The sequence below is a fragment of the Actinobacillus lignieresii genome, from assembly GCF_900444945.1.
Lineage (GTDB): Bacteria > Pseudomonadota > Gammaproteobacteria > Enterobacterales > Pasteurellaceae > Actinobacillus > Actinobacillus lignieresii.
The window spans coordinates 591,543-649,213 of sequence record NZ_UFRM01000001.1; the positions used below are offsets into that span (position 1 = coordinate 591,543).

The 57,671-nt window shown below is 41.5% G+C and carries 53 protein-coding genes and 4 tRNA genes (2 of these 57 cut by a window edge); 34 read left to right on the forward strand and 23 right to left on the reverse strand.

What is annotated here, in order from left to right:
* From yoaA to DY200_RS02780, 13 genes are all read left to right on the forward strand, one after another.
* Positions 1-198: the 3' end of a DNA repair helicase YoaA gene (gene yoaA, locus DY200_RS02720; protein ID WP_115586834.1), read on the forward strand. 1,725 nt of this gene lie to the left of the window's left edge; 198 of the gene's 1,923 nt are visible here — the last part of the coding sequence; its start codon lies off the left edge, out of view; its stop codon occupies positions 196-198.
* A 66-nt stretch (positions 199-264) separates the two neighbouring features.
* A complete protein-coding gene (locus tag DY200_RS02725; protein ID WP_005601040.1) occupies positions 265-624 on the forward strand; it encodes a CidA/LrgA family protein in 360 nt (119 codons plus the stop codon).
* A gap of 9 nt (positions 625-633) precedes the next feature.
* Positions 634-1,320 carry a CidB/LrgB family autolysis modulator gene (locus DY200_RS02730; protein ID WP_115586835.1) on the forward strand — a complete coding sequence of 229 codons (687 nt, stop codon included), beginning with the start codon at positions 634-636 and terminating at the stop codon, positions 1,318-1,320.
* Between the two features lie 104 nt (positions 1,321-1,424).
* Complete coding sequence (msbA, locus tag DY200_RS02735; RefSeq protein WP_115586836.1) at positions 1,425-3,173, forward strand: lipid A ABC transporter ATP-binding protein/permease MsbA; 1,749 nt, start codon at positions 1,425-1,427, stop codon at positions 3,171-3,173.
* A 128-nt stretch (positions 3,174-3,301) separates the two neighbouring features.
* Positions 3,302-3,934 carry a lipoprotein insertase outer membrane protein LolB gene (gene lolB / locus DY200_RS02740; protein WP_115586837.1) on the forward strand — a complete coding sequence of 211 codons (633 nt, stop codon included), beginning with the start codon at positions 3,302-3,304 and terminating at the stop codon, positions 3,932-3,934.
* A gap of 9 nt (positions 3,935-3,943) precedes the next feature.
* Positions 3,944-4,801, forward strand: coding sequence for a 4-(cytidine 5'-diphospho)-2-C-methyl-D-erythritol kinase (gene ispE, locus DY200_RS02745; protein WP_115586838.1), 858 nt, complete (start codon positions 3,944-3,946; stop codon positions 4,799-4,801).
* Positions 4,802-4,812: 11 nt separating this feature from the next.
* Positions 4,813-5,763 (forward strand): ribose-phosphate pyrophosphokinase, encoded by a 951-nt coding sequence (locus DY200_RS02750; RefSeq protein ID WP_009874888.1) that lies wholly within the window; start codon positions 4,813-4,815, stop codon positions 5,761-5,763.
* 73 nt (positions 5,764-5,836) lie between these two features.
* Entirely contained in the window at positions 5,837-6,844 is a 1,008-nt protein-coding gene (gene pyrD / locus DY200_RS02755) for a quinone-dependent dihydroorotate dehydrogenase (protein ID WP_115586839.1), read from the forward strand.
* A 354-nt stretch (positions 6,845-7,198) separates the two neighbouring features.
* Positions 7,199-9,853: a pyruvate dehydrogenase (acetyl-transferring), homodimeric type gene (gene aceE, locus DY200_RS02760; RefSeq protein WP_005604333.1), complete on the forward strand. Its 2,655-nt coding sequence runs from the start codon at positions 7,199-7,201 to the stop codon at positions 9,851-9,853.
* A 59-nt stretch (positions 9,854-9,912) separates the two neighbouring features.
* Positions 9,913-11,811 carry a pyruvate dehydrogenase complex dihydrolipoyllysine-residue acetyltransferase gene (aceF, locus tag DY200_RS02765; RefSeq protein WP_115586840.1) on the forward strand — a complete coding sequence of 633 codons (1,899 nt, stop codon included), beginning with the start codon at positions 9,913-9,915 and terminating at the stop codon, positions 11,809-11,811.
* 95 nt (positions 11,812-11,906) lie between these two features.
* A complete protein-coding gene (lpdA, locus tag DY200_RS02770; RefSeq protein WP_005607699.1) occupies positions 11,907-13,331 on the forward strand; it encodes a dihydrolipoyl dehydrogenase in 1,425 nt (474 codons plus the stop codon).
* A gap of 259 nt (positions 13,332-13,590) precedes the next feature.
* Positions 13,591-13,666: transfer RNA gene (locus DY200_RS02775), tRNA-Gly, on the forward strand.
* Positions 13,667-13,683: 17 nt separating this feature from the next.
* Positions 13,684-13,757, forward strand: a tRNA-Cys gene (locus DY200_RS02780).
* A 135-nt stretch (positions 13,758-13,892) separates the two neighbouring features.
* On the opposite strand, the gene DY200_RS02785 is transcribed toward DY200_RS02780, so the two are convergent.
* The 3 genes from DY200_RS02785 to DY200_RS02795 all read right to left on the reverse strand — a co-directional run bounded on the left by DY200_RS02785 (position 13,893) and on the right by DY200_RS02795 (position 16,363).
* Entirely contained in the window at positions 13,893-14,198 is a 306-nt protein-coding gene (locus DY200_RS02785; protein WP_115586841.1) for a DUF4298 domain-containing protein, read from the reverse strand.
* A 78-nt stretch (positions 14,199-14,276) separates the two neighbouring features.
* The gene (gene ushA / locus DY200_RS02790) at positions 14,277-15,920 is read right to left on the reverse strand and encodes a bifunctional UDP-sugar hydrolase/5'-nucleotidase UshA (protein WP_115586842.1); all 1,644 of its coding nucleotides are present in this window, start codon (positions 15,918-15,920) and stop codon (positions 14,277-14,279) included.
* Positions 15,921-16,000: 80 nt separating this feature from the next.
* Positions 16,001-16,363 carry a diacylglycerol kinase gene (locus DY200_RS02795; RefSeq protein WP_005597201.1) on the reverse strand — a complete coding sequence of 121 codons (363 nt, stop codon included), beginning with the start codon at positions 16,361-16,363 and terminating at the stop codon, positions 16,001-16,003.
* A 248-nt stretch (positions 16,364-16,611) separates the two neighbouring features.
* Between DY200_RS02795 and sstT the strand changes: the two genes are divergently transcribed.
* Both sstT and DY200_RS02805 read left to right on the forward strand, forming a co-directional pair.
* Entirely contained in the window at positions 16,612-17,826 is a 1,215-nt protein-coding gene (gene sstT / locus DY200_RS02800; RefSeq protein ID WP_115586843.1) for a serine/threonine transporter SstT, read from the forward strand.
* Between the two features lie 99 nt (positions 17,827-17,925).
* The gene (locus DY200_RS02805; protein WP_115586844.1) at positions 17,926-20,217 is read left to right on the forward strand and encodes a DNA internalization-related competence protein ComEC/Rec2; all 2,292 of its coding nucleotides are present in this window, start codon (positions 17,926-17,928) and stop codon (positions 20,215-20,217) included.
* A 33-nt stretch (positions 20,218-20,250) separates the two neighbouring features.
* On the opposite strand, the gene queA is transcribed toward DY200_RS02805, so the two are convergent.
* Genes queA through DY200_RS02825 form a run of 4 tightly spaced genes read right to left on the reverse strand, consistent with a single transcriptional unit; the run spans position 20,251 to position 24,241 of the window.
* A complete protein-coding gene (gene queA / locus DY200_RS02810) occupies positions 20,251-21,336 on the reverse strand; it encodes a tRNA preQ1(34) S-adenosylmethionine ribosyltransferase-isomerase QueA (protein WP_115586845.1) in 1,086 nt (361 codons plus the stop codon).
* A 47-nt stretch (positions 21,337-21,383) separates the two neighbouring features.
* Entirely contained in the window at positions 21,384-22,313 is a 930-nt protein-coding gene (locus tag DY200_RS02815) for a gluconeogenesis factor YvcK family protein (protein ID WP_115586846.1), read from the reverse strand.
* Positions 22,314-22,365: 52 nt separating this feature from the next.
* The gene (locus tag DY200_RS02820; protein ID WP_115586847.1) at positions 22,366-23,427 is read right to left on the reverse strand and encodes an AI-2E family transporter; all 1,062 of its coding nucleotides are present in this window, start codon (positions 23,425-23,427) and stop codon (positions 22,366-22,368) included.
* A gap of 58 nt (positions 23,428-23,485) precedes the next feature.
* Entirely contained in the window at positions 23,486-24,241 is a 756-nt protein-coding gene (locus tag DY200_RS02825) for a class I SAM-dependent methyltransferase (RefSeq protein WP_005597193.1), read from the reverse strand.
* A gap of 167 nt (positions 24,242-24,408) precedes the next feature.
* On the opposite strand from DY200_RS02825, the gene DY200_RS02830 reads away from it, so the two are divergent.
* Positions 24,409-24,660 carry an alternative ribosome-rescue factor A gene (locus DY200_RS02830; RefSeq protein WP_115586848.1) on the forward strand — a complete coding sequence of 84 codons (252 nt, stop codon included), beginning with the start codon at positions 24,409-24,411 and terminating at the stop codon, positions 24,658-24,660.
* Between the two features lie 38 nt (positions 24,661-24,698).
* On the opposite strand, the gene DY200_RS02835 is transcribed toward DY200_RS02830, so the two are convergent.
* From DY200_RS02835 to DY200_RS02880, 10 genes are all read right to left on the reverse strand, one after another.
* Positions 24,699-24,775: transfer RNA gene (locus DY200_RS02835), tRNA-Val, on the reverse strand.
* A gap of 63 nt (positions 24,776-24,838) precedes the next feature.
* Entirely contained in the window at positions 24,839-25,651 is an 813-nt protein-coding gene (apaH, locus tag DY200_RS02840) for a bis(5'-nucleosyl)-tetraphosphatase (symmetrical) ApaH (RefSeq protein WP_115586849.1), read from the reverse strand.
* Between the two features lie 24 nt (positions 25,652-25,675).
* Positions 25,676-26,362, reverse strand: a complete 687-nt coding sequence (locus tag DY200_RS02845; RefSeq protein ID WP_115586850.1) for an LrgB family protein — start codon at positions 26,360-26,362, stop codon at positions 25,676-25,678.
* Positions 26,359-26,730 (reverse strand): CidA/LrgA family protein, encoded by a 372-nt coding sequence (locus DY200_RS02850; protein WP_115586851.1) that lies wholly within the window; start codon positions 26,728-26,730, stop codon positions 26,359-26,361. Before DY200_RS02850 ends, DY200_RS02845 begins: the two co-directional genes overlap by 4 nt.
* A gap of 74 nt (positions 26,731-26,804) precedes the next feature.
* Entirely contained in the window at positions 26,805-28,781 is a 1,977-nt protein-coding gene (locus DY200_RS02855) for an exoribonuclease II (RefSeq protein ID WP_115586852.1), read from the reverse strand.
* A 134-nt stretch (positions 28,782-28,915) separates the two neighbouring features.
* Positions 28,916-29,194, reverse strand: a complete 279-nt coding sequence (locus tag DY200_RS02860; protein ID WP_115586853.1) for a BrnA antitoxin family protein — start codon at positions 29,192-29,194, stop codon at positions 28,916-28,918.
* On the reverse strand, positions 29,169-29,447 hold the full coding sequence (locus DY200_RS02865; RefSeq protein ID WP_042655112.1) for a BrnT family toxin: 279 nt from the start codon (positions 29,445-29,447) through the stop codon (positions 29,169-29,171). Before DY200_RS02865 ends, DY200_RS02860 begins: the two co-directional genes overlap by 26 nt.
* 194 nt (positions 29,448-29,641) lie before the next feature.
* Entirely contained in the window at positions 29,642-30,430 is a 789-nt protein-coding gene (locus tag DY200_RS02870; protein ID WP_115586854.1) for an enoyl-ACP reductase FabI, read from the reverse strand.
* A 200-nt stretch (positions 30,431-30,630) separates the two neighbouring features.
* Complete coding sequence (gene cmoA / locus DY200_RS02875; RefSeq protein ID WP_115586855.1) at positions 30,631-31,356, reverse strand: carboxy-S-adenosyl-L-methionine synthase CmoA; 726 nt, start codon at positions 31,354-31,356, stop codon at positions 30,631-30,633.
* Positions 31,357-31,363: 7 nt separating this feature from the next.
* On the reverse strand, positions 31,364-32,149 hold the full coding sequence (locus tag DY200_RS02880) for an alpha/beta fold hydrolase (protein ID WP_115586856.1): 786 nt from the start codon (positions 32,147-32,149) through the stop codon (positions 31,364-31,366).
* 123 nt (positions 32,150-32,272) lie between these two features.
* On the opposite strand from DY200_RS02880, the gene seqA reads away from it, so the two are divergent.
* From seqA to mepA, 6 genes are all read left to right on the forward strand, one after another.
* A complete protein-coding gene (gene seqA, locus DY200_RS02885; protein WP_115586857.1) occupies positions 32,273-32,833 on the forward strand; it encodes a replication initiation negative regulator SeqA in 561 nt (186 codons plus the stop codon).
* A 17-nt stretch (positions 32,834-32,850) separates the two neighbouring features.
* A complete protein-coding gene (gene menE, locus DY200_RS02890) occupies positions 32,851-34,281 on the forward strand; it encodes an o-succinylbenzoate--CoA ligase (RefSeq protein WP_115586858.1) in 1,431 nt (476 codons plus the stop codon).
* Positions 34,262-37,606 (forward strand): mechanosensitive channel MscK, encoded by a 3,345-nt coding sequence (gene mscK / locus DY200_RS02895; RefSeq protein WP_115586859.1) that lies wholly within the window; start codon positions 34,262-34,264, stop codon positions 37,604-37,606. Before menE ends, mscK (DY200_RS02895) begins: the two co-directional genes overlap by 20 nt.
* Before the next feature lie 17 nt (positions 37,607-37,623).
* A complete protein-coding gene (gene mscK / locus DY200_RS02900; protein ID WP_115586860.1) occupies positions 37,624-40,932 on the forward strand; it encodes a mechanosensitive channel MscK in 3,309 nt (1,102 codons plus the stop codon).
* Between the two features lie 21 nt (positions 40,933-40,953).
* On the forward strand, positions 40,954-42,036 hold the full coding sequence (aroC, locus tag DY200_RS02905; protein ID WP_115586861.1) for a chorismate synthase: 1,083 nt from the start codon (positions 40,954-40,956) through the stop codon (positions 42,034-42,036).
* A gap of 93 nt (positions 42,037-42,129) precedes the next feature.
* Complete coding sequence (mepA, locus tag DY200_RS02910; protein ID WP_115586862.1) at positions 42,130-42,960, forward strand: penicillin-insensitive murein endopeptidase; 831 nt, start codon at positions 42,130-42,132, stop codon at positions 42,958-42,960.
* 49 nt (positions 42,961-43,009) lie between these two features.
* Here mepA and DY200_RS02915 read toward each other — a convergent pair whose 3' ends face one another.
* Entirely contained in the window at positions 43,010-44,455 is a 1,446-nt protein-coding gene (locus DY200_RS02915; protein WP_115586863.1) for an alkaline phosphatase, read from the reverse strand.
* Positions 44,456-44,637: 182 nt separating this feature from the next.
* On the opposite strand from DY200_RS02915, the gene DY200_RS02920 reads away from it, so the two are divergent.
* The 11 genes from DY200_RS02920 to yciH all read left to right on the forward strand — a co-directional run bounded on the left by DY200_RS02920 (position 44,638) and on the right by yciH (position 53,771).
* On the forward strand, positions 44,638-46,554 hold the full coding sequence (locus tag DY200_RS02920; RefSeq protein WP_115587968.1) for a DNA topoisomerase III: 1,917 nt from the start codon (positions 44,638-44,640) through the stop codon (positions 46,552-46,554).
* Positions 46,555-46,682: 128 nt separating this feature from the next.
* Complete coding sequence (gene secG / locus DY200_RS02925; RefSeq protein WP_115586864.1) at positions 46,683-47,009, forward strand: preprotein translocase subunit SecG; 327 nt, start codon at positions 46,683-46,685, stop codon at positions 47,007-47,009.
* Between the two features lie 18 nt (positions 47,010-47,027).
* Positions 47,028-47,113 (forward strand) — tRNA-Leu (locus DY200_RS02930).
* Positions 47,114-47,257: 144 nt separating this feature from the next.
* Positions 47,258-48,289 carry an outer membrane-stress sensor serine endopeptidase DegS gene (gene degS, locus DY200_RS02935; protein WP_115586865.1) on the forward strand — a complete coding sequence of 344 codons (1,032 nt, stop codon included), beginning with the start codon at positions 47,258-47,260 and terminating at the stop codon, positions 48,287-48,289.
* Between the two features lie 29 nt (positions 48,290-48,318).
* Complete coding sequence (gene cmk, locus DY200_RS02940) at positions 48,319-48,993, forward strand: (d)CMP kinase (protein ID WP_115586866.1); 675 nt, start codon at positions 48,319-48,321, stop codon at positions 48,991-48,993.
* Between the two features lie 96 nt (positions 48,994-49,089).
* Positions 49,090-50,727 carry a 30S ribosomal protein S1 gene (gene rpsA / locus DY200_RS02945; protein WP_115586867.1) on the forward strand — a complete coding sequence of 546 codons (1,638 nt, stop codon included), beginning with the start codon at positions 49,090-49,092 and terminating at the stop codon, positions 50,725-50,727.
* A gap of 100 nt (positions 50,728-50,827) precedes the next feature.
* Entirely contained in the window at positions 50,828-51,109 is a 282-nt protein-coding gene (locus tag DY200_RS02950; protein WP_005597138.1) for an integration host factor subunit beta, read from the forward strand.
* A gap of 68 nt (positions 51,110-51,177) precedes the next feature.
* The gene (locus tag DY200_RS02955) at positions 51,178-51,468 is read left to right on the forward strand and encodes a LapA family protein (RefSeq protein WP_005617226.1); all 291 of its coding nucleotides are present in this window, start codon (positions 51,178-51,180) and stop codon (positions 51,466-51,468) included.
* On the forward strand, positions 51,468-52,664 hold the full coding sequence (gene lapB / locus DY200_RS02960; protein WP_115586868.1) for a lipopolysaccharide assembly protein LapB: 1,197 nt from the start codon (positions 51,468-51,470) through the stop codon (positions 52,662-52,664). Before DY200_RS02955 ends, lapB begins: the two co-directional genes overlap by 1 nt.
* A 24-nt stretch (positions 52,665-52,688) precedes the next feature.
* Positions 52,689-53,381, forward strand: a complete 693-nt coding sequence (gene pyrF, locus DY200_RS02965) for an orotidine-5'-phosphate decarboxylase (protein WP_005597131.1) — start codon at positions 52,689-52,691, stop codon at positions 53,379-53,381.
* Between the two features lie 78 nt (positions 53,382-53,459).
* The gene (gene yciH, locus DY200_RS02970) at positions 53,460-53,771 is read left to right on the forward strand and encodes a stress response translation initiation inhibitor YciH (protein WP_115586869.1); all 312 of its coding nucleotides are present in this window, start codon (positions 53,460-53,462) and stop codon (positions 53,769-53,771) included.
* A 72-nt stretch (positions 53,772-53,843) separates the two neighbouring features.
* On the opposite strand, the gene DY200_RS02975 is transcribed toward yciH, so the two are convergent.
* The 5 genes from DY200_RS02975 to yjgA all read right to left on the reverse strand — a co-directional run bounded on the left by DY200_RS02975 (position 53,844) and on the right by yjgA (position 56,636).
* On the reverse strand, positions 53,844-54,293 hold the full coding sequence (locus DY200_RS02975; RefSeq protein ID WP_115586870.1) for a PNPOx family protein: 450 nt from the start codon (positions 54,291-54,293) through the stop codon (positions 53,844-53,846).
* Between the two features lie 46 nt (positions 54,294-54,339).
* Positions 54,340-55,053, reverse strand: a complete 714-nt coding sequence (locus DY200_RS02980) for a DUF554 domain-containing protein (RefSeq protein WP_115586871.1) — start codon at positions 55,051-55,053, stop codon at positions 54,340-54,342.
* The gene (locus DY200_RS02985; protein WP_115586872.1) at positions 55,044-55,628 is read right to left on the reverse strand and encodes a UbiX family flavin prenyltransferase; all 585 of its coding nucleotides are present in this window, start codon (positions 55,626-55,628) and stop codon (positions 55,044-55,046) included. Before DY200_RS02985 ends, DY200_RS02980 begins: the two co-directional genes overlap by 10 nt.
* A gap of 61 nt (positions 55,629-55,689) precedes the next feature.
* On the reverse strand, positions 55,690-56,061 hold the full coding sequence (locus DY200_RS02990) for a SirB2 family protein (protein ID WP_115586873.1): 372 nt from the start codon (positions 56,059-56,061) through the stop codon (positions 55,690-55,692).
* A gap of 44 nt (positions 56,062-56,105) precedes the next feature.
* On the reverse strand, positions 56,106-56,636 hold the full coding sequence (gene yjgA, locus DY200_RS02995) for a ribosome biogenesis factor YjgA (RefSeq protein ID WP_005604242.1): 531 nt from the start codon (positions 56,634-56,636) through the stop codon (positions 56,106-56,108).
* A 107-nt stretch (positions 56,637-56,743) separates the two neighbouring features.
* Here yjgA and pmbA point away from each other — a divergent pair, with 107 nt between their 5' ends.
* Positions 56,744-57,671: the 5' portion of a metalloprotease PmbA gene (gene pmbA, locus DY200_RS03000; protein ID WP_115586874.1), read on the forward strand. Its footprint extends 422 nt past the window's final position; the window shows 928 of its 1,350 coding nt (coding positions 1-928); the start codon lies at positions 56,744-56,746; its stop codon lies beyond the right edge, outside the window.

Consider the following 57,671-nt stretch of genomic DNA (forward strand, 5'->3'; position numbering starts at 1 on the left):
CAAATTCCGGAAGCGGTGATTACGCTCAAACAGGGCGTAGGGCGATTGATTCGTGACGTAACCGATCGAGGTGTGGTGATCATTTGTGATTCACGTTTGGTAATGCGCAATTATGGTAAGACGTTCTTAAAAAGTTTACCGCCATCAACACGCACTCGTGATTTAGATAAAGTGATTCAATTTTTAAAAAATAAGTGAGAAAACAAGCGGTTGATTTTGCAAAATTTTTTGTAAATTTAACCGCTTATTACGGAGGATACTTATATGATTGTTCGTATGCTCAGAATGCTGATTTCCTTGGCGTTGCTTTTCGCGATGTTATACGGCGGAAAGTTACTCGGCATTCTGATTCCGATTGGCATTTCCGAAAGTATTTGGGGAATGTTGTTACTTTTTACCTGCTTAGTTATCGGGGTCGTTAAAGTAGAGTGGGTTACCCCTAGCGCAAGACCGCTTACCCGTTATATGACGATTTTCTTTATTCCAGTCTGTGCCGAAATTATCGAACACATTGATATTCTTGAATCTCATCTGGCTTCATTTGTATTGGCAAATATATTCAGTACGTCCCTTTCCTTGATCGCTATCGGATTATTCGCCCAATGGGTTTTTCATCAAAAATAGTAGGCGCTTATGATTTACCTTTATTCATGTTTAACCGTCTTAGCGTTTTTAATTGGTCAGCGGATCAGCCAAAAATTAAAATCTTCGGTGTTAAATCCGTTTGTGATTGCTTTAACGCTTGTCATTACTGTGATTGTGATTGGTAAAGTACCTTACACGGACTATTATCAGGGTAATTTCCCGATCAACAATCTGCTTGGCGTGTCGGTTGTTGCACTCGCCCTGCCTTTTTACGAACAACTACCGCAAATTCGTAAAAAATGGCGACAAATCACGTTAGTTGTTGTATTCGGTACTTGTTTTACTATGCTGACGGGTGTTTTCTTTGCCGTGTTATTAGGCGCAAGTCAGGATATTTTAGCGGCGATCGTGCCGAAATCGGTTTCGACGCCGATTGCTATCGCTATCGCCACTCAAATCGGCGGTAGTTCGGCAATTACCGCCGTAGGCGTATTAGTTGCCGGCCTACTCGGTTCCGTTTTCGGATTTGCCGTATTGCATCGTATCGGTGTGCGTAATGTCAGAGCGATCGGTTTGAGTATGGGAGCGGTTTCCCATGCGTTAGGTACGGGGCGTTGTATGGAATATAGCATTAAAACCGGCAGTTACAGCTCGATAGCGTTAGTTTTATGCGGCGTATTATCTTCGGTATTGGCTCCGTTTGTTTTTAAACTTGTTATGTACTTGTTTTATTAATCAACGATTAATATCGGTTTTATACGGTTAGACGGCGTGTTTAAGTTGGTATATTGGCTAATTCAAGGTACAATCTGCGCAATTTTTTTAATGAAGACCTAACTATGCAAGAAAAAGATCTCTCTACATTTAAAACGTTTAAGCGTTTGTTTCCGACTATTCGACCGTATAAATTGGGATTGATTGCCGGAGCTATCGCGCTTGTATTAAATGCCTTAGTCGATTCAAGTTTGATTTATTTACTGAAGCCGTTGCTGGATGACGGTTTCGGTAAGGCGGATAACAGCTTTTTAAAATTGATGGCGGTATTGGTCGTCGTCTTTATTTTAATTAGAGGGATCACCAACTATATTGCCAGTTATAGCCTCGCATGGGTATCGGGCAATGTGGTAATGACATTGCGCCGTAATATTTTTCAGCACTTAATGTATATGCCGGTCAGTTATTTCGATAAAAATCCGACCGGTCGTTTGCTCTCCCGTGTAACTTATGATACGGAAATGGTGGCGACTTCTTCATCTCACGCCTTGGTTACGATTGTGCGAGAAGGCGCATATTTGATTTCCTTATTTGTGGTAATGATTTATACCAGTTGGCAGCTATCATTGATTTTATTTGTGATGGCACCGATTATCGGTGTCTTAATCGGCATCGTTTCAAAGCGTTTTCGTACGTTAAGTCGTAATATTCAAAGTTCGATGGGCGAATTGACCGTCACTACCGAACAAATGCTTAAAGGGCATAAAGTCGTGCTTTCTTTCGGCGGACAAAAAGTCGAGAAAGATCGTTTTGATCGCGTCAGTAACTATATGCGTCGTAAAGGGATGAAAATCGTTTCGGCGGACGGTATTTCGGACGGTGCGGTACAATTAATCGCTTCGTTCGCATTATCGGTGGTACTTTATGTGGCTACCTTTCCGGAAGTGATGAGTGAAAATTTAACCGCCGGTTCGTTTACCGTGGTGTTTTCGTCAATGATGGCAATGCTCCGTCCGTTAAAATCGCTTACAAACGTGAACTCGCAATTTCAACGCGGTATGGCGGCCTGCCAAACGTTATTTGAATTTTTAGATCTTGAAACCGAAAAAGACAGTGGAAAACGTGAAGTCGAGCGAGCTAAAGGCGATGTTGTGTTTAATCATGTCTCATTTAGCTATGACGGAAAAGATGAACGAGCTTTAAGTAATATTTCCTTTAATATTCCACAAGGTAAAACCGTTGCGTTAGTCGGTCGTTCTGGTTCGGGTAAATCCACAATTGCGAATTTGCTCACCCGTTTTTATGATATTGATCAAGGCGAGATTTTATTAGACGGCGTTAATATTAACGATTACACCTTGGCAAATCTTCGTAAGCAATGTTCCGTCGTTTCACAGCAGGTGCATTTATTTAATGATTCGATAGCCAATAACATTGCTTATGCCGCTACGGATAAATATAGCCGAGAACAAATTGTAGAAGCGGCGAGAGCGGCTCATGCGTTAGAGTTTATTGAGAAACTGGAACACGGTTTTGATACTGTTATCGGTGAAAACGGTGCTAGCTTATCCGGCGGTCAGCGTCAGCGTTTAGCCATTGCGCGTGCGTTATTACGTAATTCGCCGGTGTTAGTCTTGGACGAAGCGACATCCGCCTTGGATACCGAATCCGAGCGAGCGATTCAATCGGCATTAGAGGAGTTGCAAAAAGATAAGACGGTACTGGTGATCGCCCATCGTTTATCGACGATTGAAAAAGCGGATGAGATTCTCGTTGTAGATCACGGAGAAATCATTGAAAGAGGATCGCATAACGAGTTACTGGCTAAAAACGGTGCCTATAAACAATTGCATAGTTTGCAATTCGGGCAATAATTTTATTTGACGGCTATTTTATTGCAGGCACCGATAAGGTGCCTTTTTCTTTGAAGACAAGCGGTCGGATTTCCGTTAAACTTTGCAAAGTTTTTAGACATTCAGACCGCTTGTAAAGCAGGAAATCTATGAAAAAATTCACTAAAATTCTCTCTCTTTCAACCTTACTTTTCCTTGCCGGCTGCCAATCGGTATTAAACGAACCGACCGAAGTGCAACAACCCGTCGTACAAATTCCGCATAATGACGCGCAATGGCAACAACATCTGCAACAGTTGGCAAAAATCCAAAGTTATTCGGCTAAAGGACAAATCGGTTATATTTCTCCGGAAGAACGTTTTTCTTCTCACTTCGATTGGCAATATCGTACACCGACCAATTTCGGTTTGGAACTTTCGTCCAATTTATCCAGTAAATCATTAAAATTACAGCGTAATGCTCGGGGCTTAACCATTTCGGACAGCGAAGGAAATTCTCGTTCCGATCGTGATATGGACAGTTTGATGAAAGAAATTATCGGCGTCGCCTTCCCGATAGATCAATTCGCTTATTGGCTGAAAGGTCAGCCGGAAAAAGACGGTAATTATATCGTAAACGACAAACGCCAACTTTCACAATTTAACTATCACATCAATGGCGAAGTGTGGAAAGCGAGTTATGTACAATATCATGAAGATCGCCAGCCGAATTTGCCGAAATTAATCGTGTTGGAAAACGGATCTCAGACATTAAAAATTCGCGTGGATCAATGGGCGTTTTAGGCGGTAAAAATGGCGGAAAAAATTGTTTTACCTAGTCCGGCTAAGTTAAACCTATTTCTTTATATCACCAATAAACGGGCGGACGGTTACCACGAATTACAGACCTTATTTCAGTTTTTAGATTTCGGCGACGAAATTTCGCTTGAAGTGAATGAAAGCGGTGAAATTGAATTGTTAAATGAAATTGATGGAGTAACCAAGGAACAAAACCTGATTTATCGTGCGGCAAAATTATTGCAAAATCATACCGCTTGTACAAAAGGAGCGAAAATCGGTGTAACTAAACGTTTACCGATGGGCGGCGGTGTAGGCGGCGGTTCATCGAATGCGGCGACCGTATTGGTCGGATTGAATCATTTCTGGCAAACCGGTTTAAGTTTGGAACAGCTCGCCGAATTAGGACTAAGTTTGGGGGCGGACGTACCTATTTTTGTTCGAGGTTTTGCCGCTTTTGCCGAAGGTGTCGGCGAAAAATTAGTGGCTTGCCAACCGCGAGAGTCGTGGTATGTGGTATTTAAACCGAACGTTTCCATTTCGACCGCTGCGGTTTTTCAAGATCCGAATTTGCCGAGAAATACGCCGAAAAGAACATTAAGCCGACTTTTATCGGAAGAATGGACAAACGATTGCGAAAAAGTTGTGCGAGATCATTATTTCGAGGTTGAAGATCTTATTGCAGAATTGTTACAATATGCAACGTTTCGGCTGACAGGCACAGGAGCCTGTATTTTCGCCGAATTTGAGAGTGAAGCGGAAGCAAAAGCCGTTTTTGCACATAAACCGCACAATATTTTCGGTTTTATTGCAAAAGGACAAAATCGCTCTCCTTTACATCAAATGCTCAATTTAACCACTTTCCCACAATAGGATTCATTCCAATGCCAGATATTAAATTGTTTGCAGGTAATGCAACGCCTGAACTTGCAAAACGTATTGCAGAACGTCTTTATACATCTCTCGGAGATGCAACCGTCGGTCGTTTTAGTGACGGTGAGATCCAAGTTCAAATTAATGAAAATGTACGTGGCGGCGATATTTTTATCGTGCAATCGACTTGCGCGCCGACAAATGATAACCTGATGGAATTAATTGTAATGGTCGATGCGCTACGTCGTGCGTCAGCCGGTCGTATTACCGCAGTTATTCCTTATTTCGGTTATGCGCGTCAAGACCGTCGCGTACGTTCTGCACGTGTGCCGATTACGGCTAAAGTGGTAGCGGATTTCCTTTCTAGTGTGGGTGTGGATCGTGTTTTAACTTGTGATTTACACGCGGAACAAATACAAGGTTTCTTTGACGTACCGGTAGATAACGTATTCGGTTCACCGGTATTAATTGACGATATTTTGAAAAAATCGGATTTAGTGAATCCTATCGTCGTTTCTCCGGATATCGGCGGTGTGGTGCGCGCTCGTGCGGTAGCCAAATTATTAAACGATACGGATATGGCGATTATCGATAAACGTCGCCCGAAAGCGAACGTATCGCAAGTGATGCATATTATCGGTGATGTAACCGACCGCGATTGTATCTTAGTGGACGATATGATTGATACCGGCGGTACATTGGTTAAAGCGGCGGAAGCGTTAAAAGAACGTGGTGCGCGTCGCGTATTCGCTTATGCAACGCATGCGGTATTCTCCGGTACGGCGGCAAGTAATTTAGCGAATCCGGCATTGGACGAAGTGGTGGTAACCGATACCATTCCGTTATCCGATGAGATTAAAGCGTTAAATAAAGTTCGCGTACTCACGTTATCAAGCATGTTAGCGGAAGCGATTCGTCGTATCAGTAACGAAGAATCCATCTCCGCAATGTTCGATGCATAATATCCAGTAAGGGCGGGTTTGATACCCGCCCTTAATTTATCCGTTTCTTTCTAACTATATCCAAGAGTTCATCATGTATTCTCTGATTCGTAAATGTCTTTTTTCAATGGATGCCGAAACCGCACATAACTTTTCTATTCAAGCACTTAAATTAGCCGGAAAACTGCCGATTAATGTTTTGCCTATGCCGTTAAATCCCGTAGAAGTTATGGGGTTACAATTTAAAAATCCGATCGGTTTGGCTGCCGGCGCGGATAAAAACGGTGAAGCGATAGACGGTTTCGGAAAGTTGGGATTCGGATTTATTGAAGTCGGTACGGTAACGCCGGTTGCACAAGACGGTAATCCTAAGCCGCGCCAGTTCCGTATTTTAGAAGCGGAAGGCATTATTAACCGTAACGGTTTTAATAATTTAGGTGTGGACGTATTGGTCGAAAATGTTAAGAAAGCAAAATATGACGGCATTATCGGCATTAATATCGGTAAAAATGCGGTCACACCGATAGAACGTGCATTAGACGATTATCAAATTTGTTTACGTAAAGTATATGAACATGCGGATTATATTACGGTTAATATTTCTTCACCGAATACTAAAAATTTACGCACTTTGCAGTATGGCGAAGCGTTAGATGATCTGTTACGCTCGTTGAAAAGCGAGCAGGAAAGTCTGTCGCAAAAATTTAACCGATATAAACCGCTTGTCTTAAAAATCGCACCGGATTTAACCGATGAAGAAATCGCTTCGGTAGCGGATAGTTTGATTCGTCATAAAATTGACGGCGTGATTGCAGGAAATACGACTCTTTCCCGAGATCCGGTAGTCGGATTAAAAAACGCCGAGCAACAAGGCGGTTTAAGCGGTAAACCGTTGAATACGTTAAGTACGCGTTTGATTAGTACGTTAGCGAAAGAGTTAAACGGTGCCTTACCGATTATCGGTAGCGGCGGCATTCACTCCGTGGCGTCCGGTCAGGAAAAGATTGATGCGGGCGCGAGTTTGTTACAAGTTTACTCGGCAATGATTTATCAGGGACCGGCGTTAATTCAAAATCTCGCAAAGCATATTCAAGTGCGTTAATAGTAAGCGGTTAAATATTTAATCGTTTTTGTGAAATGAAATTGCTTGTTTAATAGACTATTCCTTTGTTATTGACTAAAGTCAAAAAAATGGACAAAACAGAGCAATTTTGTTATCTTGTGTTACAAATTTATCTACAAATTTTAAACATTTTTGATAAGTAAGTAAAAGGTGTTTAAAATCAATGAGATAGTAGTAAGATATTCGGTTGGCTAGGTTGTAAGTTTTACATTTTGGTAAACTTTCCGTATGTTTTATGTCATGCTTGCCAATGGGACATCTATAATTTCATCAATCGATAAGTTTAAGATACTTAGCTTATCATTCATCATTAAATCAAAATAAGGAAAACCTATGTCAGAGATCGAAAGAGACGTAGATCCATTCGAAACCAAAGAATGGTTAGAGTCATTAGATTCTTTAATCCGTGTAGAAGGTGTTGAGCGCGCTCAATATATTATTGACCAATTATTAGATCAAGCTCGTACGGAAGGCGTACCTGTTCAATCAGGCGTTACAACTGCATATGTGAATACTATCCCTGTAAGCGCACAACCTGCATATCCCGGCGATCATAAAATTGAACGTCGTATCCGTTCTGCAGTACGTTGGAATGCTATTGCAATGGTTTTACGTAGCCAGAAGAAAGATCTCGACTTAGGTGGTCATATTTCTACTTTCCAATCAGCGGCAACGATGTATGAAGTGTGCTATAACCACTTCTTCAAAGCGGCGACTGAAAAAAACGGCGGCGACTTAGTATTTTTCCAAGGTCACGCCGCGCCGGGTATGTATGCTCGTGCTTATGTTGAAGGTCGTTTAACGGAAGAGCAATTAGATAACTTCCGTCAAGAAGCGTTTACCGACGGTTTATCTTCATATCCTCACCCGAAATTAATGCCCGAATTTTGGCAATTCTCAACCGTATCAATGGGTTTAGGTCCCGTTAATGCGATTTACCAAGCGCGTTTCTTAAAATATCTTGAAAACCGCGGTTTAAAAGATACCGCTGATCAAAAAGTATATGCGTTCTTAGGCGACGGCGAGATGGATGAAATCGAGTCTAAAGGTGCATTAACTTTCGCAGCGCGTGAAAAATTAGATAACTTAATTTTCACAGTAAGCTGTAACTTACAACGTTTAGACGGTCCGGTAAACGGTAACGGTAAAATCATTCAAGAATTAGAAGGTTTATTTACCGGTGCGGGCTGGGAAGTAATTAAAGTATTATGGGGCGGTAACTGGGATAAATTATTCGCAAAAGATACCTCTGGTAAATTAGCGCAATTAATGATGGAAGTGGTTGATGGCGACTACTTAACCTTCAAATCGAAAGATGGTGCTTATATCCGTGAACACTTCTTCGGTCGTTACCCTGAAACAGCCGCATTAGTTGCGGATATGACCGATGATGAGATTTGGGATCTTCGCCGTGGTGCGCACGACAGTGAAAAACTTTATGCCGCATATGCGAAAGCACAAAAATCAGACAAACCAGTTGTGATTTTAGCGCACCAAGTTAAAGGTTATAAAATTCCTGAAGCGGAAAGTAAAAATACCGCTCACCAATCGAAAAAAATGTCATTAGAAAGCTTAAAAGGCTTCCGTGACTACTTCGAATTACCATTGACGGATGAACAAGTAGAAAGCTTAGAGTACATCAAGTTTGCCGAAGGTTCTGAAGAATACAACTACATTCACGGTCACCGTAAAGCATTAAACGGTTATGTGCCGGCTCGTCGTGCCAAATTCGACGTAGAGTATAAAGTCCCTGCATTAGATGAATTTAAAGCATTACTTGCAGAACAACCACGTGGTATTTCAACCACAATGGCGTTTACACGTGCATTAAATATCTTATTAAAAGATAAAAATATCGGTAAAACTATCGTTCCGATGATCGTGGACGAAGCGCGTACATTCGGTATGGAAGGTTTATTCCGTCAAGTGGGTATTTACAACCCGCACGGTCAAAACTATACCCCTTCAGACCGTGATTTAGTGGCTTACTACCGTGAAGCGAAAGACGGTCAAGTATTACAAGAAGGTATCAACGAATTAGGTGGTGCGGCATCTTGGGTGGCTGCGGCGACTTCTTACTCCGTAAGTAACCAACCGATGATCCCGTTCTTCATCTATTACTCAATGTTCGGTTTCCAACGTGTGGGCGATATGATGTGGTTGGCAGGTGACCAATTAGCGCGCGGTTTCATGGTCGGCGGTACTTCAGGTCGTACAACCTTAAACGGTGAAGGCTTACAACACGAAGACGGTCACAGCCATATCCAAGCGGGTATTATTCCTAACTGTGTAACTTATGACCCATCATTTGCGTTTGAAGTAGCGGTAATTATGCAAGACGGTATTAACCGTATGTATGGTGAAAAACAAGAAAATGTTTTCTACTATATGACAACATTAAACGAAGTAATGGATCAGCCTGCAATGCCTGAAGGTGCAGAAGAGGGTATCCGTAAAGGTTTATATAAATTTGAAACGGTTAAAGGTAAAGGTAAAGGTCACGTTCAGTTATTAGGCTCAGGTTCTATTATGCGTCACGTTCGTGAAGCAGCACAGATCCTTGCGAATGACTACGGCGTAACTTCAGATGTATTCTCAGCTCCGTCATTTAACGAGCTAGCTCGTGAAGGTAACGATGCAGTACGTTGGAACTTATTACACCCGACAGCAGAACAACGCATTCCTTATGTAGCGCAAGTATTAGCGGACTTACCGACAGTCGCTTCAACCGACTATGTAAAACAATATGCGGATCAAATTCGTGCATTCGTACCAAGCAAACACTATCACGTGTTAGGTACGGACGGTTTCGGTCGTTCGGACAGCCGTGCGAACTTACGTGAGCATTTCGAAGTAGATGCGCGTTATGTTGTTGTTGCAGCATTATCACAATTAGCGAAAGAAGGCACGGTAGAAACGAAAGTTGTTGCTGATGCAATCGCTAAATTCGGCTTAAACGTAGATCGTATTAACCCGTTATACGCATAAGAAAATAGCATTCTCCCCCTTATGGGGGAGAATAATTTATCAAATGAAGGATTACCAAAATGTCAAAACAAATTAATGTGCCAGACATCGGTTCGGATGGAGTTAGCGTAACCGAAGTCATGGTAAAAGCAGGCGATACAATTATTGTTGATCAATCGATTATTAATGTAGAAGGCGACAAAGCTTCAATGGAAGTTCCGGCGCCGGAAGCAGGTGTTGTTAAAGAAGTTTTAGTAAAAGTCGGCGATAAAGTTACAACCGGTTCACCAATGCTAGTATTAGAAGCGGCGGAATCTGCGCCGGCTCTGGTAGCGGAAGCGCCTGTACAAGCCGTAGCGCCTGTGGCAACAGCATCAGCGGTTGTTGAAGTGAACGTACCGGATATCGGTTCGGACGAAGTAAACGTAACCGAAATTATGGTTAAAGTTGGTGATTCGGTTGAAGTTGATCAATCAATCATTAATGTAGAAGGTGATAAAGCTTCAATGGAAGTTCCGGCACCTATCGCAGGCGTTGTAAAAGAAATTTTAATCAATGTAGGCGATAAAGTAACAACCGGCAAATTAATTATGAAATTTGAAACAGCTTCAGCAGCGCCAGCTGCAGCGGAAGCTCCGGCACAAGCTGCCGCACCGGTTGCAACAGCTTCAGCAATCAAAGAAGTAAATGTACCGGATATCGGCGGTGACGAAGTAAACGTAACCGAAATCATGGTAAACGTTGGCGATACGGTATCAGAAGAGCAATCTTTAATTACCGTTGAAGGCGACAAAGCTTCAATGGAAGTTCCGGCTCCGTTTGCAGGTGTGGTAAAAGAAATTTTAGTAAAATCGGGCGATAAAGTTTCAACCGGTTCATTAATTATGAAATTTGAAGTAGCAGGTGCGGCACCGGCAGCAGCTCCTGCTCCTGCAGCACAAGCAGCTCCGCCAGCACCAGCGGCACAACCGGCAGCGCAACCAGCTCAAAGCGGTAACGTTTCAGGTCTAAGTCAAGACGTGGTGGCAGCGGCAGGTGCTTATGCACACGCAACACCGGTAATTCGTCGTTTAGCGCGTGAATTCGGTGTGAACTTAGATAAAGTGAAAGGTTCTGGTCGTAAAGGTCGTATCGTTAAAGAAGATATCCAAGCATACGTTAAAACGGCAGTTCAAGTATTTGAAAAACAAGGCGGAACGGCAGCGGCTGCAACAGGTGCGGCGAATGGCGCAGGTTTAGGTTTATTACCATGGCCGAAAGTGGACTTCAGCAAATTCGGTGAAGTTGAAGAAGTAGAATTAAGCCGTATCAATAAGATTTCAGGTGCGAACTTACACCGTAACTGGGTAATGATTCCTCACGTTACACATTTCGACCGTACGGATATCACAGATTTAGAAGCATTCCGTAAAGAACAAAATAAACTTGCGGAAAAACAAAAATTAGATGTGAAGATCACACCGGTTGTATTCATTATGAAAGCGGTTGCGAAAGCGTTAGAAGCGTTCCCACGTTTCAACAGTTCAATCTCTGAAGATGCACAACGTTTAACCTTGAAAAAATACATCAATATCGGCGTGGCGGTAGATACTCCGAACGGCTTAGTTGTTCCTGTATTTAAAAACGTGAACAAAAAAGGTATTGTCGAGCTTTCTCGCGAGTTAATGGAAGTATCGAAGAAAGCGCGTGACGGTAAATTAACCGCATCGGATATGCAAGGCGGATGTTTCACGATTTCAAGTATCGGCGGTTTAGGTACAACACACTTCACTCCAATCGTGAATGCGCCGGAAGTTGCAATTTTAGGCGTATCTAAGTCTGAAATGGCACCGGTATGGAACGGTAAAGAATTCGAACCGCGCTTAATGCTTCCATTAGCGTTATCATTCGACCACCGTGTAATCGACGGTGCTGACGGTGCAAGATTCTTAACCTACATCAATGGTGTATTAGCGGACATCCGTCGCTTAGTTATGTAATAGGTAAGCGGTTGAATTTACAAAAAATGTTGTAAAATCGACCGCTTGTATCGTAGGGGGCGCAGTACTTGTGCCCCTACAACAAAGGAATAAATATGAGCAAAGAAATCAAAACGCAAGTCGTGGTACTTGGTGCGGGTCCTGCCGGTTATTCGGCGGCATTCCGTTGTGCCGACTTAGGCTTAGAAACCGTAATTGTCGAACGTTATTCAACTTTGGGCGGTGTGTGCTTAAACGTGGGTTGTATTCCGTCTAAAGCATTATTACACGTTGCAAAAGTTATCGAAGAAGCAAAACACGCAGAGAAAAACGGTATTACCTTCGGTGAGCCCAACATTGATTTAGATAAAGTGCGTGCGGGTAAAGAAGCGGTTGTTTCTAAATTAACCGGCGGTTTAGCGGGTATGGCTAAAGCACGTAAAGTAACAGTAGTGGAAGGTTTAGCGGCGTTTACCGATCCGAATACTTTAGTAGCTCGTGACCGTGACGGTAATCCGACAACGATTAAATTTGATAATGCAATTATTGCAGCCGGTTCTCGTCCGATTCAGCTTCCATTCATTCCACACGAAGATCCGCGTGTGTGGGATTCTACGGATGCACTTAAATTAAAAGAAGTACCGAAAAAATTACTCATTATGGGCGGTGGTATCATCGGTTTAGAAATGGGTACCGTGTATAACGCTTTAGGTTCGGAAGTTGAGGTGGTTGAGATGTTTGACCAAGTGATTCCTGCAGCAGATAAAGATGTTGTAGCTATCTACACCAAACAAATCGAGAAAAAATTCAAGTTAATGCTTGAAACTAAAGTAACTGCGGTTGAGGCGAAAGATGACGGTATCTATGTTTCAATGGAAGGTAAAGCATGTAACGATACTAAACGTTACGATGCGGTATTAGTCGCTATCGGTCGTGTACCGAACGGTAAATTAATCGATGCGGGTAAAGCGGGCGTGAATGTTGATGATCGCGGTTTCATCGCAGTGGATAAACAAATGCGTACTAACGTACCGCATATCTTCGCTATCGGTGATATCGTCGGTCAGCCGATGTTAGCACACAAAGGTGTTCACGAAGGTCACGTAGCGGCAGAAGTGATTGCCGGTCAAAAACACTATTTTGATCCTAAAGTGATTCCTTCAATCGCTTATACAGAGCCGGAAGTTGCTTGGGTAGGTAAAACAGAGAAAGAGTGTAAGCAAGAAGGCTTAAACTACGAAGTGGCTAAATTCCCTTGGGCTGCATCAGGTCGTGCGATCGCTTCCGAATGTTCGGAAGGTATGACTAAACTTATCTTCGATAAAGATACTCACCGTTTACTTGGCGGTGCAATCGTAGGTAGCAACGGCGGTGAATTATTAGGTGAAATCGGTCTTGCAATCGAAATGGGTTGCGATGCGGAAGATATCGCTTTAACTATCCATGCTCACCCTACATTACACGAATCGGTAGGTTTAGCTGCGGAAGTGTTTGAAGGTTCTATCACGGACTTACCAAACGCAAAAGCGAAAAAACGTTAATAGGTTAGTTTAACTTATTTATGCAAGCGGTTGAAATTTGTAAAAAAATAGCAAATTTCGACCGCTTTTTCTATTTTAGATGAGCAGATTGCTTGGCATAATTTATGCTTATAAAATCAACAGATTAGATCTATATTTATTAATTTTTCAGCATTGTGATCTTTTTTTCGGCATTTAAAATAAAATAACCAAATTAGCATTTGACATAGGTCTGAAAATCCGTAAAATGCACCTCGTTCCTTACGAACAAAGACTCAAAGCGGGAATAGCTCAGTTGGTAGAGCACGACCTTGCCAAGGTCGGGGTCGCGAGTTCGAGCCTCGTTTCCCGCTCCATTTTATCTCTTCCATACGGCGTGTTAGCAAAGCGGTTATGCACTGGATTGCAAATCCATGTAGCTCGGTTCGACTCCGGGACACGCCTCCATATCGAAAATTCAATTTTCTTACTTAATAATTTCTTTACTAAAGTTAATTAGTTTTTTGTTTCTGTCTAATCTTTACTTTCATACGTTCTCATAAAGACGGTAGTGAGTTTGCGAGTAAAGCAAATTGTAATATTTTATTCCGTGCTATTAGCAACAAAGTTAGAAAGTGTTTCATGTAATTGTTTGGCAAGGCTATATTGCTCGGTAACAACATTCCAGATAGCATCTTGAGAGAGTACGCTGTAATTGCCATTCGTTTCGAGTTGAATGTTATCTGCGTTATCGTAAAGTTCCAACCATAACGGACTGTGATAAAACTGGTTGAGTTGCTGAATCAGTTGATAGGATTCTTGCCATTGGCTAAGACTCTTTTCCAATTCAGGTAGGAGTTCGACTAGCTTCCCGTAATTATCTTGCATTTGTTGAATATGTTCTTGCATAACTAAGCATTTCCTTCTTATTGTGATGAGCTAATAAAAAAGCTAAGCATATTGCTTAGCTTTTTTTGACTTGTGGTTTTATTTAAAAATAACGTCTTCTTTAGGATCAAATTTACTTGCGTCGATGACTTTATTTTCTTCAAAATATTTTTTCAACATTTCGGCATCAATAAAACCGGTATTGACGTAGCTAGGATGCTTTTTCATTACGGGATAACCGTCGCCACCGGCAGTGAGGTAGTCAGGAATTGATACTTTATACGTTTTATTCGGGTCAAAGACTTTACCCGCAATTTTAATCTCGGAGATTGCTTTTGCCGCACGATCCACTTTCATAGAAATACCGGCAAATTGCGGATAAGCACCGGTATCGACTTCTTTTAATGCAATAGCGGTTAAGAAATCCAGTAACTCTTGACCTTTAAGATCTACGGTAGAAATCATATTACCGAAAGGCTGAACGGTTAATAACGTTTTATAAGTCACTTTACCTTCTTCAATCGAAGCGCGTACACCGCCCGAGTTCATAATACCGATATCCGCTTTGACACGCTCTTTTTGCGATTGAGCGATTAAGCGGCCTAAGTTTGTTTGGAAGAAACGTACGTGTTCACGTTTTCCGTCTAATAAACCTTTTACTTCACCGACTTCGACACCTAATAATTTATCGCCTTCGTCTTGATATTTTTTCAAGTGATCAAAGAGAGCTTGATCCGCTTTAATCTCCGGCTGGTAAAGCTGATATTCTTTTTTACCGTCTTCTTTTTTGATGGTTTTTTTCAAATTAATCGGAATAAGCTCGTATTTAACCAGTGTCGTTTTACCGTTTTTAAATTCGAAATCGGCGCGGCCGACATATTTACCCCATTCACCGGCTTGCATAATCCAAGTTCCGTTTTGGAAATCCGGTTTGCAGCTTTCACCCGGTGTGAATTTCGCTTTAAATTGGCCTTTATCGTCAAAACACACGGTATCGTGCGTATGCCCGCCGATAATGACATCAAACGCGCCTTTATCCAGCGTTCTCGCCATTGTTACGTCACCGGGTGCATTCGTACCGTGTTTACCGTCTAAATACCAGCCCATATGAGTTAGTGCGATACGAATATCCGGCTTTTCGGTTTGATTAATTTGAGTTAATGTTTCTTTAGCGGTTTTAATCGGATCTTTAAAGACAACGTTTTCCGTTACGTCGGGATTGCCTAATTTACCGGTATCCTCGGTCGTTAGTCCGACAACGGCGACTTTTAATCCTTGTTTATCAAGCATAACATAAGGTTTTACCAATTCTTTTTGCGTTTTTTTATTAATTACGTTAGCTGAAATTAACGGGAATTTCGCCCATTTTTCTTGCATACTTAGCACTTGAAGCGGGAAATCAAATTCATGATTACCTAATACCATCGCTTCATAGCCGATAGCGTTCAGACCTTCGTAATCGGGACGAGCATTTTGCATATCCGATTCCGGTACGCCGGTATTAAGATCGCCGGCATTTAAAATAATCGTAGAACCGCCTTTGGCTCCCACTTCTTTCTTAATACCGTCGATTAAGGTTTTTTGTGCCGCTAATCCGTATTCGCCTTTTTCATTCTGCCAAAAATGACCGTGAATATCATTAGTATGTAACAGAGTGAAAGAATACGTCTTATCCGCTTGATATGCGATTGCGGAAGTTGTAAAAAATAATGATGTGCAGAGAAGCGTTTTATTAAATTTCATAATAACCTCTAGTTTTGATTGATATAAAAATAGGTGGTAAATAATCCGTTTTACACTGATTATCTATCACCTATATCTCCTTAAAAAATAAGAATAAGTAGCCAAGTTATTGCAAGCAACACCATTGCCATAAAAACCGCCGCCGAACCGATATCTTTTGCCCGACCGGATAGTTCGTGGAATTCCGAGCCGATGCGATCAACCACCGATTCCACCGCACTGTTAAGCAGTTCCGCAACAAGGACTAAAAAGACCGAGCCGACAAGTAAAATTTTTTCAATAACATCGTTACCTAAAAACAAAGCAAGCGGAATTAAAATAATTGAAAGCCATACCTCTTGGCGAAATGCCGCTTCATGAATATAGGCGGCTTTCAACCCTTTAAGCGAATAACCTGCGGCACGAACAACTCGTTGAAAATTAGCTTTATTTTCCGGTTTCATTTAAATCTCTAATAGTATTATGGTTAAAATCGACGAGTATTCTACCTGAAAGGGATTAATTGAGAAAAGTTTTTATCTGATTTTTTGTGATTAACGATTTAATATGAATACTAATTGATAAAAAAATAATAAAAATATATAGGGAACTATTCCCAAAAAGGTGATTTTCCGCTAATCTGAAAACTACATATTTTGGTGGATATACGGTTTGCCGTATATCCTTTTTTAGTCTTACAAAGTGAAACATTATGAGTAATCCATCTTTATCTTCAAAACTTCTCGGGGGCAATTTAGTTTTACGCATTGCTATCGGTTTGGTATTAGGTGCTTGCCTTGCCTTAGTCAATCCGGATTGGGCAAAGAATGTCGGCGTATTAGGTCAATTCTTTGTGAAATCTTTACGTGCAATTGCACCGATTCTTGTATTCGTTTTAGTTTTATCGGCGATTGCAAATAAAGAAGTCGGTTCGGACAGTAAATTAAAACCGATTTTAGTAATGTACGTATTAGGGACGTTTGTTGCGGCATTAACCGCAGTGGTTTTAAGTTTTATGTTCCCGACTATGTTAGAACTTGTTTCAAATCCGGATAACTTGAACCCTCCGCAAGGTATCGGTGAAATTATCAAAACCGTGGTGTTCAACCTTGTTGATAACCCGTTACAAGCATTAGCAAACGCAAACTTTATCGGTATTTTAGCTTGGGCGATCGGTTTAGGTATCGCTTTACGTCATGCGGCACCAAGTACGAAAACATTCTTAAATGATTTTGCCGAAGCGGTTTCATTTGTGGTTAAAGTGGTAATCGCTTTTGCTCCGATCGGTGTATTCGGTTTAGTTGCCGAAACGATTGCGACAAACGGCGCGGATGCGTTTGTAGGATATGCACGTTTATTAGGCGTATTACTTGGCGCGATGGTAATTGTTGCATTTGTATTAAATCCGTTAATCGTATTTTGGAAAATCCGTCGCAATCCGTATCCTTTAACATTAACTTGTTTACGTGAAAGCGGTGTAACGGCATTCTTTACTCGCAGCTCTGCGGCAAATATTCCGGTAAATATGAACCTTGCTAAACGTTTAGGCGTACGTGATGAAATCGCATCGGTTGCCATTCCGCTTGGTGCGACTATCAATATGGCGGGTGCGGCGATTACCGTAACGGTATTAACTTTAGCGGCGGCTTATACGCAAGGTATTCAACCTGATTTCGCTACCGCATTATTATTAAGTATCGTTGCTTCTGTTTGTGCTTGCGGTGCATCGGGTGTTGCGGGCGGTTCGTTATTACTTATTCCGTTAGCGTGTAGTTTATTTAATATTCCGAACGATATTGCGGCGCAAGTTATCGGTGTAGGCTTTATTATCGGGGTAATCCAAGACTCTGCGGAAACCGCATTGAACTCATCAACGGACGTGTTATTTACTGCGGCGGTAAGCCAAGCGGAAGATCAAAAAGCATAGTTAAAAGCGGTTTTTGCGATCAGGATCGAAGAACTGATTTCCGTTTGATACAAGCGGTCGGATTTTTAGCATACTTTACCTATTATTTGGGTATTTGCTATGAATCTTGACCGCTTTTCTATTCTTATTTGTCTCACTTTCTTACCTCTTCTTTGGCTGCCGTATCAATGGTTTGCTTTTGCTATTCTTCTTTTTCTAATTGTTGTGCTATACGGTTTATATACGCGTTGTTTAATGCTGCTGGTATTTGCGTTAGTAATGGGCGGAAGTTATTACTCCGTATGGCAGTTTGCAAAAAATGCCGAAAATCAGACCGCCGGTAAATACTACGAAAAAATTGAAATAACTCGTTTGGTTAAACAATCGAATTATCAAACGGCAATTGCTAAAAGGGAGAATAATGAACAGATTTATCTGCATTGGCAAAGTGACGTTCCTTTGGTTTTAGACGCAACTTATCAGGCGGAACTGCAGTTTCGTCCGATTTCTGCACGTGCGAATATAGGTAATTTTGATCGGCAACGTTGGTTCTTTGCTCAACATTTACAGGGAAGTGCGACTGTACGAGAAGCAAAGCGAATTGAGCAGGAGCAAAGCACATTACGTCAAGCATTCTTAACTAAGGTTCAACGACAGACCGAAACATTAGCCGCTCAAGGACTATTACTTGCTTTGGCATTCGGTGAACGAGCGTGGATTAATGATCATCATTGGCAAATATTTCAAAAGACTTCAACCGCACATTTAATAGCGATTTCCGGCTTACATATCGGTTTGGCGTTTTTATGCGGATTTTGGTGCGCTAAGGCGTTGCAATGGTGTTTATTATGTTGTAAGAGCTGGCAAGCGGTCGGATTTTACTACTTTTTTGCTCATATTATCGGAATCATTTTTGCGATAGGTTATAGTTATTTTGCCGGATTCTCCATACCGACCATACGTGCATTGACGGCGATTTGCTTCGTATTATTATGCCGATTCCTGCGCTATCACTATACGCCGTGGCAATATTGGTGGCGGGTTGTCACGGTATTGTTATTATTTGATCCGCTTACCGTTTTATCAGACAGTTTTTGGCTTTCTATTTTAGCCGTGATGAGTTTACTGATTTGGTATCAATATTTCCCGTTATCCGCTTTTTTAAGAAAGTTTGCCTATCGTAAATGGGGCAAAATCGTTCGATTTTGTCTCGGACTCATCCATTTACAATGCGGTATTTTGCTTATTTTTACCCCGGTACAATTTTTCTTTTTTGAGGGCATATCGCTTACGGCACTACCGGCAAATTTAGTGATCGTACCTTTATATAGTTTCGTATTAGTACCCTTGGTTTTAATCGGCTTATTAACCGATAACGGCTTTAATACTTGGCAATTAGCGAATAGATTAATCGGCTATAGTTTAGATTATTTAGAAACGATTTCTCAACAGTGGATTTGGTTGAGTCATCGACAACAGGCGCAATGGCTGATTATTGACTTAGCGATATTGTTTATTTTATATGGCATATTACATGCGCGAACCACATTATACTGGTATAAAAGATATGCTTTATTATTGTGTTGTCAATCCGTTTTCTATCTATTTCAATTAGATAAAGTACCGTTACAGTGGATCACTTTTGATGTCGGGCAAGGGTTAGCTCAGGCGTTTATTTATTATGATACAAGCGGTCAAAAAAAGGCGATTTTTTACGATACTGGGATTGGATGGGGAAAGCATGATAACGGCGGATCTATGGCTTCGATTGAAATACTACCTTATTTACGCCGCCATCAAATTGAAGTCGAAGCTATATTTTTAAGTCATGACGATAATGATCATTCTGGCGGGGCGGCGGATTTACTTAACGCTTATCCGAATGCAAGACTTATTTCAAGTAGTCTTCAACCTTATGCAAACGTTCAACCTGAGGCTTGTATTCAAGGAAAAAGATGGCGATTCGGTAGATTAGAGTTTGAAGCCGTTTATCCTAAAGAGCGTGTAGAAAGAGCGAAAAATGCCGATTCTTGCATCATTTTGGCAAAATTCGACCGCTTTCAAATATTATTAACCGGCGATACCGGCATTGAGCAAGAACGAAAAATCGCAGAACTATTAAATGGTATTGATTTTTTGCAGGTGGCTCATCACGGCAGTAAAACCAGTAGTAGTCATACGCTATTGGCAAAAAGCAAACCTCAATTAGCGGTAGTTTCCGTCGGACGTTGGAACCCGTGGAGAATGCCGCATCCAAAAGTGGTAGAAAGATTTGAACAGCATAAGATTCCGTTAGTGACTACGGCAAAGCAGGGAATGATCATCATTAATTTTTATCCGGACAAATGGCAATTAATCACTGCCAGAAATGATTTTTCGCCCTGGTATCAACGGCTATATGGGCGTAATTAATGAAAAAGCCACGTTATAAAACGTGGCAATCAATTACGGAAGGTCGTTTAAAGCGTTAGGGTTTTTAGTAATAAACATAGCATCGCCGTAACTAAAGAAACGATATTTTGCCTCTACCGCATGTTGATAAGCTTTCATTGTATTACGATAGCCGGCAAAAGCCGAAACTAACATAATCAATGTGGATTCTGGTAAATGGAAGTTTGTGACTAATGCATCAACGACACGAAAGGTTTTGCCCGGGTAGAGGAAAATACTGGTGTCGGAGAAAAACGGTGCGATTAATTTTCCTTCTTTTTCTGCCGCTTGCGCCGCACTTTCAATCGAACGAACCGAGGTCGTGCCGACGGCAATTACACGTTTACCTGCGGCTTTAGTCGCTAAAATTTGATCGACGACTGCTTGGTTTACTTCCGCATATTCCGCGTGCATTTTATGATCCAGAATATTATCTACGCGTACCGGTTGGAACGTACCTGCGCCGACATGCAATGTAACGAAAGCAATATTAACGCCTTTAGCTTTCAGCTTTTCCAATGTCGGATTATCAAAGTGTAAACCGGCGGTGGGAGCCGCAACCGCACCCAAAACTTTACTGTAAACGGTTTGATAGCGTTCTTGATCGGCATCTTCGTCCGGACGGTCGATATAAGGCGGTAACGGCATATGACCGGCTTGTTGGAGCAGATCAAACAAGGGTTGTTCCTCATTAAAATGTAATTTGAACAAGGCGTCATGACGAGCAGTCATGATCGCTTTAAAACCGTTACCTTCGCCTAATTTATCTTCGCCAAGTACCAGTTCCGCACCTTCTTTCGGTGCTTTTGAGGCTCGAACATGTGCTAAACAACGGTGTTCGTCTAACACTCGTTCCACTAATACTTCTAATTTACCACCGCTGGCTTTTCTGCCGTATAAACGGGCAGGGATCACGCGAGTATTATTAAAAATTAATAAATCGCCTTCATTAATCTGGTCAAGTAAATCGAAAAATTGTTTATCTTCAAAGTGACCCGTTTCACCGTTTAAATGTAACAGGCGGCTTGCCGTTCGTTCCTCTGTAGGGTAGCGGGCAATCAGTTCATCAGGCAAATCAAAATGAAAATCAGAAACTAACACGGAATATAATCCTCTAAAAATCAACTGCCCCAAAACGGGGCAGTAGGTTAATGTAACAATGCTACTATATCATTAATTGCTTTACTGAGCTTATTACGGTCATGTCGATAGGCGACTTCGTCGTCAGAAAGCATTTTTTGCAATAAGGTAATATGGTTAGGCAATCTATCGTTATTATTCGGTGTAGTGATGACCCCGTTTAAACGTTCTTGCCCGATTTGTTTTTCGATCCATTTTACACGATCCGATAAAGAAAGTGAGCCGGCCGGCCCGGATTCTTGCACAATATTATCAATAAAAATAATGTTCGCCGGACTGGATTGAATGGCTTTTGCTATCTCATCAATTAATAACGGCGGCATAATACTGGTTAGAAAACTGCCCGGGCCTAAGATAATTAATTCTGCTTGATTGATAGACTCGATCGCTTCCGGCGTAGCGGGTACTTGAGGAGTAAGCAGTAAATTACGGGGAACTTCCGTTAAAGCATCCACCGATACTTCTCCGACAATAGTTTTGCCGGAGATAAGCTGAGCGGCTAAATGTACGGGCAATTCCGACATCGGAATCAGACCGGCACGCACATGAAGCAACTCCCTGACGAGATTGATTCCTTCAAGCGGTCTAATATTCATATTTTCTAATGCTTTTAGAATCAAGTTGCCTAAATTATGACCGGCAAGCTCTCCGTTACCGCCAAAACGATACTCGAACAGGGCGGAGGCAACGGTCGGTTTAATAATAATTTGATTTAAACAATTTCGTAGATCTCCCCAAGCAATACCGCCGTGTTGGGAACGAATGCGCCCTGTCGAGCCGCCGTTATCGGTCGTAGTAACAATCCCGGTTAAACGTTCGCCTAAAAAAGTCAAAGAAGATAAAATTCTTCCTAATCCGTGTCCGCCGCCAAGTGCGACAATATGTTTAATCTCGGTAAGATTCGGATGACGGCGAGATAATTGATTTTGTTCAGACATAGAAATCCTTATTATGACTACGACGAATAACGGTAATAGACTTTTTAGTGGGTTAAGCCTCTTCTTCATTGGAAGGTAAAGCGTTTATAACGGCTTTGACCAATGTTGCCAACGGAATTGCAAAAAATACGCCCCAAAATCCCCACAAACCACCGAAAATCAGCACGGCGACAATAATTGTTAAAGGATGTAGATTCACCGCTTCCGAAAATAAAAACGGTACGACTAAGTTCCCGTCTAACAATTGGCTAATCACGAAAGCTAACAATAAATAATAAAAGTCGGTGGACAAGCCGAATTGAAATAACGCAACCAGTGCGACCGGTATCGTTACCAATACCGCTCCGATATAAGGTATAAGTACGGATAAACCTACCGCGACGGAAAGTAATAACGGATAACGTAAATCGAAAAATAAAAATATTGCATAGGTAACGATACCGACAATTAAAATTTCAAGGACTTTTCCTCGAATATAATTGGCAATTTGTTGCTGCATTTCAAACCAAACATTTGCAGCCAAGCGGCGGTTTTTCGGTAGAAATTTGATAAAACCGCGTACGAATAAAGGTTTGTCTTTAAGTAGAAAGAAAACCATTAAAGGCACAAGAAAAGCATAAATGCCTAATCCGACCAAGCTGATAATGGAATTGACCGATAAGGCTAATAAAGATTCGCCGAACCCTAAAATTTTTTCCTTCAGCGTATTCATCAACGAATCGAGCATGGCATAATCAATTAATTCGGGATAATGTTCCGGTAAGGCTTCCAACCACGCATTTAATAAGTTCAGCATCGAGGGTAAATCACGAATAAACGTTACCGCCTGATTCCATAAAGTCGGTAACATTACGACAAAAAGAAAAGTCGATAAGGAAATAAAACTACCCAGAACTAAAATCAGACTGAGTAAGCGAGGGAATTTAAGTTTTTGAGTCAGTAATTTGATCGGCCATTCTAATAAATAAGCGAAAACGATAGCAATGAGCAAAGGCATAATCAAATCACTAAAGAAATAGATAATGCTAAATCCAATCAAAAGGATTCCTAACAGCGCAACTGTTTGAGGATCATTAAATTTTTGCTTATACCAAGATTGGAACATCTCGAACATTGTTTTTCCTTCATTATATTGCTGAAAAATCCTTCTATGCCAAAGAAGGATTTTTTACTTATTTTTGGCTACAAACTGCAACAAAGCCTAGTTTATGTTCAGGATTATTAAAGGTTTGGAACATTTTTTTGAATGTTTCACGGTTTTCGGGTTTTAGCGCATTACCGACGATTTTCATTGCACCTAAAACGCCTTCGTCGTAGATCAGACCTTTCGGCGAAAGCAGCGTCATCTCTCCTGAAAATACATCGACATTACGGAAACCGCATTGATGGAAAGTGTTTTTCCACCCTTCTTTAGTAAGCGGCGTTACACTAACGTTAATCGCTTCACGTAAAGCGACTAAAACTTGTTCCGCATCGTCATTTTGTAACATCACATCGTGAGTGAGTAAAAAACCGCCCGGTTTTAAGACTCTGAAATATTCACGAATCGCTTTCTCTTTAGCTTCAAGAGGAAGCATAGTCAGCATCGCTTCATTGATGACAATATCAAAACTGTTGTCTTCAAAAGGTAATTTGGTCGCATTTGCACGTTGAACTTGAATAAAGTCTTCCAAGTTATTTTCTTTTATATTACTGCGCGCTTTATCTAAGGCTTCTTCGTCCAGATCAATCCCTGTAATATGGCAACCGTACTGTTTAGCAATTTGTATTGCAGTGGTACACATATTGCATGCCACTTCCAAGACTTTTTTATTAGGATTAAAATCAGCGTTGGCAATTAACCAATCGGTTGCCAGCTTACCGCCTGGACGTAATCGCGTTTTTCCTAAACGAGATAAGAAATTATGTCCTATTTCATCTTTCTTCATAGAAACTCCGGAATTTGTAAAATTGTCCTAAAATGTGACCGCTTCACACGGATATTGCGAATGATTATACAGAAAATTTCAGTTTTCTTATATACAAAGAGCGTAAATTTCGGCATTATGCATACTATGATTCACATATTTTGTACAGTTAAAATAGAGGAACTAAAATGAAACAAGCACAAAATACGGTTTATGAGCACCAAAGAGGCGAGATCCGAGAAAGTGCGATAAAAGCACTTGTAACGGATAAATTGTTTCGTACTCGGATTGAGAAAAATCGAAAAGGCAAAGGGAGTTATCAACGAAACGCAAAACATCGCAAAGTAGGTTATGAGAGAGGTGAAAGCCCATTTAAAAATGTTCTGATGAGCAATTTTAAATGGGCTTTTTTATTAGTATTCAGTAATTATTTTACATAAAAAAATCCCTTGTCGAAAGACAAGGGATTGGAATTTGATGGTGCGACTAGCTGGACTCGAACCAGTGACCCCCACCATGTCAAGGTGGTGCTCTAACCAACTGAGCTATAGTCGCATAGATGGAAAGAATTCTAATCGAAAATTCGGAGGATGGCAAGACCCCGTATTTCGTTTGATTTTATTTTAAGCGTTCTTGGGTGAAAATCTGTTTATCTTCCCATCGGATCATGGTGAGATGGTTACCCCAAGCACAGCCGGTGTCTAAGGCGTAGATATTCGGTTTATCCGCTTTACCCATTAAACTTGCCCAATGACCGAAAATAATGTCTTGTTGATGAAATAACGCATTATCTAATTCAAACCAAGGTTTTAGTTCGTTTGGTGCATCTTCAACTGGTAATTTACAAGCAAAATCTAACCGCTTGTCGGCATAGCAAAAACGCATACGGGTAAATACGTTGATAATATATCGCCAACGTTCGATACCTTGCCATTCGGCAGACCAGTGATCCGGTGTGTTTTCGTACATTTGGGCAATGTAGTCGGCATAATGGTCACTTTGTAAAACGGCTTCCGCTTCTCTGGCACAAGCGATAGTTTCCGTTAAGTTCCATTCGGGGCCGATACCGGCATGAGCCAGTAAGAAGCCATACTTCGGATGTTGAATAAGAAGCGGTTGATTTCTCAGCCAATTTTGCAAATCAGCGCGATCTTCAGCAGCGAAAATCGCATCCACTTGATCATTAGGTTTCACTTTTTTGATACCGAGTAAAGTGGCGAGCAAGTGCAGATCGTGATTACCTAAAATGGTTTTTGCATTATTCTTCGGATCTTTCACAAAGCGCACACATTCTAATGATTTTGCGCCTCGAGCAACTAAATCGCCGGTCAGCCACAATTCATCTTGTGCCGGATTGTAATTAACTTGTTTGAGCAGCAGTTGTAACTCATCAAAACAGCCGTGTAAATCGCCAACAATATAAGTCGCCATCATATCCTCTCAAGTTATAAAAAATTACATAAACCATTTTACCGCTAACTGAAAAATCAGCGGCGCAATAAATGAAGAAAGCAAACCGCAGATCACTAAAGCTAACGAACTATAACTCGCTGATTTTGCATTGATTTCCATACAACGAGCGGTACCGAGCGCATGCGAGGCGATACCTAAACTCATGCCGATTGCTTGCGGGTTAGTAATACGAGCCAATTTCAGAATCGGTACGCCTAATATTGAACCGAATAAACCCGCGACCATGACGCCGACGGCACTTAAAGCAAACTCGCCGCCGATTTCGCCGGCAATCACTAACGCAAGCGGCATAGTTACCGATTTAGGCATCAGTGCGGCAACAATATCTTTTGTACCGCCGAATAATAGTGCCAATAACATTCCGCTGCATATCGAAACAATAGTGCCGAGCAGTAAAATAAAACCGATCGCTTTCCAACGGCGGCGGATTTGTGGAAATTGTTCGTAAAGCGGGATCGCAAGCGCAACAATCGCTAAGCCTAAGAAATGGCTGAGCGGAGAAGTACCCTGCTGATAGTCTTTATACGGAATTTGAAAAATGACTAAGATCGCTAATAACAACGATAAAGTTAATAAAAAAGGATTGAGTAATGAAATCGCTAATTTTTTACTGAGTTTCACACTCAGAAAAAATGCAACAATAGTCAGCACGGAATAAAGATAAATCATTGTTCCTCTCCCGAATGTCTAAATAAACGCTGGGCCGCCCAACCGACTACAACAATGGTAATTATTGTGCTAAGGATATTGGAAATAATTAGCGAGGAAAAATAACGAACTAAAATCTCGCCGTATTCAATCATACCCACACAAATCGGTAGAAAAACGAGTGGCATATAACGGTTTAGAAAACGTCCGGTCGGTAACACCCATTCCAATTTGATTAAGCCTGCAATCAGCGTAACAAATAAGACAAGTAAACCCCAAATACTGTCGGGGATACCGATGGGAATGAGCGTATTTAACCCTTTACCGAGATAAAGCATTGCCCATAAAATCGCTAAGGAAAGAGCAAAGCCGATAATGTTCTTTTGCATAAAGCCTCATGTGATAAGCGGTCAAATTTATAGGAAATTTTGCAAAAAATTCTCGAAATTTGACCGCTTGCCGATTAGATAATGTTCCCCACAATCGAACGTGTTTCTAAACGTACTTCGGTGAGTTTTACTTTAACTGCCTGTCCGATTTGGTAAGCTTTTTCGCCTTTAATATACAGTGCGATTTCTTCCGGACGGAATTCCATTTCTTCTTTTTCATCGTGAAGGGTGGAGAACGGCACGAAAATTTGTGCGCCGTTTTCGATCACTTTCGCTCGTACACCGCCACGAGAAACATCGGCAATTTCACAGTCAAATTCGAGCGCTTGTTCCACCATCGGGAACAGGTAGCGAGCATAGAGCCAATCGGCGATATCACGTTCCACCAAACGGTTTTGACGGCGAGCTTCTTGTAAACGAACTAAGATGCTTTCTTCCACCGTTTTCGCCTGCTTGCCGAGTAATACTTGCTTGATTAAGCGATGGTTCACCATATCGCCGTATTTACGGATTGGTGAGGTCCAAGTCGCATAATGGCTGATCCCCAAACCGAGATGTGGTGCAACTTCCGATTTAAACTCTGCAAAGGTGAGATAACGGCGTAAGCGAAGTTCTAAGAATTTCTCTGGAAACTCGTCAATCGAACGACGCATTTCGCAATAGCCTTCAAGCGTTGCCAGTTTTTCCGGCGCATAGAATGCGGTAAGTGCATCACGGTTTTCGTCAGTAGCTAACGTATCCAATAAAAATTTTTGTGCTAATTCTAAATTTTTCGGATCAAAGCCGGCGTGGGTATTAAATACGCCGGTTTTGGCATTGTCCGCTAAGAATTTCGCACAGCAAATATTGGCAATGATCATCGACTCTTCGATCATTTGATTTGCGATACGGCGGTATTCCACGTGGATATCGCGCACCGAACCGTCTTCATTCAATTCAAATGAGTAATCGCCGGATTCTTTAAATAATAGTGCATTGTTACGGCGCCATTCAATGCGAGCAAGGGTAAATTGGTATAACCAATCGATTTGCTGTTTGGTTTCCGCACTTTCCGGCTGCCACGCATTTTCAACTTGTTCGAGATAATCCGATACGTTGTCATAAGCTAATTTCGCTTTACTTTCCACCCACGCTGAAACGAAGCGAGTATCGCCAGTAATATTACCGGCTAAATCCGTTTCGATATAACCGACTAACGCCGGGCGTCTTTCATTCGGCACGAGCGAGCAGAGATCATCCGACAGCTCACGAGGCAACATCGGAATATTGAAGCCCGGTAAATAGTTGGTAAAACAACGTTGGCAAGCGGCTTTTTCAAGATTTGAGTTTTCCGGAATATAGGCGGTCGGATCGGCAATCGCCACCACTAAACGCCAACCGGTTTGTACTTCGCCTTGTTTGATTGGCTCAATGTATAACGCATCGTCCATATCTTGCGTGCTAGGGCTGTCGATAGTGGTAAAGTAGAGAGAAGTCAGATCTTCACGATCTAATTCATCGTGTAATTCATAGCTTTTCTCATTCGCTACCGGCTCACGAGGTTGCTCGTGACGTGCTAAAGTCACCCACCACGGTGCGAAATTATCGTCTGCTTTACAGATAAATTGAGTAATTTGAGCAAATAAGAAACGATCGTCACGTAATGGGTGAGTTTTAAGCTGTGCCACAACCCAGTCACCACTTTCCAATGTTTCAGTGACTTTTTTATGCGTATTTGCCGGAATGATATTTTTAATGCTTGGGTGATCGACAATCAGTTGTAATTTATTGTCTTTGTTAAAACGCACCTGTGCAATAAAGCGATCAAGCATCGGTTCAAGTAAACTGTCGATTTCTACCTGTTCTTTATCGCCTTCACGCTTTACTACCGCTTTTACTTTATCGCCGTGCATTACTTTTTTCATTTCCATCGGCGGAATGAAATAACTTTTTTTGTCACATTCTAAAAAACCGAACGCTTTATCAGAAGCTTTAACCGTGCCTTCCACATATTCTTTATTTGCCTCAATTTGTTGCTTTAATTGGGCAAGTAACGGATTGTTTTGAAACATAAATTCTCTCTATAAAAATAAAAAAGGTGCAGTATCGTTGCACCATGAAATTTGATAGGGATTATAACGGAAAGCGGTTAGATTTGCTGAATTTTTTGTAAAAAAATCAACTAAATCCAACCGCTTGTCATTTTTTACAATGTCTTCGCTACGTAGTCTTCCAAAACTTGATTCATTCGGCTTTGCCAGCCTTTGCCAGTGGACTTAAAAGCATCAATCACGGATTGCGAGTAGCGAATTGTCACACTCACTTTCTTTTTTTGTGTAACTGGACGGCCACGTTTTCGCTCACGGCTTTCAATCACTAATGCCTGTAATGCAGGAGGCATTTGTTCGAAAGTGAGAGCGTTTTTGAAATCTTCATCTGTCCATTCCGGATTTTCGTCATCAATATAATCTTCGGTATATTTCATATTTTTTAACCTCTCTTGGATTGGCTTTGCGCAAGCTAATAATGCGGTAATTTTCGTTTCTTAAACAAAAAACGATCACAAAAAGTCGATTTTGGATAAATCCGATTGCTTTAAAACGAGGTTCCGAGTATTCAAAGCGAATATCTTGTTCAATGAAAGCGGTATCAAATTCAAAATTTTTTGCAACTGAAAACGGTAAACCTCTTTCATTTTCGTTTCGTCGGCTTTTTTGTTCATCGTATTCTAGCTTCATGATTTGCCTCTACATTATCACGTCAAAATCAGATGTTCAAATGATTTTTTGTAACTACATTAATTTATTAAATAGCATAACAAAATACAAAAGAGAGGAACGGGCTAAAATACTGATTTTTCGATCAAGATCGCAGAAAACAAAAACGGACGCTAAATAGCGTCCGTTTTACATACTTATATATTCAAGCCGAATTATTCTTCGCCTAACTCGCCCATTGCGGTAATGCTGAAACCTGCATCAACGTGTAACACTTCACCGGTTACACCTGAAGCTAAGTCCGAACATAAGAATGCCGCCGAGTTACCTACATCGTCAATGGTAACGGTACGACGTAATGCTGCGGTTTTCTCGAATGCAGAAAGCATTTTTTTGAAGTTTTTGATGCCTGATGCCGCAAGTGTACGGATTGGACCTGCAGAGATTGCATTTACACGGATACCGTCTTTACCTAAATCCGCCGCCATTACACGCGTCGCCGCTTCTAATGACGCTTTTGCTAAACACATTACGTTGTAGTTAGGAATCGCACGTTCCGCGCCTAAGTAACTTAAAGTTAAAAGTGACGCATTTTCGTTTAAGTAAGGACGAGCCGCTTGAGCCATTGCAACGAAGCTGTATGCACTGATGTCGTGTGCGATACGGTAGCCTTCGCGTGTTGCCGCGTTTACATAATCACCGTCTAATTGGTCACCCGGTGCAAATGCGATGGCGTGTACGAAACCGTCGAATTTTTCCCATTTTTTGCTTAATTCTGCAAAGCAGTTTTGGATTGATTCGTCTGTCGCTACATCTAATGGTAATACGATGTCCGAACCGAATTCTTTAGCAAACTCTTCAACACGCGGTTGTAATTTATCGTTTAAATAAGTGAATGCGAGTTCTGCGCCTTGCGCTTTCATTGCTTTTGCAATGCCGTATGCGATAGAACGGTTGCTTGCAAGACCCGTTACTAAAATGCGTTTACCTGTTAAAAAGCTCATGCTGGATTCCTTTTGAACATTATTAAAGCGTATTTCACGCTTACTTCTAAAATAAAGGGCGTATGCGATACGCCCCTACGAATTTTGCGAATTATACCGAAAAAACGACCGCTTGCGCAAATTTCCTAAGGTTTCAGGGTAAGCAAGCGGTCTGATCCGAGCAGTTTTTTGCAAAGTTTTTCGCAAATTTGACCGCTTATTTATTTAACTGCAATCATCGAGCCGAAATTAAAACATTGGAACCACAGTTCGATTTGGGAAAAACCGGCTTGTTTTAAGCGATCTTTATGGGTTTCAATGCTATCGGTCAGCATCACGTTTTCGAGAGCGGTACGTTTTTGGCTGACTTCAAGTTCACTGTAACCGTTGGCTCGTTTAAAAGTATGGTGTAAGTCGATAAGTAACTCATTCATTGCCTGATTGGTAAAAGTGAATTTTTCGGACAATACTAAAATACCGTTCGGATTTAAGCCATGATAAATTTTCGTCAGCAATTCAAGACGATCCGCACGCGGTAAGAATTGCAATGTAAAGTTTAATACTACCATTGAAGCGTTTTTGATCTCGATATGGCGAATATCGTCACAAAGGATCTCGACCGGTACGTCAGAGTGATAAGCGTTGATATGCGAGCGGCAGCGTTCCACCATCGGTTGTGAATTATCTACGCCGATAATTTTTACTTGATTGGTTTGCAGATTACGGCGAATCGATAAAATCCCCGCACCGCGCGAACAGCCCAAATCGTAAACTTGTGATCCTTCGGTTACGAAACGTTGCGCCAACATACCGATTGCGGTAATGATATTCGAGTAGCCCGGCACGGAGCGTTGGATCATATCGGGAAACACTTCGGCAACCGATTCGTCAAAGGTAAAGTCACCGAGTTTCTCAATCGGTGCGGAAAAAATCGTATCTTTATTCATAATGTTATTATTCCTTGTCTAAAAATTTTTGAATGGCGCGAGCGACCGTTTCCGGTTTTTCCGCGTGTACCCAGTGTTGCGCATTCGCGACGACAAACGATTTCGCCTGTGGAAATTGCTTCAGAATCGTTTCCGTGTCTTTCGCTTGAATATAGTCGGATGCACCGCCTTTAATAAATAAAGTCGGTTTATCAAAAAAGACCTCGTTCCAGCCCATCAGATTTTCATAGTTTGCTTTGATCGCTGTTAAATTGAAACGGAAATAATCCGGTTTTTGCGGATCGAATGCTTTTAACATAAATTGTTGTTCGCCTTCGTCTTTCACATATTGCGCTAGCACGGTTTTCGCTTGTTGGCGCGTTGCCGGTCGAGCGGCTTTAACGGCGAATAAGCCGGCAAAATTATCGTTATGTCGATGGGTCGGGGTGGCGGTCGGCGCAATATCAATTACGACCAATTTTTCGATGAGATCGGGAGCGATATTTGCTAACGTCATTGCGGTTTTGCCGCCCATTGAATGACCGATCACAATATTGTTTTCCAAACCTAAATGCTGTAACAATACTTGTAGGTCTTGTGCTATTAATGGGTAATTCATTTCATCGGAATGAAAAGATTGCCCGTGATTGCGTAGATCCACGCGTAAGATATTAAATTGCTCACTAAATTGGCGGGCAATAATGCCCAAATTATTCATATCGCCGAATAATCCGTGTAGGAAAACCATGGTTTGTGCATCGGTTTTTTCGGTTGCCGGTTGGAATTGATAATTAAGATAAGTATTTTCTGTCATAAGTTGTTATTTTTTATTCAAATGTTTGGTTAAGATCCTGTAAAAAGATCTTGAATCTGTATTATAATGCCTAGAATTTTTTTCTAATCAAGTAAATCAAAACAAAAATATCAAGAGGTTAAGATGAAAACGATCGAAGTCGATGATGAATTATATCATTACATTGCCAGCAGAACCCAAGCAATTGGTGAAAGTGCGTCGGATATTTTACGTCGTTTGTTGCGTTTACCTTCATCGCCACAGCCTTTTGTATTGGTTCAGCAAAATACGATTGATGAACTGAAAGAACTGGCAAAGCCGAAAGCAAAAGCTAAAAAAGAAGATCTGATTGAAAAAGCGGTACAAAAAGTTGAAAAAGTATTGAAATCCGATGCCTTTATAAACGAAAGCAAAAATGTCGCACGTTTTTTAATGTTGCTTTCTGCATTGCACCATGCAAATGCACAAGGTTTTGAACAGGCGACGGAAGTGGTGACCGGCACGGAGCGCACCTATTTTTCTAAAAGTGAGGAAGCTTTATTAAGTCACGGTAGTAGCGTAAAAGCGAAACAAATTCCGGATTCGCCGTTTTGGGTAGTCACCAATAATAATACCGCTCGTAAGGGCTTGATTCTTACCGGCGTAATGGAATCAATGGAACTTCCTCAACATATCATTGAACGTGTTCGCACGATTTTTGCTTAATTAATTTCTATCTGCTTATGGTAAATTTTTCCCTTTTTCCGACCGCCTATTGGGCGCAACATTTTGCACAACAACCGGCTATTATCTGGGAAAAAGGGAATAGTTTATTATTTCCTGAACTTCCCGCTCGGCTAAACTGGCAACAGTTACAGTTACTCATTGCACAACTTGTCACTTTCCTGCAACAACAAGGCGTACGGCAAAACGCATTAGTCGCTTATTCGGGGTCGCACCGTTTAGTCGGATTATTATGTTATTTAGTCGCTATCGCAGTAGGCGCGCGCATTTTAATGCTTAATCCGTCATTAACGGAGTCGCAGCGACAAACCGTTTTGGCGGAATACGGTATCAAGATACTTATTACCGATCATCATTTTGCAAATTTTTCATTAAAAACGACCGCTTCGGTTTTACCTCAAATCGCTTTTTCGGCACCGGCGACGCTCACGCTTACTTCGGGATCATCGGGTTTACCTAAAGCGATAGTGCATAGTATGCAAAATCATTTGGATAATGCCGAGGGCGTGTGTGAATTAATGCGATTTACTAAGCATGATTCTTGGTTGTTAAGCCTACCTCTCTTTCATGTTTCGGGGCAGGGAATCGTCTGGCGTTGGTTGGCTCAAGGTGCTACGTTAGTGGTTAATGAGCAAAAAGATCATTTCTTTACTTGTTTGGATAAAGTATCGCACGCCTCACTGGTACCGACGCAGCTACGACGTTATTTACAACAAAGAACGCAAGATCAGGGAAAAATCAGTAAGCGATTTTTACTTGGCGGAAGTGCGATTCCTGCAGAGTTAGTGGCAGAAGCTCAACAGCAGGGTATTGTAAGCTATTGCGGTTATGGTATGACGGAAATGGCATCAACCATTTGTGCGGTGGAAAACGAATTGGATAATGTCGGCTATCCCCTTAAAGGGCGAGAAGTTAAACTGGTTGAAAATGAAATTTGGGTCAAAGGTAGCGGTTTAGCCTTAGGCGCATTGCAAAAAAACGGTGAAATTCGACCGCTTGTGAACCAAGAAGGTTGGTTGCAAACTAAAGACCGAGGCGAGTGGAATGCCGCCGGTAAATTAGTGGTTAAAGGTCGCTTGGATAATATGTTTATTTCCGGCGGCGAAAATATTCAGCCGGAAGACGTCGAAAAAGTGATCTATCAATCCGGTTTGGTCAGTCAGGTATTCGTCTTACCGGTAGAAGATGCGGAATTCGGACAAAGACCGGTTGCGGTTTTACAATTTATTCAGCCCGATTTTGCAAAAAACCGTGAAAATTTAATCGCTTGGCTTAGCGATAAGCTGGAAAAATTTAAACAACCGATCGCCTATTATCCGCTTGAACTTATGCAATCTCAGCCGCAAGGCGGTATAAAAATCTCTCGTGCAAACTTACAATCCGTATTACATCAATTACTAGGAAATCATAATGATAAAGCGTCTGTTTAACCCGTTCTTACTCGGCTTAATGTTCGTATTAAGCGGTAATCATCTTTGGGCGGCAGAACTGCCGACCGAAAAAGATCTGAAAGCACAAATCGATGCCGCTAAAAAAGGCGAACAAAATGAAGGTAATAAGGCGCTTATTCAGCATCTTGAGGACACGCAAACTCTATTAACTCAAATTACCAAACAGAAAGCGGATAATGAAGCGTTAGATAAAGAAATCGAACAAGCGCAAGCCTCGTTAAAAGCGAGTCAGGCGAATGTAAACAAACTAAAAAATACGAACCTGCCGACATTGGAAACGTTGGCTAAGCGTTCGATGGCGGAATTACAAAAAGAGTTGGCGGACGTTCAAGTTGCCGGTGAATCCGTTCAGCAAGAACTAACGACAATCAATGCGAAGTTAGTGACACAAAACTCCGCACCGGATAAAGCGCAAACGACATTGACGAGCAATGCGACACGTAAACAAGAAATTGCGACATTGCTGGGTAACGTCAATATTTCAGGTGCGGAAAAAATCAAGCTGGAAACAGAACTTGTACTGTTGGATCTACAAAATAGCTATAGCCAATCGCTATTACGCGGTAGTGACAACCTTACTGCGCTTTATAACAGCCAATTGGATGAGAAAAAATTAGCGCAGCAAAATTTACAATCCGAATTAAGCAATCTGCAGAATGCGATTAATACCAAATTGGTCGAAGAGTCTAAAAATAAAGTTGAACAAGCGGCGGAATCTCAACAGAAAAATGCAAACTCGGACACAAATCCGTTAATTGTAAAAGAATTGAATTTTAATACGCGTATCAGTGAAGAGTTATTAAAACAGACAACGCAATTAACACAACTCTCGCAAGATAATTTACGAATTAAAAGCGTGCTGGATAATCTTCAGCAAACGCAGCGTAATATCGAAGAACAGATTAGTGCCTTACAAGGTACGCTGGTGCTATCTCGTATTATTAATAAACAGAAACAATCTTTGCCGCAAGATCAAATGATCAAAGGGTTATCGAAACAAATTGCCGATTTACGCGTACGAGTATTTGATATTACCGAATTTAAAGATAGCGTATCCGAACCGGCGATATATATCGCTAAATTAGAGAAAGACGAAAAAAGCACATTTACGGACAAAGAAAAAGAACAGTTAAAAAGTATTCTGACCGAGCGGGCCAAAATTTTAGCCGAACTGATTAAGTCATTGAATAATCAGTTGAATTTGTCTATCAATATCGAATTAAATCAGCAACAAGTACAAACAATCAGTGATTCCCTGCAGAAAAAACTGGAACAACAAAGTTTCTGGGTAAAAAGTAATAGCCCGATTGATTTGGACTGGTTTGAAAATTTTCTACCGTTAGCGAGTTTTCAATTAAAAGACTTAGCCAAAAAGTTTGATTTTTCCAATTGGAAAGACAATCTTGTGCCGGCGGCTGTTCTGGAGCTGTTACTTGCATTAGGCGTATTACTGATTTCTCGCCAAAAAGAGCGAATTAAGCAACGTCTGACTAAAATCAATAACAGTATGCGTACCGTAGCCACGGACAGTCAATGGAATACGCCGGCGGCGATTTTTTGGACGGTGATACTTTGTTTGCCGAGTACCTTCATTTTCTTGATGGTATTTATTTTAGTGACCTATATTTGTTTCCAAGACCTGACGGAGGTTTGGCCTTGGGGCTTAAAAATGTCCGGTTATTGGCTGTATTTCGCCTTTATGGTGGCGATGTTGCGCCCGAACGGTATCGGATTCCGTCACTTTAATATGCCGCAAAAAAGTAATGCGGTTTTCCGAGATATTCTGAAACGCTCGGTATGGGTTATCGGCTTAATGTTAAATACGGCGGTATTCAGTCACATAACGGAAATGGGGATTGCCTACGATGTTATCGGGCAAGTATTTACCGTCATCGTACTGATCAGTATTATTTTTATTGTTGCGCCCGGATTCAGACAAGCGATTGCTATTTACCAAAATGTAGCGAAAGATGAGGAAAGTCCGCGTAACGTATTGCTGAATATTGCACGGGCGGTATTGTTTTTAGCTCCGATTACTTTGGTTATTTTAATCGTTTTAGGTTATTACTATACGTCGTTGGTCATCATTGAACATTTGGTTTCAACCTATTTTGCGGTGATTACTTGGATTATTTTACGTAATGTGTTCTATCGTACCTTCAATGTGGCGTCGCGTCGTTTGGCGTTTCGCCGTTTGCAAGAAAAACGAGAACAGGCGTTAGCTAAAGTAACGAATACGGAGCAACAGATCGTTCAATCGGAAGATGATATTCCGTTCGACTTACGGGAAGATACGCTTGCCGTTAGTGAAATTAAAAACCAAATGTTGAAATTGACCGATATGATCCTTTGGGCGGCGTTATTTGCGCTACTGTATTGGGTATGGTCCGATTTAATTACCGTGGCTTATTATTTGAACGGCGTAACGCTCTGGCAGCAAGCGACCGAAACCGCACAAGGCGTGGTAATGGAATCCATTACTTTATTGAACTTATTGGTCGCATTCGGGATTTTATTCGTAACTTATGTGCTAATTCGTAACCTAAGCGGTTTATTGGAGGCCTTAGTCTTCTCTAATCTTAAACTGTCACAAGGTACGCCTTATACGGTCACGACATTATTAACCTATTTGTTAGTGGTATTAGGAGCAACCTTTGCTTTTGCTACTTTAGGAATGTCATGGTCTAAATTGCAATGGTTGTTTACCGCATTATCGGTCGGTTTAGGTTTCGGTATGCAGGAAATCTTTGCAAACTTTGTATCGGGTATCATTATTTTATTTGAACGTCCGGTACGTATCGGCGATATGATTACTATCGGCACGTTTAACGGTACGGTTTCAAAAATTCGTATTCGCGCCACGACACTGATTGATAACGATAGTAAAGAGGTCATTGTACCGAATAAGGCGTTTATTACCGAACGTATAGTAAACTGGGCATTGACCTCTTCCATGACACGTTTAGTGATTAGCGTCGGCGTGGCTTACGGTTCGGATCTCGAATTGGTGAAACGTTTGCTGCTACAAGCGGCGGAAGAGAACCCGAGCGTATTGAAAGATCCGCCGCCGGTCGTATATTTCTTAACGTTCGGAGCGAGTACCTTAGATCATGAGTTACGTGTTCATGTAGGACAAATCTCAGATAGAATGCGTACGATGGATGAGTTGAATCGACGAATCAATCAATTATTCGCCGAGCATAATATTGAAATTTCCTTTAACCAGTTGGATGTCTTTATCAAAAATCAAGCGACTAACGAAGAGGTTAAATGGGCGACGGAAAAATTTAACGATAAAAATTAAGGAACAGGGCTTTATCCATGATGTTTAACAAAGCGTGGTGGTTAATATTATTTTTTATTTTTTGCTCCGCTTCAATTCGGGCGGAAACCGCTCAAGAGCAGGTTGTCGAAGAAAGCGTCAGAAATCAAATCAGTGCGTTTAAGTCGGGTACGCTTGAAACTGAAACGGCTGCTAATGTCGATTCGCAAACGTTAAATACGACTCTGCAATTTATTGAGCGAACTAAAAAGCAAAAAAGCGATATCGACGCTTTAGAAAAACAGTTGCAAAAATTACCGCAAGAACTGTTGGAAATCGAAGCGCGCATTAAAGATTATAAGGATGCGACGGATTCGTTAAAAAATAGCGCATTTGATGCGCTCTCGCTTGATGAATTAAGCCGAAAACAAGCGGAAATACAATCACAGCTCCAAACGGTGCAAGTTACGTTGGGGGAGTTGGACGGTCGCGTCTCGAATAATCGTAATTTATTGATTAATAATCCGAAAATTACCGATGAAAATCTTGCCAGAACGCAAGAAATTACCCGCTTAAAAGTGAGTAACCAAGCGAACAAATCGGCGATAGACAGATGGAATGCGGAGTTGGATTACCTTGACGCTAACAATAGATTCAATACGTTATTAACGACCAATGCGGAAAAATTAATCGAACTGGATGAAGAAAAACGCAGTGAAGCGGCGGCAAAACAGCAAGTCTTGCAAAAACAGTTGGCTATTTTGCAAGAAGTATTAAATGCCAAGCGTCTTAAAGCTTCGGAGCAGAAAGCGCAACAGGTAGAAAACCAACAAGTAAAAAACGAAATCCAAAATTTCTTGATTCAAGACGAATTGGAACATAATCGCGAGCTAAGTCAGTTTTTAGTCAAACAAACGCAATTGCTTAATACGCTTTCTCAAGACGACCTGCGTACTAAAAATATTTTGGAGGGTTTAACTCAAACTCAACGCAATATCGAAGAACAGATCAGCGCATTGCAAGGTACGCTTGTACTTTCTAAAGTGATTAACCAACAAATGCAGGCGTTGCCGACGGCAAAACTGAATAATGAGTTGGCGACGTCTATTGCGAATGTGCGCGTGCATATTTTTGAATATTCTCAGCAACGAGATCAAATTTATACGCTTGAAGAATATATCCGAACGCTGACGCAATCGCTTGAAGAACCTTTGACCGATGAAGAAAATCAAGCGTTGAATAAATTGCTCAAAGAACGCCAGAAATTATTGGACGACATTATTAAATCGCTCAATAGCCAATTGAACGTTTCGATTAATATTGAAAACAATCAGAAACAAATCGGCGCAATTAGCGGGGCGTTACAGCGTAAATTACAGCAACAAAGTTTTTGGGTAAACAGTAATAACCCGATGGGTTTGGATTGGATTAAAGCTTTCCCAAAATTAGCGTTCTCGGAAATCGCGGAACTGACCAAATACGTGAGTTTCAGCAATGTCGGTAAGAATCTGTTACCTACGGTATTATTTACCGCTTTTTTCTTATTGATTTCATTTTTGTTGAATTGGAAAAAGAAAGCGATAAAAGACCGCTTGTCTAAAATTGCCGGTTATGTCAATACTTTAAAAAACGACAGCCATTGGTACACGCCGGAAGCCATGTTTTGGACATTGCTACTGGCTTTACCAAGTACGTTAATGTTTTTTACCGCTTACAATCTGATTGCATTCTTATTTTTTAATGATCCGATTGCGGCGTGGCGTTGGGGCTTACGTTTAACCTTATATTGGTGGTTTTTCGCAACGGTTTTATCGCTATTGCGCCCGAACGGTTTGGCCTATCGTCATTTCGGTATGCCGCAGCAAAGTAACCGCATTTTCCAACGTATTATTAAACAATCGATTTGGATTATCGGTTTATTGTTAATTTCTTCGATTCCGTCACAAATTGAAGCGATCGGTTATCCGAACGATGTTATCGGACAAGTGATGTCGATTGTTGCGCTTGCTCTGTGCCTTTTTGTCGTTCGTCCTTTGTTGGATCGAGGAATTACCGAATATCAAAACGCAAAAACGGAAGACGGTACGATTCGAAATGTCAGCCTGTTTAAGTTACTGCGTTTAGTGCTTATTATTGCGCCGATTTTATTGATTGTGCTTATCGTGTTAGGTTACTACTATACGGCGATTTATCTGATTACTCATTTATTGAACAGCTATTTTGTGGTGTTAATTTGGGTATTCGGGCGTTATTTCGCTTATCGTGCGGTCACGATTTCGGCGCGCCGTTTAGCCTACCGCCGTTTACAGGAAAAACGCCAGAAAATCAGAGAACAGGCAGCGGATCATACGCATAAAGACGATATTAAGGAAGAAGAATCGATTAAACTCTCGGTAGTCAATCAGCAGATTCTTCGTGTGACGGATTTACTCGGCTGGGTCGTATTATTCGGTTTACTCTATATCGTATGGTCCGATCTGATTAGTATCGCTTATTATTTGGACGGAGTGATTCTATTTGAAAGTAACGACGGCACGAAAGTCGAGTCGATTACCTTACTCAATCTGATGCGAGCGTTCTTGTACGTAGTGATCACTTACGTATTGGTGAAAAATATCGCCGGTATTTTAGAAGTCGTACTCTTTTCTCGCGTAAGGCTTTCAAAAGGAACGCCGCAAACCATTATCACCATGTTTATTTATACGATTGTTGCGATCGGCGGCGTATCGGCATTTTCGGCATTAGGGATTTCTTGGACCAAGATTCAATGGATCTTTACCGCATTATCGGTCGGTTTGGGTTTCGGGGTACGCGAAATTTTCGGCAGCGTAGTATCGGGTTCGATTTTATTATTCGAGCGTCCGATTCGAGTCGGCGACAAAGTAACGGTTGGGCAACATACCGGCTTTATTACCAAAATTCGCTTACGTTCAACCACTTTACTCAATTCGGATAATATGGAAGTGGTGTTACCGAATCAGGCGTTCGTCACGGATCGTTTTATTAACTGGACGTTAAATAATACGATTACTCGTTTGCAATTTTTCTTAAACGTTCACTTGGAAGACGATTTGCAAAAAGCGAAAGAATTGATTTTACAAGCGATCAGCGAGGCACCGAAGGTGGTTGCCGAGCCGAAACCGGCGATCAATATTTTACGTTTTAACGATAATGCGTTGGAACATGAAATCGAAGTGTTTGTCGGGGAGTTGGGCGATCGTTCGGAAACTTTAACTTTCTTGCATTATCGGATTACCGAATTATTAAAACAACATCACATTCGATTCGCTTTCAAACAGTTGGATGTCAATATGCATACGGCAGAGGTTCAGAAAGCGGTCAAATTGAGTGAAAATTTAGCAAAATAAAATAAATAATAAGGAAGCATTATGGCAGGCAACAGCATTGGACAATTATTTAAAGTCACCACATTCGGCGAGTCGCACGGTATTGCATTAGGCTGTATCGTGGACGGCGTGCCGCCGAATATGGCGCTCTCGGAAGCGGATATTCAACCCGATTTGGATCGCCGAAAACCGGGGACATCACGTTATACCACACCCCGCAGAGAAGATGACGAAGTACAAATTCTTTCCGGTGTCTTTGAAGGTAAAACAACCGGTACCAGTATCGGTTTAATCATTAAAAACGGTGATCAACGCTCAAAAGATTACGGCGATATTGCGGATAAATTCCGTCCGGGTCATGCGGATTATACTTATCAACAAAAATACGGTATTCGTGATTATCGCGGCGGCGGACGTTCGTCAGCGCGTGAAACGGCAATGCGTGTTGCTGCCGGTGCGATTGCAAAAAAATATTTGCGCGAGCAATTCGGCATTGAAGTACGCGGTTATTTATCACAAATCGGTAACGTGAAAATTAATCCTGAAACGGTAGCGGATATCAGCAAAATCGATTGGCAACAAGTGGCGAGCAATCCGTTTTTCTGCCCTGATCCGGTTGCGGTAGAGGGCTTTGACGAGTTGATTCGTGAATTGAAAAAAGACGGCGATTCTATCGGTGCGAAATTAACCGTAGTTGCCGAGAACGTACCGGTCGGGTTGGGCGAGCCGGTGTTTGATCGCTTAGATGCGGATCTGGCGCATGCGTTGATGTCGATTAATGCGGTCAAAGCGGTCGAAATCGGTGACGGTTTTGCCGTGGTTGAGCAGCGTGGTAGCGAGCATCGCGATGAAATGACACCGCAAGGTTTTTTATCAAATCACGCAGGTGGTATTTTAGGCGGCATTAGTTCCGGTCAGCCGATTATTGCGCATATCGCATTAAAACCGACTTCCAGTATTATGGTACCGGGACGCTCGGTAAATCTAAATAACGAACCGGTCGAATTGGTTACCAAAGGTCGCCATGATCCTTGTGTCGGCATTCGAGCGGTGCCGATTGCCGAAGCAATGACGGCAATTATTTTGTTGGATCATTTACTGAGATTTAAAGCGCAATGCCGTTAAGTCGGTTATAATTAGAACAAGCGGTCTTTTTTGCAAAAAATGCTGCAAAAAAGACCGCTTGTATTTTATTAATTTACTTTTCAGGATGTAATGATGAAAAGATTTAAACTACTTCTCTTATCAAGTTTACTCGGTTTGAATGTTGCTGCGGACGCTACGCTTTGGGAACAAATTCGTACACCGGTTGCCGGACAGGCACAGCCTATCGGCGGATATAGTAACGGTTGTATTATCGGTGCGCAGCCGTTGGCTTTAAAAGGGGACGGCTATCAAGTCATTCGCTCGGCACGTAACCGTTTTTACGGCCACCCTGATTTATTATCCTTTTTACAACGATTGGCAAAAAATACCAAAGCGGCAGGGTTGCCTCCGATCTTAATCGGCGATATGGGTATGCCGGCAGGCGGTCGTTTTTCTTCCGGTCACGCAAGTCACCAAACCGGCTTAGATGCGGATATTTGGTTTAGATTCGGCCCGATGGATACCGAAACGGCGAAGAATCCGGCGGGTTTAGCCACTTTAATGGTAAATCGTGATGCGCAAGTGGTTGATGAAAGAGTATGGACGCCACAACACGCAACGATGGTCAAACTCGCAGCGAAAGATGATCGAGTGGATAGAATTTTCGTGAATCCGGCGATTAAAGTGAAATTATGCAATACCGCCGGTTCGGATAGAAGCTGGCTGCGTAAAGTACGTCCTTGGTACGGACACGATTCGCATATGCACGTGCGTTTAAGCTGTCCGCAAAACGCACCGAATTGTGAAAATCAAGCCCCGATTCCGGCGGGCGACGGCTGCGGTGCGGAGCTTTATTCTTGGTTTGAGCCGGCACCGGCAGGTTCGACGGTATCAAAACCTAAAGTGTTACCGACACCACCGGTTCAATGTCAGATGATTCTTTCGTCACAAGGACTGAACTAACAAAAAAACGCACCTTAAATACTAAGGTGCATTTTTAGTTTTTGAATTGCTATTCCGCTTTAATCGCAAATGCTTTAAGCATAGTATGGAAAATATCGGTATTATCTACATAGAATCTGCTTTCCGGTGCCCCTTTATAGTAAGTGCCTAAGCCGGCTTCCGGTTTTGCAATGTCAAGGAAGTGTTTCGCTCCGAAACCTTTCGCATATACCGGTACTAATTCTCTAGTGTGATTGTCCGAATACCAGCGAACTAAAGGAAGTACGCCGGCACCTTGGTTTACGATTTCCGAATAGAGTTTTTCATTAGAATGCGGGCCTTGTAAGAAACCGTTGCCGTGGTCGGTGGTTACGATAAGTAACGTTTCATCCCAAGAGCTGTTTTTCTCCACCCAATTTACTGCCGCTTCTACCGCAAGATTAAAGTCGATTTGTTCTTCTACGATACGAGGCAGGTTATTGGCGTGAGCCGCCCAGTCCACCGCACCGCCTTCAACCATTAAGAAGAAACCCTTATCATTTTTGCTGACTACATTTAATGCACCTAACGTCATGGTTGCCAAATCAGGTTGATTTTCGAGTAATGCTCCCGCACTCACACCCGAACGGTTAAATTGTAGAGTAGCGTTATTTTGTGCGGTACCTAAAACTTTCGTTTTACCTTTGAAATCCAATTTACCTTCGGCAAGCGCGATAAAATCTTCTTTGCTGTCAATCAGCGTATAGTCGGTTTTACCGGCAACTAAGTTATCCCAAGTTTCTTTGCCGCCGACATAGCGGAAATCTTTTTCGTCTTTCGGTTGAACGGCTTTCCCGTTTTTATCAAAGTACGGGTGACCGGTTCCCATAATGACGGACGCTTTACCGGACGTTACCGCTTCTTTGGCAATTTCCGCATAATTGTTGCGATTGACGTTATGTGAGAGGAAGCCTGCCGGCGTTGCATGGCTCCATTGCACGGAAGTAATTACACCGAGCGCACGACCGGATTCAACGACATATTCGCCGATGTTTTTTAAGCGGGTATCGTCGTTCGACCAGTTAATCGCATTATTATAAGTTTTGTGTCCGCTTGCTAAGGCGGTTGCCGCCGCCGCACTGTCGGTAAAGTTGGTTTGAGCGTATTCGTAGCCGCCGAAATAACTGGTGTAATTGTTTAAATTACCTTTATGTTGATAGCTTGATTTCTCTTTATTCCACAGCTCTTTCGGATCAAATTTTACAGAATTCTTTAATGAATGAGTCGGTTTGGTCGAAGTATTGAGAGGGTGAGTAGAGGCAAATAATTTGACATCGAATTTATCGTAAACTTCTTTGCCTAATGCGCCGTGACGGAAATAGCTTGCCGCTTTCCAAGTATTGATACCCGCACCGTCACTAATTAATAAGATAACGTTTTTCGCTTGAGCATCGCCCGTAGCGGTCGATTGTGCGATAGCGGTTTGATGAACGGTTGCTCCTACAAATAAAACAAGCGCGATTTTAGATAATTTCATAATTACTCCTTAGATTGACTATTTATTTAGTCGAGGCGTATTTTATGGATTAATTATGACATTTCTATGACAGTAAATATTTTCCGTAAGAAAGGCGGATATAAGACCCGCTATTGCTTTTTAAAAAGAAAAATCAGACAATTTTCGCCAATAAAAACGGAATCGTATTAGAGAAAACAATTTTGAGAGTATTTTTAGCGGAAAAACCAAGTTTAGCGAGGGCAATCGCAGACGTATTGCCTAAGCCGCATACCCGTGGTGACGGTTATATCCAATGCGGTGAAAATGATGTGGTGACTTGGTGTATCGGTCATTTGTTAGAGCAGGCTGAGCCGGATGCTTATGACGAGCGTTTTAAAATGTGGCGTATGGAACATTTGCCGATTATTCCGCAACAATGGAAATTAGTACCGAAAAAAGATACTTTGAAGCAATTGAAAGCGGTTGAAAAATTGGTAAAAAAAGCGGAGGTATTGGTAAACGCCGGCGACCCGGACCGAGAAGGGCAGCTATTAGTTGATGAGGTCTTCAACTATCTGAACGTACCGCCGGAAAAACGTAATCGGATTCAACGTTGTTTGGTGAGCGATCTCAACCCGAGTGCGGTAAAAAAAGCGATTGATAAATTGCAAAATAATCGTGATTTTATACCGCTTGCCACCTCTGCCTTAGCACGTGCAAGAGCCGATTGGCTATACGGCATTAATATGACGCGAGCTTATACCTTACAAGGGCGTTGGTCGGGCTATCAGGGGGTATTGTCGGTGGGGCGTGTTCAAACCCCCGTGTTAGGTTTAATTGTGCGCCGCGATCTGGAAATAGAAAACTTTGTGCCGAAAGACTATTTTGAAGTATTGGCGCATATCGTTGTGCCGGAAACTCAAGAACGTTTTACCGCACAATGGCAACCGAGTAAGGCGTGCGAAGATTATCAAGATGAAGACGGTCGAGTATTATCTAAAAGTTTGGCGGAAAATGTCGTTAAACGCATTACCGACCAAGCAGCATTAGTAACGGACTATCAAGATAAAATTGAAACGGAAACCGCACCGCTGCCTTATTCATTATCGGTTTTACAAATTGATGCGGCTCGTCGCTACGGTTTATCGGCGCAAGCTGTGTTAGATATTTGCCAGAAACTATACGAAACGCATAAGTTAATTACTTATCCTCGTTCGGATAACCGTTATTTACCGAATGAGCATTATGCCGACCGTTTTAAGGTAATGGCGGCAATCGCTCATCACTTAGACGAATATAAAGAAAAGCCTGAAGTGGTTAATCCGGAAATTCGTAATCGTTGTTGGAATGATAAAAAGGTGGAAGCGCACCATGCTATTATTCCGACCGCACGCCAAGGCTTGGTACGACTAACTGAAAACGAAAAGCGTATTTATCAACTGATTGCCCGTCAATACTTAATGCAATTTTGTCCGGATGCGGAATATCGCAAAGGTAAAATTGTATTGGAAATTGCCGGAGGAACCTTTAACGCGCAAGCTCGAAACTTAATTGTTGCCGGTTGGAAAGCATTATTAGGCAAAGAAGACAGTGATGAAGTGTTAGAACCGTTGTTGCCGGTTGTAAGAAAAGGACAGCAATTACATTGTGAAAAAGGTGAAATTGTCAGTAAGAAAACCCAGCCGCCTCGCCATTTTACCGATGCAAGTTTATTATCGGCGATGACCGGTATCGCTCGTTTCGTACAAGATAAACAACTTAAAAAAGTCTTGCGTGAAACGGACGGCTTAGGTACTGAAGCAACACGAGCCGGTATTATCGAATTGCTGTTTAAACGCGGATTTTTAATCAAAAAAGGACGAAATATCCACAGTACGGAAGCCGGACGAATTCTAGTTAGTGCCTTACCGGACGAAGCGACTCAGCCGGATATGACAGCGCATTGGGAAATGCAATTGACCGACATCAGTAAAAAGCAAGCGAGTTATCAGCAATTTATGGCTGCGTTAGTGAGCAAACTGCCGGAGCTGTTGCACACGGAAAGACAGAAATTGCAAAATTTAAGTCGAATTCAACCGCCTGCCTCTTATCGCAAGCGGTCAAGTTTTAAGAAAAATTCACAAACTGCTGAAAAATAAGGCAAATGTATTGTTCAAGAAAAAAATTACTTGCAAGAAGTAGGCTAAATCTATATGATGCACGCCATCGCAAATTGATTTTAATTTTAAAATCTGGGATTTAACGCGGATAAGAATAGAGAGTTTAGATGTTAAACGTATTAACAATTATTTATCTCGTTGTTGCGGTTGTATTAATCGGTTTTGTTTTAATGCAACAAGGTAAAGGTGCGGATGCCGGCGCTTCTTTTGGAGCGGGTGCTTCCGGAACCGTTTTCGGTTCGGCAGGTTCGGCCAACTTTTTATCAAGAACAACAGCGGTTTTAGCAATTATCTTTTTCGGTATCAGTTTATTAATCGGTAATTTGAATTCACATCAAACCGCACCGAAAAGTCAATTCGAAGATTTAAGCGGCGTTCAACAAAAAGTTGAGCAACCGAAAGTAGAAAACCCAAATAACGATATTCCTCAATAATTTGGGAACAGTATAAAAGCTCTGGTGGTGGAATTGGTAGACACGCTATCTTGAGGGGGTAGTGTCCATAGGATGTGCGAGTTCGAGTCTCGCCCAGAGCACCATATATAAAGCCTTAATCGTAAGATTAGGGCTTTTTTTATAACTTAATTTTTAAAAATAGGAATAAGCTTAAGGTTTTAACCTTGTTCGTAGCAATGGTATTCTTATATAATATTTAAGCATAAGAATATAAAAAGGAGATAAGTATGGTAAAGAAGATTGTACAAGCGATTGCACTGGGTTTATTTTGTGCGTTTCTCATCATTTTCGTTTCTCCGTTACTAAAAGACAGATCGGCTATGGTAAATGGAAAAACCACGCATATTGAAAGTTATCATGATGCCGTTCAATTGGCGTCTCCCGCAGTAGTAAACGTATATAACCATGCATTCAGTCAGGACGGAAAAACCTTTGAAGTGAAAAACTTGGGATCTGGCGTTATTATGACTTCCGACGGGTATATTCTCACGAATAAGCACGTGGTTCAGAATGCGGCTCAAATTATCGTTGCACTGCAAACAGGCAGTATTTCAAATGCAAAACTAGTCGGTGACGATACGTTAACGGATCTGGCGGTATTAAAAATTGAAGCGGATAACCTTCCTACGATACCGCAAAATAATGAAAGACCGGTAAGAATCGGCGATGTGGTTTTAGCAATAGGTAACCCGTTTAATTTAGGGCAAAGTATTACTCAAGGAATTATTAGCGCTACGGGGCGTAACGCATTAACGGACGGAGGTCGCCAGAACTTTATCCAAACCGATGCCTCTATCAATAGAGGTAATTCCGGCGGTGCTTTAGTCAATTCCGCCGGAGAACTTATCGGTATTAATACGCTCAGTTTAGGCAAAACCAGTGATGAATTGGCAGAAGGGTTAAATTTTGCAATACCGATTAATTTAGCGACTCAAATTATGTCGAAGATTATTCAAGACGGACGCGTAATAAGAGGATATTTCGGCGTAAACAGTTCGCTATATTCGTCAATTTTTGATGAGGAAGATGCAAAGGGCGTGTTAATTACCGGTGTCGCGATTAACGGTCCGGCGTATCAGGCGGGTATTGAAGAAAACGACAGAATTTTAAAAGTCGGAGAAGTGGATGCGGTATCTCCGACACAGATGATGGATTTGCTCGGGAATATGAAGCCCGGAGCGAAAGTTCAGGTAAAAGTGCTACGTGACGGAAAAGAATTTGATGCCGATGTGGTTATCGGCGAATTTCCGGAACTATAATGCTATTGGTTGATAAGTCAGGAAAAGATATGAATCATTTTATTATTACCGTTGATGGTCCAAGCGGTGCGGGCAAAGGTACTTTATGCCATGCGTTGGCCGAAAAATTAGGGTTCGACTTTTTAGATTCGGGAGCGATTTATCGCATTACGGCATTAGCTGCGGTTAAAGCGGGGATTGCATTGGATGATGAAGATGCTTTAGCGGAAATCGGTCGTCGTTTGGATGTAAAATTCGTGCTGAAAGACGGTGAAATTAATGTCATTCTAAACGGTGAAAATGTCGGAGATCAAATTCGTACGGCGGAAGCGGGTCAAAATGCCTCTAAAGTTGCAGTATTTCCTAAGGTTCGAGAGGCATTATTGCAACGCCAACGAGACTTCAGTACGTCTAAAGGTTTAATTGCGGACGGTCGAGATATGGGGACAGTGGTATTCCCTGAGGCGCAAGTAAAATTATTTTTGGACGCAAGTGCCGAAGAGCGTGCAAAAAGACGTGTAAAACAGTTGCAAGAAAAGGGATTTAATGCTAACTTTGACGAGATTTTAGCCGAGATTAAAGAGCGTGATTTTCGAGATAGAAATCGAGCGGTTGCGCCTTTGGTTCCGGCTAAAGACGCGTTGCTACTTGATTCAACCAGCTTGTCTATCGATGAAGTGATTCGACAGGCTTTGGATCACATTAGTCAATATATTAAATTTTAATTTATTCGCCGAACATAGGATGTGTTCGGTTATTATTACTAACCCCGTTTAAACAGGATGTTGAATGGATGTTCATTTTTATTTAAGAAGAAAATTATGTCAGAAAATTTTGCTCAACTACTTGAAGAATTCCTTGCGGCAGAAGCTCGTTTAGGTTCTGTGGTTAAAGGTACTGTAGTAGCTATTCAAAAAGGCTATGTAATCGTTGATACAGGTTTTAAATCTGAATCATCAATTCCTGCTGAAGAATTTACAAATGCTCAAGGCGAACTTGAAGTTCAAGTCGGCGACCAAGTGGATGTAGTTCTTAAAGCTGTTGAAGACGGCTTCGGTGAAACAGTAGTTTCTCGTGGTGATGCAAAACGTAACGAAGCTTGGATTGCTTTAGAAAAAGCATTCGAAGAACAAGCTACAGTTATCGGTTTTGTTAATGGTAAAGTGAAAGGTGGTTTCACTGTTGAATTAAACGGTGTTCGTGCATTCTTACCAGGTTCATTAGTTGATACTCGTCCGGTTCGCGATTCTTTAAACTTAGAAGGTAAAGAATTAGAATTCAAAGTTATCAAACTCGATCAAAAACGTAACAACGTAGTTGTTTCTCGTCGTGCGGTAATCGAATCTGAAAGCAATCAAGATCGTGACGAAGTTTTAGCGAACTTAGTTGAAGGTTCTGTTGTAACCGGTACGGTTAAAAACTTAACGGATTACGGTGCATTCGTTGATTTAGGCGGTGTGGACGGTTTATTACATATCACTGATATGGCATGGAAACGTGTTAAACACCCAAGCGAAGTGGTTGCTGTAGGTCAAGAAGTTACTGTTAAAGTACTTAAATTTGACAAAGAGAAAACTCGTGTATCATTAGGCTTAAAACAATTAGGTCAAGATCCATGGGCTGCAATCGCTCAAAACCACCCGGTAAACAGCAAATTAACCGGTAAAGTAACTAACTTAACCGACTACGGTTGCTTCGTTGAAATTTTAGACGGTGTTGAAGGTTTAGTTCACGTTTCAGAAATGGATTGGACAAACAAAAACATCCACCCGTCTAAAGTGGTTAGCGTAGGTGACGTAGTTGAAGTAATGGTTCTTGAAGTTGATGAAGAACGTCGTCGTATCTCATTAGGTTTAAAACAATGTAAAGCAAACCCTTGGGAACACTTCGCAGCAACTCACAACAAAAACGATAAAGTGACAGGTAAAATCAAATCTATCACTGATTTCGGTATCTTCATCGGTCTTGAAGGCGGTATCGACGGTTTAGTTCACTTATCTGACATTTCTTGGAATGCGACAGGTGAAGAAGCTGTTCGTAACTACAAAAAAGGTGACGAAGTAGAAGCTGTTGTATTACAAGTTGATGCGGTTAAAGAACGTATTTCTTTAGGTATCAAACAATTAGAATCGGATCCGTTCACTAACTTCGTAGAAAGCACTAAAAAAGGTGCAATCTTGACTGGTAAAGTTGTAGAAGTTGATGCGAAAGGCGTTAAAGTTGAATTAGAAGGCGGCGTGGAAGCATTTATCCGTGCTAACGAAGCAACTCGTGACCGTGTTGAAGATATTACAACCGTTATTTCTGCAGGTGATACTATCGAAGCGAAATATACAGGTGTAGATCGTAAAGCGCGTGTTGTGAACTTATCTGTTCGTGCGAAAGACGAAGCTGAAGAATCAGCGGCAATCGCTCAAGTGAATAAAGAAGAAGTTGCAATTCCAAACGCTATGGCTTAAGCTTTCAAAGCAGCTAAAGGCGAATAATTAGAGCCTTTCTAATTAAAAGCGGGTATGTGGAAAGACATATCCGCTTTAATTTAAATAATCAGAGGACGCTATGACTAAATCAGAACTTATTGAAAATTTAGTATCACTTAATCCTGCTTTACAAGTGAAATCGGTAGAAGACGGCGTAAAAGAAATTTTAGAACAAATTATGCTGTTTCTTGAACGAGGAGAACGTGTTGAAGTAAGAGGATTTGGCAGTTTTTCTCTACATTATCGACAACCTCGTGTCGGTCGCAATCCTAAAACGGGTGAAAGCGTCAAATTAGATGCAAAATATGTCCCGCATTTTAAAGCGGGGAAAGATTTGAAAGAACGTGTCGATCTAGTATAGAATTCCAAGAAGCGACAATAGCCTATCGTGTCGTTTTTTATTTATCGGTAAAGCAAACGGAGCATGACATGAAGTATATTTTTGGTATTTTGATTACTCTCGCAGTAATTATCGTTGCGATAACAATTGGTGCAAACAATGATCAACTAATTACATTTAATTATGTTATTGCTCAAAGTGAATTGCGTTTATCGACTTTAGTCGCGATTTTATTCGGTTTCGGTTTGATTTTAGGTTGGTTAATTACCGGTATTTTCTATTTACGTATTAAATTGCAAAATATTACGCTTAATCGTCGCGTTAAACGTCAGGCACAACAAATTACTGAATTAACAACAACTACGCCGAAGGCTGAGTAATGCTAGAATTACTGTTCCTTTTGTTGCCTATAGCTGCGCTTTACGGATGGTATATGGGGCAACGCAGTGCAAAGAAGGATCAAGAAACTGTTAATAATAAGTTTTCCCGTGATTATGTGACGGGGCTTAATTTTCTTTTATCTAATCAACAGGAAAAGGCGGTCGATCTTTTCCTTTCCATGCTTCAGAAACAAGAAGCTGAAAATCAGATTGCGACGGAATCACAATTTGAAGCGGAATTAACGCTCGGTAATCTGTTCCGCTCGCGTGGTGAAGTGGATCGCGCCTTACGTATTCATCAAGCTTTAGATGCCAGCCCGGATTATTCCATCGAACAGAAATTATTAGCGAAACAACAATTAGCGAAAGATTTTATGGCAGCGGGTTTTTATGATAGGGCTGAAAATTATTATATTATGTTGCTCGATGAGCCGGAGTTTGCGGTAAATTCACTAACCCAATTGATGACGGTTTATCAGAAAACCAAGGAATGGAAGAAAGCGATTAATGTTGCGGAAAAGCTCATTAAAATAGAGCCGGATACGGATAAAATCCCGCTTTCTCATTATTATTGCGAATATGCTCAGGCGATAAAAAATGAAGATTTAGACGGACATTTGAGCGCATTATCCAAAGCCTTGGAGTATTCTCCTCAATGTGCAAGAGCCTCGATCTTATTAGGCGATTATTATTTGGCACAAAATCAATTTCAAAGCGCATTAAAAAATTACGAGCGTATTTTGCAGCAAGATCCGGATTTTATCAGTGAAGTGATAGAGAAAATAAAAGCCTGTTATATGGCAGAAAACGATTTGGCGAATTACGAGTTGTTTTTAATTAGAGCAAATCAGATTAAGCATAATAGTAGCGTGGATCTCGCTTTAGCGGAATATATTGAGCAAAAAGATGGCGTGGTAGCCGCACATTCCAAGTTATATCAACAGTTAAGCCAATATCCGAGTATGATTACGTTCCATCGTTTCATTCATTATCAAATTAATGAAGCGGAGGAGGGTAGAGCAAAAGAAAGTTTGATGTTGCTATATAATATGGTCGGTGCAAGAATGAAAAAGGGTTTTCAGTACCGATGTTTAAATTGCGGCTATCAAAGTTATAGACTAAGTTGGCATTGTCCGTCTTGTCGTCAGTGGGAACAAATTAAACCTATACACAGCATTGATTCACAAATTAATTGAATAAACTAAAATTGAGGAGTCCTTATGGATAATAAAATTATTGTTGCTTTAGACTATGAAACAGAATACGAAGCATTGAGTTTTGTAGATCAAGTTGATCCGTCTCTTTGTCGTGTGAAAGTAGGCAAAGAAATGTTTACGACGTTAGGCACAAATTTTGTTAAACAATTACATGAACGTAAATTTGATGTTTTCCTTGATTTAAAATATCACGATATTCCGAATACCGTGGCTCGTGCGGTACGTTCCGCTGCGGATTTAGGCGTGTGGATGGTGGATTTACACGCTTCGGGCGGCTTAACCATGATGGAAGAAGCGAAAAAAATCTTAGAGCCGTACGGTAAAGATGCGCCGTTACTTATTGCAGTAACGGTTTTAACCAGTATGGAAGATTTAGATTTGCTACAAATCGGAATTAATGCTTCACCAATGGAGCAAGTGATTCGTTTAGCTCACCTTGCGCAACGTGCCGGATTAGACGGTGTGGTTTGTTCTCCGCAAGAAGTGGAAGTGCTTCGTACGCATTGCGGCAAAGATTTTAAATTAGTCACACCGGGTATTCGTCCGGAGGGTTCTGATGTCGGCGATCAACGTCGAATTATGACGCCTAAACAAGCGATTGAAACCGGATCCGATTATTTGGTTATCGGTCGTCCGATTACACAGGCTCAAGACCCGTTATCGGTATTAAAATCAATTAACGCCTCTATTCGTTAATTAGTCACGGATTAAATAAGGTGGGCTTTTTTGCCCGCCTTTTGTTTTAAGCGGTCGAATTTTAAGGATTTTTTACTCATGACATTAGTCTATTCAACGGAAAGCGGACGTATCGTACCTGAGAAAGTGAAAGCGGTGCGTCCGAAAGGTGACGGCATCGTCCGTATTCAGCGTCAAACCAGCGGCAGAAAAGGAAAGGGCGTGTGTGTAATTAGCGGATTGGATTTGGATGATGCTGAACTCAAATTATTAGCCGCAGAACTGAAAAAGCGCAGTGGTGTCGGCGGTTCGATAAAAGACGGGCTGATTGAAATTCAAGGCGATAATCGCGATTTGTTGAAGCAAGTTTTGGAACAGAAAGGTTTCAAGGTAAAACTTGCCGGCGGTTAATCATCCCTATACAAGCGGTGAAATTTGGAAAAAATTTTACAAAAAATGAGTGAAATCTGACCGCTTGTTTTCTTAGGAAAACGAGACTTTTTCTCTTTCCCAAATGGTTTTCTTTGCGAAAGCTAATTTATTCCCGGTATGTTTTATCATATCCAAGCGAATTTCCCATACATCGCTCGATTTTAAGCGGGCGATTGGATGGCGAGCATAATAGCAATCTAAAGCCTCTTGGCATGCCGTATAACCGGTCAAACGGGTGCAATACGCCGAGAATTGAATGCCTTCAATTTCAGTGAGGGTTTCAACTTGAGCGGCAATTGTGCCTACAATATGTGCGTTTTCTTGCATCAACAGACCGTGGCGTGTGTTTTTATCGGTCAGAATGATTAATCGAACTTGTTCGCTATCGAAAGCATAAAAACAGTTTGCCGCCCAAAAGTCGTTTGCGCCATAGACGGCAAAACTTACGACATGATTTTGTCGGATAAAGCGGCTGATATGGGAGGGAAGTTTCTGTATCATATATTCTTTTAAAATATCCCACCGTAACAGTGGGATGTTGTATCTGTTAAGCGACAAACATTTGCCAAAAATAAGAGAACGGCATTACTAAAATGAGTGCCGGCAACATATTCGCTACGGCAAAATGTTTGATTCCGCAGATACGTAAACCGGTGGCGAGCATAATAAACCCGCCTGCCGTGGAGAAGTCAGCAAGCATATTTGGGGTAGTGAGCGGCATAATCAAACTGGCTAATAATGCTAAGCTGACTTGCACCAAAATCAATGGTACGGCGATACTTGAAACCGCATAGCCTAAAGTAGCGGCAAAAATACCGGCGGTAAAGAAGTCTAAAATCGCTTTAATAAATAACACGGACGGATCACTGGTCATCCCTTCTTTCATCGAGCCGAATACGCCCATACCGCTGGCACAAAATAGGATTAAAATTGCGACAAATTGGTTTAAAAATTCTTGGTGCGAAACACCGGAGGGTGGGAAAATTTTATCTACAGTATGACGCATTTTGCCGGCAAGATTACCAATGCCTTTCTCCAAATAGATTAACTCGCCAATAATCGTGCCGACAATTAACGCTAACACCACGGCAGACATATTTTTTGCACCGATAATCAGCATAATTCCTAAACCCATTGAGCAAAGACCAAATAACGGCGGCAAATTACTTTTTACTCGTTCCGGCAATTTTGAACCTAAAAATGCACCGATAAGTCCGCCGATCAATACCGCCGCGCCGTTTACATAAGGACCTACAGGCATTCTTTCTCCTTATTATTCGCTTCGCCCCAACGAGGCATAGGTAAATCAAAATCAAATAGATCCAATGCTCTGGCTACGCTATGAGTAACCAGCTCGTCAATTGTCATCGGATTTTGATAAAAAGCCGGCACCGGCGGAAAAATAATCCCCCCCATTTCCGTCACTCGACGCATATTATCAATATGAGCTAAGTTGAACGGCGTTTCTCGTACCATTAGCACTAATTTTCTACGTTCTTTAAGCACCACATCCGCCGCTCGAGTTAAAAGATTATCGCTAAAACCGAGAGCAATCGCTGAAAGCGTGCGAATAGAGCAGGGGGCGACCAGCATACCGAGCGTTTTAAATGATCCGCTGGCGATACTGGCGCCGACATTATGGATAGAATGTACTTGTGAAGCCAAATCCAACAGCTGTTCTCGCTCAATCTTTGTTTCTAAAGAACGGGTCATTTCCGCCCCTTTAGTGAGTACTAAATGGGTTTCCACATCAAGCGATTTAAGTAACTCAAGTGCTTTATAGCCGTATTGAAAGCCGCTTGCGCCACTAATACCAATAATAATTCGTTGTTTCATAAGTAACTAAAAAAGCGGTCGAATTTTGCAAAAAAATTGCAAATTTTGACCGCTTATAAGATTAGCGTAAGGTTGCTACAAGCATGGTCAGCATAAAGCTTACCACGGCTAAAATAAAGTTTTTAAGCGAGAACGGTTGTAATTTTTTGAATGCTTTCACACTGAATACGATATAAAGCACTAAAAATGCCATTTTAGGAAGAAGCCATTGCATTTCATTTAACGCATAAATACCGTTTGAAAGTAAGATCGCTAATAATGCGATACCTGAAACCAGTAGTAACGTATCTACAATATGCGGTGCAATACGTAAAACTTTATATTGACGCCAATCCACCATTTTCGAGGCTAAGACGCCACGTGTCAGCAACAAAATCAAACTGATATAGGCAAAGCCTACATGACCTAATACTAATTGAGGAAAAAATTCCATAATCACTCCAAGTTAAATGAATAATAAGCGGTTAAAATTGCCGATTATTCTGCAATTTCCGTTTTTAAATATTGGAAAATCTCACGATAATTTTTAGGCGGTTTATTCGCCTCACGTTCTTTTTGTGCGCCGCGAATTAAATTACGTAAATGTTGGCGATCCAATTGCGGGTGTTCGGTCAATAAATGTTCTAAAGACGAATCGCCCATATTCACCAATTGATCACGTACTAGTTCCAATTTATGTAATAACGCTTGCTGTTGGTTATGACGATTTTTTACTTTATCCAACGCTTCTTGAATCGGCTCCGGATCGCGATTGCGCAGTAATTTCCCGATAAATTGAATCTGACGGCGGCGCGCTTCCAATTTGAAGCCCTGCGCTTGACGAATGGCGTCTTTCAGATCGTCATCAAGCGGAATTTTTTCAAGATTCTGCGGGGTTAATTCAATAAGTTCCGCCCCAAGTTTTTTTAAATGTTCCGAGTCTCGTTTGATTTCACTTTTACTTACCCAGATGATTTCTTCTTCCTCATCCGTCCAATCAATCTCATTTTTGCTACGTTTTTTAGCCATTGTTATTCCTTCAATCGTAAAAAATACCGTATTCTAACAGAAATTTAAGGTAGAATATACGCATCCTCCTTAGCCATTTTCAATTATCAATTTTAAGTTAAAAAATCATGTCATTAACAACAAAACAAGATCTCCAAAAGCAAGAACAAGAACTTCGTCAAGCGGTCGAATTTGCACTGAATTTTGCCAAAAAATCAGGCGCAGAAGCGGAAGTCGGCGTCACTAAAGTTGCCGGGCTTTCGGTTTCAACTCGTTTGGAACAAACGGAAAATATCGAATTTAATAATGACGGCTCACTCGGGATTTCGGTATATGTCGGCAAACGTAAGGGCAATGCTTCAACCTCGGATTTACAACCGCAATCGATTCAACGAGCGGTCGAATCCGCGTTAGCGATTGCAAAATATACCTCGGAAGACGAGTGTGCGGGTTTAGCCGATAAAGAGATGATGGCGTTTGAAGCACCGGATCTGGAACTTTATCACCAAGCGGATATTTCGGTCGAACAAGCGGTTGAATTAGCTTTAGAAGCGGAGCATCACGCTCTGAACACGGATGAGAAAATAGTGAATAGTGAAGGCGCAACCTTTAATTCGCATAGCGGTGTGAGAGTGTACGGCAATACTCACGGAATGTTACAAAGCTACCTCTCCAGCCGTTATTCGCTGTCTTGTAGTGTGATTTCCGCCTATGAAGATCAATTGGAACGTGATTATGAATACACGATTTCACGTGAGTTCGACAAATTACAATCGCCGGAATGGGTCGGTCGTCAGGCAGCGTTTAAAGCGGTTGATCGTTTGAATCCGCAAAAGATCAAAACCTGTGAAGTGCCGGTAATTTTTTATAACGATGTGGCAACCGGTTTAATCGGGCATTTAGCCGGTGCAATTAGTGGTGGAGCATTATATCGTAAATCGAGTTTCTTATTAGATAAGTTAGGCACGCAAATTTTACCAAGTTGGTTTGCAATCTCTGAGCGCCCGCATTTATTACGTCAATTAGCTTCATCCGCTTTCGATAGCGAAGGGGTAA

Excerpts from the sequence above, each read along its gene's own strand:
- mscK (WP_115586860.1), top strand. The coding sequence starts at position 37,624 with ATGATGTTTAACAAAGCGTGGTGGTTAATATTATTTTTTATTTTTTGC.
- cmoA (WP_115586855.1), bottom strand. The coding sequence starts at position 31,356 with ATGAATAAAGATACGATTTTTTCCGCACCGATTGAGAAACTCGGTGAC.
- DY200_RS02915 (WP_115586863.1), bottom strand. The coding sequence starts at position 44,455 with ATGAAATTATCTAAAATCGCGCTTGTTTTATTTGTAGGAGCAACCGTT.
- DY200_RS02820 (WP_115586847.1), bottom strand. The coding sequence starts at position 23,427 with ATGTTCGAGATGTTCCAATCTTGGTATAAGCAAAAATTTAATGATCCT.
- lolB (WP_115586837.1), top strand. The coding sequence starts at position 3,302 with ATGAAAAAATTCACTAAAATTCTCTCTCTTTCAACCTTACTTTTCCTT.
- lpdA (WP_005607699.1), top strand. The coding sequence starts at position 11,907 with ATGAGCAAAGAAATCAAAACGCAAGTCGTGGTACTTGGTGCGGGTCCT.
- aceE (WP_005604333.1), top strand. The coding sequence starts at position 7,199 with ATGTCAGAGATCGAAAGAGACGTAGATCCATTCGAAACCAAAGAATGG.
- menE (WP_115586858.1), top strand. The coding sequence starts at position 32,851 with ATGGTAAATTTTTCCCTTTTTCCGACCGCCTATTGGGCGCAACATTTT.
- mscK (WP_115586859.1), top strand. The coding sequence starts at position 34,262 with ATGATAAAGCGTCTGTTTAACCCGTTCTTACTCGGCTTAATGTTCGTA.
- rpsA (WP_115586867.1), top strand. The coding sequence starts at position 49,090 with ATGTCAGAAAATTTTGCTCAACTACTTGAAGAATTCCTTGCGGCAGAA.
- DY200_RS02785 (WP_115586841.1), bottom strand. The coding sequence starts at position 14,198 with ATGCAAGAACATATTCAACAAATGCAAGATAATTACGGGAAGCTAGTC.
- DY200_RS02805 (WP_115586844.1), top strand. The coding sequence starts at position 17,926 with ATGAATCTTGACCGCTTTTCTATTCTTATTTGTCTCACTTTCTTACCT.
- aceF (WP_115586840.1), top strand. The coding sequence starts at position 9,913 with ATGTCAAAACAAATTAATGTGCCAGACATCGGTTCGGATGGAGTTAGC.
- lapB (WP_115586868.1), top strand. The coding sequence starts at position 51,468 with ATGCTAGAATTACTGTTCCTTTTGTTGCCTATAGCTGCGCTTTACGGA.
- DY200_RS02980 (WP_115586871.1), bottom strand. The coding sequence starts at position 55,053 with ATGCCTGTAGGTCCTTATGTAAACGGCGCGGCGGTATTGATCGGCGGA.
- DY200_RS02795 (WP_005597201.1), bottom strand. The coding sequence starts at position 16,363 with ATGAAACCGGAAAATAAAGCTAATTTTCAACGAGTTGTTCGTGCCGCA.
- DY200_RS02825 (WP_005597193.1), bottom strand. The coding sequence starts at position 24,241 with ATGAAGAAAGATGAAATAGGACATAATTTCTTATCTCGTTTAGGAAAA.
- DY200_RS02975 (WP_115586870.1), bottom strand. The coding sequence starts at position 54,293 with ATGATACAGAAACTTCCCTCCCATATCAGCCGCTTTATCCGACAAAAT.
- mepA (WP_115586862.1), top strand. The coding sequence starts at position 42,130 with ATGAAAAGATTTAAACTACTTCTCTTATCAAGTTTACTCGGTTTGAAT.
- apaH (WP_115586849.1), bottom strand. The coding sequence starts at position 25,651 with ATGGCGACTTATATTGTTGGCGATTTACACGGCTGTTTTGATGAGTTA.
- DY200_RS02845 (WP_115586850.1), bottom strand. The coding sequence starts at position 26,362 with ATGATTTATCTTTATTCCGTGCTGACTATTGTTGCATTTTTTCTGAGT.
- DY200_RS02850 (WP_115586851.1), bottom strand. The coding sequence starts at position 26,730 with ATGCAAAAGAACATTATCGGCTTTGCTCTTTCCTTAGCGATTTTATGG.
- pyrF (WP_005597131.1), top strand. The coding sequence starts at position 52,689 with ATGGATAATAAAATTATTGTTGCTTTAGACTATGAAACAGAATACGAA.
- msbA (WP_115586836.1), top strand. The coding sequence starts at position 1,425 with ATGCAAGAAAAAGATCTCTCTACATTTAAAACGTTTAAGCGTTTGTTT.
- pyrD (WP_115586839.1), top strand. The coding sequence starts at position 5,837 with ATGTATTCTCTGATTCGTAAATGTCTTTTTTCAATGGATGCCGAAACC.
- DY200_RS02880 (WP_115586856.1), bottom strand. The coding sequence starts at position 32,149 with ATGACAGAAAATACTTATCTTAATTATCAATTCCAACCGGCAACCGAA.
- yciH (WP_115586869.1), top strand. The coding sequence starts at position 53,460 with ATGACATTAGTCTATTCAACGGAAAGCGGACGTATCGTACCTGAGAAA.
- DY200_RS02750 (WP_009874888.1), top strand. The coding sequence starts at position 4,813 with ATGCCAGATATTAAATTGTTTGCAGGTAATGCAACGCCTGAACTTGCA.
- sstT (WP_115586843.1), top strand. The coding sequence starts at position 16,612 with ATGAGTAATCCATCTTTATCTTCAAAACTTCTCGGGGGCAATTTAGTT.
- degS (WP_115586865.1), top strand. The coding sequence starts at position 47,258 with ATGGTAAAGAAGATTGTACAAGCGATTGCACTGGGTTTATTTTGTGCG.
- secG (WP_115586864.1), top strand. The coding sequence starts at position 46,683 with ATGTTAAACGTATTAACAATTATTTATCTCGTTGTTGCGGTTGTATTA.
- DY200_RS02990 (WP_115586873.1), bottom strand. The coding sequence starts at position 56,061 with ATGGAATTTTTTCCTCAATTAGTATTAGGTCATGTAGGCTTTGCCTAT.
- yjgA (WP_005604242.1), bottom strand. The coding sequence starts at position 56,636 with ATGGCTAAAAAACGTAGCAAAAATGAGATTGATTGGACGGATGAGGAA.
- DY200_RS02950 (WP_005597138.1), top strand. The coding sequence starts at position 50,828 with ATGACTAAATCAGAACTTATTGAAAATTTAGTATCACTTAATCCTGCT.
- DY200_RS02860 (WP_115586853.1), bottom strand. The coding sequence starts at position 29,194 with ATGAAATATACCGAAGATTATATTGATGACGAAAATCCGGAATGGACA.
- ispE (WP_115586838.1), top strand. The coding sequence starts at position 3,944 with ATGGCGGAAAAAATTGTTTTACCTAGTCCGGCTAAGTTAAACCTATTT.
- DY200_RS02830 (WP_115586848.1), top strand. The coding sequence starts at position 24,409 with ATGAAACAAGCACAAAATACGGTTTATGAGCACCAAAGAGGCGAGATC.
- DY200_RS02985 (WP_115586872.1), bottom strand. The coding sequence starts at position 55,628 with ATGAAACAACGAATTATTATTGGTATTAGTGGCGCAAGCGGCTTTCAA.
- DY200_RS02955 (WP_005617226.1), top strand. The coding sequence starts at position 51,178 with ATGAAGTATATTTTTGGTATTTTGATTACTCTCGCAGTAATTATCGTT.
- DY200_RS02730 (WP_115586835.1), top strand. The coding sequence starts at position 634 with ATGATTTACCTTTATTCATGTTTAACCGTCTTAGCGTTTTTAATTGGT.
- DY200_RS02865 (WP_042655112.1), bottom strand. The coding sequence starts at position 29,447 with ATGAAGCTAGAATACGATGAACAAAAAAGCCGACGAAACGAAAATGAA.
- DY200_RS02725 (WP_005601040.1), top strand. The coding sequence starts at position 265 with ATGATTGTTCGTATGCTCAGAATGCTGATTTCCTTGGCGTTGCTTTTC.
- cmk (WP_115586866.1), top strand. The coding sequence starts at position 48,319 with ATGAATCATTTTATTATTACCGTTGATGGTCCAAGCGGTGCGGGCAAA.
- DY200_RS02815 (WP_115586846.1), bottom strand. The coding sequence starts at position 22,313 with ATGTCTGAACAAAATCAATTATCTCGCCGTCATCCGAATCTTACCGAG.
- DY200_RS02870 (WP_115586854.1), bottom strand. The coding sequence starts at position 30,430 with ATGAGCTTTTTAACAGGTAAACGCATTTTAGTAACGGGTCTTGCAAGC.
- seqA (WP_115586857.1), top strand. The coding sequence starts at position 32,273 with ATGAAAACGATCGAAGTCGATGATGAATTATATCATTACATTGCCAGC.
- aroC (WP_115586861.1), top strand. The coding sequence starts at position 40,954 with ATGGCAGGCAACAGCATTGGACAATTATTTAAAGTCACCACATTCGGC.
- DY200_RS02855 (WP_115586852.1), bottom strand. The coding sequence starts at position 28,781 with ATGTTTCAAAACAATCCGTTACTTGCCCAATTAAAGCAACAAATTGAG.
- ushA (WP_115586842.1), bottom strand. The coding sequence starts at position 15,920 with ATGAAATTTAATAAAACGCTTCTCTGCACATCATTATTTTTTACAACT.